The following is a 54,044-nucleotide window of genomic DNA, read 5'->3' as shown; positions in this document are numbered from 1 at the left end:
TCGGCCTATGCGGTGATCCTGTTCGTCACGATCTTCGGCCTCGCCTCGATCTACGTTAAGGCGCTGAACCGGGTGAAGGCGCGATGAGCGCGCATTCCGTCACCGAGCCCTCGCCGGGCCGCAAGCGCGTCGCCGCGGCGCTGGTCGTCGCCTACGCGCTCATCACGCTGCTGCCGCTCATGTGGATCTTCGCGACCGGCTTCAAGTCGCCGCCCGACAGCATCGCCTACCCGCCGAAGATCGCGTTCGAGCCGACGCTGGAGGGCTACGTCAACCTGTTCACCACCCGCACCCGCGTCACGCCCGAGCAGCTTCAGGCGCTGCCGCCGCCCGACGGCCTCGCCGAGACCATCGTGCGCAACCGCGACATGGTGATCGCCGGCCCGTCGAAGTTCGGCGAGCGCTTCATGAACTCGGTGATCATCGGCTTCGGCTCGACCTTCCTGTCGATCTTCCTCGGCACGCTCGCCGCCTACGCCTTCAGCCGCTTCCGCATCCCGCTCAGCGACGACCTGCTGTTCTTCATCCTGAGCACGCGGATGATGCCGCCGATCGCCGTCGCGATCCCGATCTTCCTGATGTACCGCACGCTCGGCCTCAGCGACACGCATCTCGGCATGATCCTGCTCTACACCGCGGTGAACATCTCGCTGGCGGTGTGGCTGCTGAAGGGCTTCATCGACGAGATCCCGCGCGAATACGAGGAAGCGGCGCTGATCGACGGCTACACCCGCTTCCAGGCCTTCGTGAAGGTGGTGCTGCCGCAGGCCGCCACCGGCATCGCCTCCACGGCGATCTTCTGCCTGATCTTCGCGTGGAACGAGTACGCCTTCGCGGTGCTGCTCACCTCGGGGACGGCGCAGACGGCGCCGCCCTTCATCCCGACCATCATCGGCGTCGGCGGGCAGGACTGGCCGGCGGTCGCCGCGGGCGCGACGCTGTTCCTGCTGCCTGTCCTGGTGTTCACCGTGCTGCTTCGCAAGCACCTGCTGCGCGGCATCACCTTCGGCGCGGTGCGCAAATGAGGCGCGGCGCGGCATGGCTGGCGCGGCTGGCGCGGTTCCGCCGCGGGCCGTGGGAGATGCTGGCCTCGATCCTCATCGGCGCCGGCGTGCTGATGCTGATGCAGCCCTTCGCGCTGGCGCTCTACACTTGGAGCTTCGTCGTGACGCTGGCCGGCACAGTGCTGTTCATCGCCGCCAGCCATTTTCCGGAATGACCGCGATGGAGCCCATCCGCCGCGTCGCCCGCTGCTCCTGCGGCGCCCTCGCCGTCGAGACGCTCGGCGAGCCCGTCGTCTCGGGCATGTGCAGCTGTTCGGAATGCCAGCGCCGCACCGGCGCGCCCTTCGGCGTGTCCTACTACTGGGAGGAGGGCGACTGCGCGATCTCCGGGCCGTCGACCGCATGGAGCCGCGTCTCGCAGCGCGGTCGGCGCTTCACCCAGCACTTCTGCCCCACCTGCGGCGCGACCGTCTGGTGGCGGGGCGAGTTCCTGCCAGGCCGGATCGGCGTGGCCGGCGGGGCCTTCGCCGACCCCGCCCTGCCGGCCCCGCAGGTCGCGGTGTGGGACGGGATGCGCCACGCCTGGCTCGCCGGGATCGCCGATCTGCCGACCCACCCAGAACAGCGTTACTGACGCCATGGCCGAGATCGTCGTCAGCGACCTGCGCAAGGAGTTCGGGGCCTTCACCGCGGTGCAGGGCTCCAGCTTCACCGTGCGCGACGGCGAGTTCTTCATGCTGCTCGGCCCCTCCGGCTGCGGCAAGACCACCACGCTGCGCATGATCGCGGGGCTGGAGCTGCCCACATCCGGAACCATCGCGATCGACGGTGAGGATGTCAGCCAGCGCCCGGCGCGCCAGCGCGACATCGCCTTCGTGTTCCAGATGTTCGCGCTCTACCCGCACATGAACGTGCGCCGCAACATCGCCTATCCGCTCGTCAGCCAGGGCATGAGCCGCAGTGACGTCGCCGCGCGCGTCGCGGAGGTCGCCGGCGTCCTGCGCATCGAGGGCGTCCTCGACAGCCCCGTGGGCGGGCTCTCGGGCGGGGACCGGCAGCGCGTGGCGCTGGCGCGCGCCATCGTGCGCCGCCCCAAGGCGTTCATGATGGACGAGCCGCTCGGCGCGCTCGACAGCGAGTTCCGCGAGGAGATGGCGGAGGAGCTGCGCGCGCTCCACGACCGCATCGGCGCCACCACGGTCTACGTCACCCACGACCAGCTCGAGGCGATGCAGATGGGCGACAAGATCGTGGTGATGAACCACGGCGTGATCGAGCAGTTCGGTGCGCCGCAGGACATCTACGACCACCCCGCGACGCTGTTCGTGGCCGACTTCATCGGCAGCCCGCCGATGAACCTGCTGCGCTTCGAGGGCGCCGTCGCGCCGGGCGACGCCGTGGCGCGGCTGGGCGGTGCGTCGGTCGCGCTGCCGGCGCTGAGGCAGGGCGCGCGCGGCGCGCTGGCGCTCGGCGCCCGGCCCGAGCATGTCCGGCTCGGCGACGACGGGCCGCTGCGCGGGCGCATCGAGGCGACGGAATATCTCGGCACCACGCAGATCGTCACGGTCGAGACCGGCTTCGGCCGCCTGCGCGCCCGCCTGCCCGCCGCGGCGCAGGCCACGCCCGGCGAGCATGTCGGCGTCGGCTTCGTCGCGGAGACGCTGTCGCTTTTCGACGCGGAGACTGGCCGCGCCCTGCGCACCGCGGCCAACGAGGCGGCGCACCATGGCTGAGGTCGCGCTGAAGGGCGTCACGAAGCGCTTCGGCGCCGTCTCCGCCGTCGCGGGCATGGACCTCACCGTGCCCGACGGCGCCTTCATGGTGGTGCTCGGGCCGACCGGCGCCGGCAAGACGACGACGCTGAGGCTCGTGGCGGGGCTGGAGCGGCCCGACGCCGGCGAGGTGTTCATCGGCGGCCGGCGCGTCACCGACGAGACGCCCGCCGAGCGCGACGTCGCAATGGTGTTCCAGCAATACTCGCTCTATCCGCACCTGACCGTGCGCGAGAACCTCGCCTTTCCGCTGAAGTCGCCGCTGCTGCGCACCCCGCCGGCCGAGATCGCGCGCATCGTCGGCGAGACGGCGGAGATGCTGCGCATCGGCCACAAGCTCGACAACCGCGCGACCCGGCTTTCGGGCGGCGAGATGCAGCGCGTCTCCATCGGCCGCGCGCTGGTGCGCCGCCCCGCCGTCTACCTCATGGACGAGCCGCTCTCCTCGCTCGACGCCAAGCTGCGCGCCGATCTGCGGGTCGAGCTGAAGCGCATCCACGCCGAGATCGCCGCGACGCTCATCTACGTCACCCACGACCAGACCGAGGCGATGACCATGGCCACCCATGTCGGCGTGCTCGAAGCCGGCAGGCTCGCGCAGGTCGGCGGCCCGCGCGAGATCTACGAGAACCCCGTCAGCGCCCATGTCGCGGCGCGGCTCGGCCAGCCGCGCATCAACCTGCTGCCCGCGACGCTCTTCGGCCATGGCCCCGACCGCGCCGCCACGATCGGCCTGCGCCCGGAGCATGTGGCGCTCGACCCCGGCGGCGCCGAGGGCGCGCCCGCCGTGGTGACGCGGGTGGAGCGGCTGGGCGACCAGACCCGGCTGCATCTCGACGTCGCGGGCCACGCCCTCGTGACGCTGACCGACCCGCACACCGACCTCAAGACCGGCCGCGCCGTCGCCGTGCGCCCGCGCGACCCGCTGTGGTTCGACGCCGCCGGCGCCCGCGTGACCTGACCCGCCGCGGGAGCCGCCCCCCACGCGCCCAGTCCCCGCGCGCCCAGCCCCGCGCGCCCCGAAGGAGACCGAGACGATGCCAGACGCCGCGCCGGAAAGCGCCCGCCAGTTCATCAACGCCCGCGAGACGCTCGTCACCGAGGCCATCGACGGCGCCCTGCGCGCCTCCGGCGGCCGGCTGGCCCGGCTCGACGGCTACCCGCACGTCAAGGTCGTCGTCCGCACGGACTGGGAGCGCGACCGCGTCGCGCTCGTCTCCGGCGGCGGATCGGGGCACGAGCCCGCCCATGCCGGCTTCGTCGGGCGGGGGATGCTGACGGCGGCGGTCTGCGGCGAGGTGTTCGCCTCGCCCTCTGTGGACGCGGTGCTGGCCGGCATCCTCGCCGTCACCGGCGAGGCGGGCTGCCTTCTCATCGTCAAGAACTACACCGGCGACCGGCTCAACTTCGGCCTGGCCGCCGAGCGCGCCCGCGCCTTCGGAAAGCGCGTGGAGATGGTGGTGGTCGACGACGACGTGGCCCTGCCCGAGCTGCCGCAGCCGCGCGGCGTCGCCGGCACGCTGTTCGTGCACAAGATCGCGGGCCACCTCGCCGAGAGCGGGGCCGACCTCCTGACGGTCGCCGAGGCCGCGCGGGCGGCGGTGGCGGGCGCCGTCTCCATCGGCATGTCGCTCGACACCTGCACCATGCCCGGCTCGACGAGGGAGGCGCGCATCGCCCCCGGCAAGGCCGAGCTCGGCCTCGGCATCCACGGCGAGGCCGGCGTCGAGCAGGTCGATTTCGCCGGCGCGCGGCAGGCCATGGCGCTGGTCGTCGACCGGCTGCGGCCGCATCTGGGCGAAGGCGGCCACGCCGCGCTGATCAACAATCTCGGCGGCGCGACGCCGCTGGAGATGGCGGTGCTGACCGAGGAGTTCGCCCGCGCCGACATCGCGGGCCGGGTGGACTGGATCATCGGGCCGGCGGCGATGATGACCTCGCTCGACATGAAGGGGTTCTCGGTCTCGCTGCTGCCCGTCGACGACGCCGCGGCGGCGGCGCTGACTTCCCCGGTGGACCCCGCCGCATGGCCCGGCTGCGCGCGGCTCGCCCCGCCGGCGGTGCGCCCGCTGCCAGACGGCCTGACGCCGATCCGCGCCATGCCCTCGGCCCACCCGGAGCGGCGCGCGCTGCTGGCGCGGTGCTGCGCGATCATGATCGCCGCGGAGGCCGACCTGAACGCGCTCGACCTCAAGTCGGGCGACGGCGACACCGGCTCGACGCTGGCGACCGCCGCGCGGGCGCTGGACGCCGCGCTCGACAGGCTGCCGCTGGCCGACCCGACGCAGCTTTTCCGGGCCATCGGGCTGGAGCTGAGCCAGACCATGGGCGGCTCCTCCGGCGTGCTGCTGGCGATCTTCTTCGCCGCGGCGGGCGACGCCTCGGCCGGCGGCGAGGACTGGATCGGCGCCCTGCGCGCCGGGCTGGAGCGCATCAAGCAGGTCGGCGGCGCCGAGGAGGGCCACCGCACCATGGTCGACGCGCTCTCGCCCGCGCTGGCGGCCCTGCCGGACGGACTCCCCGCCGCGGCGAAGGCCGCGCGCGCCGGCGCCGACGCCACGGCGCGGATGACGCGCGCCCGCGCCGGGCGGGCGGCCTATGTCGGCGCCGACAAGCTGGCCGGCTGCAACGACCCCGGCGCCGAGGCCGTCGCCCGCCTCTTCGAAAGGCTGGAGCGCGAGACGGGCTGACCGCTGCCCCCGAACGGTCCCGGCGAAGGCCGGGCGCAGGCGGGAGGCGCGCTGCCGGGCTCCGGCGGCGTCGCAGCCCTGCAAGGCGTGGGCGACTTCGGCCTCACCGGCCGCCTTGTCGGGACCAACCCGCGCCGGCTCGCCGGCGTGGTCGCAGTCGCCGGCGGCTTCGCCCGCGCCGCCTTCGCGCCGAACGCCCGCAACCGCGGCGCGCTCGCGCGGCGGCGGCCTCGTTCCGTGACGCCCTGCGCGCACGGCTCGTCAACGTCTCCCGCGACGGCCGGCGCTACCGGATCGACCTGGAGATCTCCCCGCTCCCCGGCCAGAGCGGCGACGCGCTCCGGCTCATCGGCGTCAGCCGCCGCGTCGAGGAGCGGAAGGCGCGCGAGGCGGCGCCAGAGCAGGCGTCGAAGCCCGCCGTCGCCGCGAGAGCGGCCTCGCCGCGCCCTTCGCGCCCCATGAACCCCGCGAGGCTCTCCGCAAGCGGCTCACGCCCGACCAGCTCGCCGCAGCGCGGGCCGTCGCCGAGGCGCCCGTCCGCCGCGCACTCCCGTCATGCGCCGCCCCCCCACCCGCAGCTCTCAGCCCCTGAGCCGCCTGTCGCGGTTGGCCAGAAGCCGCAGCCGCAGCGCGTTGAGCTTGATGAAGCCCGCCGCGTCCTGCTGGTCATAGGCGCCGGCGTCCTCCTCGAAGGTCACATGCGCTTCGGAGTACAGCGAATGGTCCGACCAGCGCGCCACGACGCTGGCCGCGCCCTTGTAGAGCTTCACCCGCACCGTCCCCGACACATGCTCCTGGCTGCGGTCTATGGCGGCCTGCAGCATCTCGCGCTCCGGGCTGAACCAGTAGCCGAAATAGATCAGCTCCGCGTAGCGCGGCATCAGCTCGTCCTTGAGATGCGCCGCGCCGCGGTCGAGCGTGATGCTCTCGATCCCGCGATGGGCCGCCAGCAGGATCGTGCCGCCCGGCGTCTCGTAGACGCCGCGGGACTTCATGCCGACATAGCGGCCCTCGACAAGGTCGAGCCGCCCCACGCCGTGCTTCGCGCCCAGTTCGTTGAGCTTCGTCAGCAGCATGGCCGGCGACAGCCGCTCGCCGTTCACCGCGACCGCGTCGCCGCGCTCGAACCCGATCTCGACCATCTCCGGCGTGTCGGGCGCGTCCTCCGGCGCCACCGTGCGCTGGCAGACGTAGTCCGGCGCCTCCTGCGAGGGGTCTTCCAGCACCTTGCCCTCGCTTGAGGTGTGCAGGAGGTTCGCGTCCACGCTGAACGGCGCCTCGCCGCGCTTGTCCTTGGCGATGGGGATCTGGTTGGCCTCGGCGAACTCCAGCAGTCGCGTGCGGGAGGTCAGATCCCACTCCCGCCACGGCGCGATCACCTTGATGTCGGGCTCCAGCGCATAGGCGCTCAGTTCGAAGCGCACCTGGTCGTTGCCCTTGCCGGTCGCGCCGTGCGCCACCGCGTCCGCGCCGGTCTCGCGCGCGATCTCGACGAGGTGCTTCGAGATCAGCGGCCGAGCGATCGCGGTGCCGAGCAGGTAGAGCCCTTCATAGACCGCGTTGGCCCGGAACATCGGGAACACGAAGTCGCGCACGAACTCCTCCCGCACGTCGCGGATGAAGATGTTCTGCGGCTTCACGCCCAGCAGCTCCGCCTTGGCGCGCGCGGGCTCCAGCTCCTCGCCCTGGCCGAGATCGGCGGTGAAGGTCACCACCTCGCAGCCGTATTCGGTCTGCAGCCATTTCAGGATGATCGAGGTGTCGAGCCCGCCGGAATAGGCGAGCACGACCTTCTTCGGCTTGTTCATGGATGAGCCCCCGGCGTCGCGCGATGCGCGCCTGTCTAGGCGCGCGCGCCGCGCGGAGCAAGGCGACGTCGCCCCCGAAGGCCCCGCGGCGCGGCCCGGCGCGGCGCCGTCCTGGCCGGGCGAGTTGCGCCGCCGAAATCCAGCCACCATATCTTGCGTGATCGGCGCCGCTCACGGGCCGGTCGCGTCGGTCGCTTTCAGTGCAAAGGGCTCGCATGACACGGTTGAATTTCGCGGCGCACCCGTTCCTGCTGGGGTTCGAGGATCTCGACCGCCTGGTTGAACGAACCGCCAAGAGCGGGGACAGCTACCCGCCCTACAACATCGAGCAGCGGGGCGAGACCGCCTACCGCATCACGCTCGCGGTCGCCGGCTTCAGCGAGAACGATCTCGCGATCACGCTGGAGGATCGCCAGCTCGTGGTCCGCGGCCGCGCCGCGCGCGAGGGCGAGGCGGAGCGCGTCTACCTGCACCGCGGCATCGCAACCCGGCAGTTCCAGCGCGTGTTCGTGCTGGCGGACGGGATGGAGGTGACCGGGGCGCATCTCGACTGCGGCATGCTCCATGTGGACCTCGCCCGCAGCGCGCCCGAGAGCGTCGTTAAGACCATCGCCATCAAGAAGCCGGCCTGATGGGCGGCGAGATGGCTGAGTTTTGTCAGGAGTACGCATGATGGACCATCCCAGTCTTCCCCAGAACGGCCCGGCGCAGGGCCCGGAGCGGATCGTCTACATCCGCACCGTGCCGGCGAGCGAGCTGCCGCAGGAGGCGCGCGAGCGCATCGGCGACGCCACGATCTACGCCATCCACGACGCCGAAGGCGCGCGGCTGGCTCTGGTGGCCGACCGCGACCTCGCCTTCACCGTCGCGCGCCAGCATGAGATGACGCCGGTCAGCGCGCACTGAGCGCGCTCGCGGCGGCGGCCGGCGCGCGCTCAGGCGCGTCCCGGCGCCGGCCGCACCCCCCCCCAGACGCCGCCGACTTCCGACGAAGGCTGGCGTCAGCCCTGCCGTTCATGCTACCCATAGTGGCATGACGGCGCATGATCGCAACATCTCCGCTCCGCGCATACGGCGTCTCTCGGAGGCCGTTGCGAATCGCATCGCCGCGGGCGAGGTGATCGAGCGCCCGGCCGCCGCGGTGAAGGAGCTGGTGGAGAACGCGCTCGACGCCGGCGCCGCCAACATCGCCATCGACATCGCCGGGGGCGGCGCGCGGCTGATCCGCGTGTCCGACGACGGCGCGGGGATGACCGCGGCGGAGCTGCCGCTGGCGCTGGAGCGCCACGCCACCTCCAAGATCGACGGATCGGACCTTCTGGCGATCGCCAGCTACGGCTTCCGCGGCGAGGCGCTGCCCTCCATCGCCGCGGTCGCGCGGCTGTCGCTCGTCAGCAGGGCCGCCGGGGCCGCCGAGGCCTGGGGGATCGAGGCGGAGGCCGGGAGGCTCGGGGCCGCGAAGCCGGCGGCGCGGGCGGCGGGCACCGAGGTCTGCGTGCGCGACCTCTTCTTCGCGACGCCTGCCCGCCTGAAATTCCTCCGCTCCGAACGCGCCGAGCGGGCCGAGATCGTCGAAGCCGTGAAGCGCCTCGCGGTCGCCGCGCCGACCGTGGGCTTCGTCCTGCGCGAGGTGGAGGACGGCGCCCGCATCCTGTTCGACGCGCCGGCCGAGCATGTCGGGCCCGACACCGGCGATCTGTTCGACGCGCGGTTGAAGCGGCTGCGCCGCGTGCTCGGCCCGGCCTTCGCCGAGGACGCCGCACGGGTCTGCGCCGAGCGCGAGGGGCTGCGGCTGCAGGGCTGGTGCGGGCTGCCGACCCACGCCCGCGCCGGGGCCGTCGCACAGCATCTGCTGGTCAACGGCCGCCCGGTGCGCGACCGGCTGATGGTCGGCGCCCTGCAGGCGGCCTACGCCGACCTGCTGCCCTCCGGGCGACGCCCGGTCGCGGCGCTCTACTTCTCCTGCGAGCCGGCGCGGGTGGACGTGAACGTGCACCCCGCCAAGACCGAGGTGCGGTTCCGCGAGCCCGGCGTCGCGCGCGGGCTGATGGTCGGCGCGGTGCGGGCGGCGCTGGCGGAGGCGGGCTGCCGGCCGGCGCGAGCGCTGTCGGACGCCGCGCTCGGGCGGGTCCAGGCGCCGGCGCCGGGGGGCGCGGCGCGGGTCTCCGCGGGGCTGTGGCCGGCGCGGGGCGGCTGGTCGGGGCATGTTTCGCAAGGGCTGGCCGAGGCGGCGGACGCGTTTCAGCGGCCTGCGCAGCATCTCGACGGGCATCCTGCGGCGGAGAGCGCGGCGGGGTGGGGCGCAAGGCCGGTCGAGGCGGCGCACAGCGACGGAGCCAGGGGCGAGGGCGAAGCCGCCGAGACGCCCGGTCCGCTGGGCGTGGCGGTGGCCCAGATCCACGACGCCTACATCGTCACGCAGACTGCCGACGGCATGGCGCTCGTCGACATGCACGCCGCCCATGAGCGGCTGGTCTACGAGCGCCTCAAGCGGTCGCTCGACGCCGGCGGCGCGGCGGCGCAGGCGCTGCTGATCCCCGAGATCGCCGAGTTGGGCCGCGAGGACGCCGAGAACCTGCTCGCCCGCGCCGACGAGTTCTCCCGGCTCGGGCTGGTGCTGGAGCCGTTCGGCGCCGGCGCGGTGGCGGTGCGCGCCACGCCCGCCGCGCTCGGCCCCTGCGACGGCGCGGCGCTTGCCCGCGACCTCGCCGACGAGATCGCCGACATGGATCGCGCCGACGGGCTGCGCGCGAGGCTCGACTCGGTGCTGAGCCGCATGGCCTGCCACGGCTCGGTGCGCTCGGAGCGCAGGCTCTCGGGGCCGGAGATGGACGCGCTGCTGCGCGCGATGGAGGCCGAGCCGCTCTCGGGCCAGTGCAACCATGGCCGGCCCACGGTCGTCGCGCTCAGCCTCGCCGACATCGAGACGCTGTTCGGCCGGCGATGAGCGGAGCGGCTGAGGGCGTGGGCGCAGAGCTCGCCGCGCTGTGGGCGCGGCTGCTCGCGGAGCCGCAGCTCCAGATCGCGGCGGCGCTGGCGGCGATGGCGCTGGTCGCGCTGTGGGCCGCGCTCGCGGCGCGGCGGGCGGGGCTGGCCTCGGCGGCGCTCTCGGCGGAGATCGCGGCGCTGGCGGTGGCCGCGCGCGGCCTCGGCGCCGGCCAGCAGCAGCTCGCCGGGGGCCTGCGCCACGTCTCCGAGGCGCAGGGCGCGGCGCAGGCGCGCATGGCCGAGAGCATGGAGCGCCGGCTGGAGGAGGTGCAGCGCCGCATGGGCGACACGCTGCACGGCTCGGCGAGCCGCACGGCCCGCGCGCTGGGCGAGCTGCAGACGCGGCTGGAGGCCATCGACCGGGCGCAGACCAACATCGAGCGCCTCTCGGGCGACGTGCTCGGGCTGCAGGACATCCTCGCCAACAAGCAGGCGCGCGGCGCGTTCGGGGAGATTCAGCTGCTGGACATCGTGTCCAAGGCCCTGCCGCCGGACGGCTGGTCGGCGCAGGCGACGCTGGCCGACGGGCGGCGCGTGGACTGCCTGATCCATGCGCCCTGGCCGCCGGGGCCCATCGCGGTGGACGCGAAGTTTCCGCTGGAGGCCTACGAGGCGCTGGTCGCCGCCGAGGGCGAGCGGGAGAAGCGCGAGGCGGCGCGGGCCTTCGCGGCCTCGGTGCGCAAGCATGTCCGCGACATCGCGGAGCGCTACGTCGTTCCCGGCGAGACGGCGGACGGCGCGCTGATGTTCCTGCCGTCGGAGGCGGTCTACGCCGAACTGCACGCCCGCCACGGCGAGGTCGTGCGCGAGGGCTTCGCCCTGCGCGTCTGGATCGTCTCGCCCACGACGCTGATGGCCACGCTCACCACCCTGCGCGCGGTGATGAAGGACGCGCGGATGGCCGCGCAGGCCGGCGCGATGCGGCGCGAGCTGGGGCTGTTGCACAAGGATGTCGAGCGGCTGATGACGCGGGTCGGCCGGCTCGACACGCATTTCGAGCAGGCGCGCCGCGACGTGGAGGAGATCCGCGTCTCCGCCGAGAAGGCCGGCGCGCGGGCGCTGCGGCTGGAGGCGGCGGATTTCGGCGAGCAGCCGCAGGCGGATGCCGGCGTCGCGGCCCCGCGCAGCCACGGAGCGAACGGCGCGCAGAGCGACGCGGGCGGCGAGGCGTCGCCGGCGAACGGGGCGGGCGCCGGGGCTGCGCCGAGGCCGACGCCGTCCGGCGCTCCCAGCGCGGCGCCGGAAAACGCGGCGCCGGGCGCCTAGGAACAAGGCAACGCGCTGGATGCGACGATGGTCGCGCCCCAAGCCTCTCGCAAGCGGCGCGGCGGGGTTCTAGCGTCGGTCCCATGTTGATCGCGCCCGTCCATCCCGCAGACCTCGACCGCCGCCCACCCGACCGCCCCGCCGCAGACAGCGGCGAGGCCGGCCGCCGCGCGCCGGACGGGCTCGCCGCCTTCGCGCCGGGCGATCAGCCGCGCGCGCGCGGCCGGGCCGCGGTGTCGGGGCGGCTGCGGGACGGGGCGAGCCGCGTGGGGCGGCTTGAGCAGCAGGGTTCGGCGCGCTGCATGCTGCCGGCCGTGCCGGGGCGGCTGGAGGCGGTGCTGCTCAACACCGCCGGCGGCGTGACCGGCGGCGACATCTTCGCATGGGAGGCCGAGGCCGAGGCCGGCGCCTTCCTGACCGTCAGCACCCAGGCCGCCGAGCGCGCCTACCGCGCGCAGACCGGCGAGACCGGCCGCGTCGACGCGACCTTGCGCCTGGGCCCAGGCGCCCGACTCGACTGGCTGCCGCAGGAGACGATCCTCTTCGACGGGGCCGACCTCGCGCGGCGCTACGAGGTGGTCATGGCCGCCGACGCGCGGCTGCTGATGGTCGAGCAAGTCGCGCTCGGCAGGCTGGCGATGGGCGAGACGGCGCCGCGGGCGCGGCTGCGCGACGTCTGGCGGGTGCGCCGCGACGGGCGGCTGATCTTCGCCGACGCGCTGCGGCTCGACGGCGCGGCGCCCGCCGTCTCGCTCGACGGGCCCGGCTGCTGGGCCGGCGCCCGCGCCGCCGCCACCGTGCTCTACGTCGCGCCGGACGCGGAGGACCGGCTCGGCGCCGCCCGCGCGGCGCTGGGCGACGCGGGCCGCGCGCTCAACGGCCTCGACGCCGGCCGCGGCGGCGCGCCGTGCCCGGCCCCGCCCCCCGTCCCTTCCGGCGGCGCGAGCGCGTGGCGCGGGATGCTCGTCGCCCGCCTGCTGGCGCCGGACGCCTGCGCCCTTCGCGCCGCGCTCATGCCCCTGATCCACGCCCTGCGGGACGCCGCGCCGCCGCGCGTCTGGCGTCTCTGATCCCCATGCCCGACCCCGAGGACCGACGATGAAGCTGACCCCCCGCGAAAAGGACAAGCTGCTGGTCTCCATGGCCGCGGAGGTGGCGCGGCGCCGGCTCGCCCGCGGCGTGAAGCTCAATCACCCCGAGGCCATCGCGCTGATCACCGATTTCGTGGTGGAGGGCGCGCGCGACGGGCGCACCGTCTCCGACCTCATGGCCGCCGGCGCCGGCGTCGTGTCGCGCGCGCAGGTCATGGAGGGCGTGTCGGAGATGATCCACGACGTTCAGGTGGAGGCGACCTTCCCCGACGGCACCAAGCTCGTCACCGTCCACCACCCGATCCGCTGATGATCGACCTCGTCCGCATCGCTGACGCCTATGCGCTGGCGGCGCACGGCCATGCCGGTCAGACGCGCAAGGGGCCGGGCGACATTCCGTACATCAACCACCCCTGCGACGTGGCGGCGCTGGTGGCGCGCCATGGCGGGTCGCCTGAGGCGGTGCTCGCGGCGGTGCTGCACGACATGGTGGAGGACACGGACGCCACGGTGGCGGGGCTCGCCGAGCGGTTCGGCGCCGAGGTCGCCGGCGTCGTCGATGAGCTGACCGACCGGGAGGGGTGGGAGGCGCTGCCGCTGGCCGAGCGCAAGGCGCTGCAGGCGGCGCATATCCGCGGGGCGTCGGCGTCGGCGCGGCTGGTGAAGCTGGCCGACCAGACCTCGAACGTCGCCGATCTCGCGCAGATGCCGGCGGCCAAGAATCGCGCGCGCAACCGCGTCTATCTCGACGGCGCGCGGGCGATCGCGGCGGCGTGCCAGGGCGTCTCGCCCGGTCTGGAAGCCGAATTCGAGAAGGCATCGGCCGCGCTTGAGGCGGCGCTGGAGCAGACGGGAAGCGGGCCGCGACAGGGCGGCGCGCAGCAGTAAGGAGAGTTTTCGATGATCATCATGCTTCCGGCGGCGCTGCTCGCGCTCGCGCCCGCCCTCGCCGTCGCCCATGACGGGCCGGCGGGCCACCTGCATCCGCACGGGGCCGAGGGCGTCGCGCTGGCGCTGGCCGCGGCGGCGGTCGCCTGGGTCGTTCTGCGGCGGGCGCGATGATCCCCGGCGAGGTGATCGTCGCGGAAGGCGACATCGAGCTGAACGCCGGCCAGCCGACCGTGACGCTGGAGGTCGCCAACACCGGCGACCGCCCGGTGCAGGTCGGCAGCCACTACCATTTCGCCGAGACCAACCCCGCGCTCAGCTTCGACCGCGAGGCCGCGCGCGGCATGCGGCTGGACATCGCCGCCGGCACGGCGGTGCGCTTCGAGCCCGGCCAGCGCCGCGAGGTGACGCTGGTTCCCTACGGCGGCGACCGCAAGGTGTTCGGTTTCAATCAGAAAGTGATGGGGGCGCTGTGACGGGCGAGGCGGCGATCGCGGTGCGGCCGGCCCGCGGCGCCGACGACATCGCCGCCGCGACTCGTCTGGCCTGGGAGTTCGTGGACTTCCTGAACCACCGCTACCCAGAGATGCGCGAGGAGATCGCGGCCTATCTCAAGGACCAGCGCTTCGCGGAAATGCTCGCCGAGTTCCCGCGCTGGTTCAACCCGCCGGCGGGCGAGTGCATGCTCGCGACCCGTGACGGATTGGCCATAGGCATCGTGATGCTGAAGCCCTCCACGGCGCCGGCGGCGGGGCGGGCCTGCGAGATGAACCGCATGTTCGTCACGCCGTCGGCGCGCAGGCTCGGCGTCGGGCGGGTGCTGTGCGCCGCGCTGATCGCGGAGGCCGCGCGGCTCGGCTACGACGAGATGCGCCTCAGCGCGCTCGACCGCCACGACGAGGCGCTGCCGCTCTACCGCTCGCTCGGCTTCGCGCACGACCGCCACGCTCCGCCGAGCCCGGCAGGCGCGCGGGCCATAGACATGAAACTGAGCCTGCCTTCGCTCGCCCCCTCGGCCCCCGCCCCCTGAGCTTCCGGAGACGCCCATGGCCCGCATCCCCCGCCACGACTACGCCGCCATGTTCGGCCCCACGACCGGGGACCGGGTGCGGCTGGCCGACACCGACCTGTTCATCGAGGTGGAGCGCGACCTCACCACCTATGGCGAGGAGGTGAAATTCGGCGGCGGCAAGGTGATCCGAGACGGGATGGGGCAGAGCCAGCACCCGCGCGCCGCCGGCACGGTCGACACCGTGATCACCAACGCACTGATCGTTGACTGGACCGGGGTCTACAAGGCCGATGTCGGCCTGCGCGACGGGCGGATCGTCGCCATCGGCAAGGCGGGCAACCCCGACACGCAGCCGGGCGTCGACATCGTCGTGGGGCCGGGCACCGAGGCCATCGCCGGCGAGGGGCGCATCCTCACCGCGGGCGGCTTCGACAGCCACATCCACTTCATCTGCCCGCAGCAGATCGAGGACGCGCTGGCGAGCGGCATGACGACGATGCTGGGCGGCGGCACCGGCCCCGCGCACGGCACGCTCGCCACCACCTGCACGCCGGGGGCCTGGCACATCGGGCGGATGCTGCAGGCGTTCGACGCCTTCCCGATCAACCTCGCACTGTCGGGCAAGGGCAACGCCAGCCTGCCGGCGGCGCTGGAGGAGATGGTGTTCGCCGGCGCCTGCGCGCTCAAGCTGCACGAGGACTGGGGCACGACGCCGGCGGCCATCGACTGCTGCCTGAGCGTGGCCGACGCGATGGACGTGCAGGTGATGATCCACACCGACACGCTCAACGAGTCGGGCTTCGTGGAGAACACGCTGGCGGCGATCAAGGGCCGCACCATCCACGCCTTCCACACCGAGGGCGCCGGCGGGGGCCATGCGCCCGACATCATCAGGGTGTGCGGCGAGGCGAACGTCATCCCGTCCTCCACCAACCCCACGCGGCCCTTCACGGTGAACACCATCGACGAGCATCTCGACATGCTGATGGTGTGCCACCACCTCGACCGCTCGATCCCCGAGGACGTGGCCTTCGCGGAAAGCCGCATCCGGCGCGAGACCATCGCGGCGGAGGATATTTTGCACGACATCGGCGCGTTCTCGATCATCGCCAGCGACAGCCAGGCGATGGGGCGCGTGGGCGAGGTGGCGATCCGCACCTGGCAGACGGCGCACAAGATGAAGGTGCAGCGCGGGCGACTGCCGGAGGAGACGGGCGACAACGACAATTTCCGCGTGCGGCGCTACATCGCGAAATACACGATCAACCCCGCCATCGCGCATGGCATGAGCCACGAGATCGGCTCGGTCGAGGTCGGCAAGCGCGCCGATCTGGTGCTGTGGGACCCCGCCTTCTTCGGCGTGAAGCCCGAGATGGTGCTGGTCGGCGGCACGATCGCGGCGGCGCAGATGGGCGACCCCAACGCCTCGATCCCGACGCCGCAGCCGGTCTATACAAGGCCGATGTTCGGCGCCTATGGCCGCGCCGTCGAGCGTGGCCCCGTCACCTTCGTCTCCGCCGCGGCTGCGGAGGCGGGCGTCGGCCGGGCGCTGGGTCTCGCGAAAGACGTGGTGGCGGTGAAGAACACCCGCGGCGGCATCGGCAAGGCCGCGATGAAGCTGAACGCCGCCACCCCGAAGATCGAGGTCCACCCCGAGACCTACGAGGTGCGCGCCGACGGCGAACTGCTGACCTGCCAGCCGGCGGAGGTGCTGCCGATGGCGCAGCGGTATTTCCTGTTCTGAGCTCCGCCGCCCCCGGCTCACGCCGGCTCGACATGGCCGTAGAGCCAGTCGAGCCGGCCCATCGCGAGAGCGGGCGCAAGCCGCGCCCCGAGGCCCAGAACGCCCCGGCGCAGCGCGCGCGCCGGGCCCGGCCGCTGGTGGAACAGCCCCGCATTGGCCCGCGCCCGCGCCTGAACGGCCTCCGCCCGGCCCCGGCGCGCGGCCTCGTAGGCCGCCAGCGCCGCCTCCACCCCGTCGGGCCGCGCCCCGCGCAGCAGCCGCGCCAGCGCCGCGCCGTCCTCGATCGCCTGCACCGCGCCCTGCGCCATGAAAGGGAGCATCGGGTGGCAGGCGTCGCCCAGCAGCGCCGTGCGGCCCCTGCTCCATGAGGGCGGCGGCGGCCGGTCGAAGAGGCCCCAGAGGAAGCACCGCTCCACCGCCGCCAGCAGCGGCGCCGCCGCCCAGCCCGCGAAGGCCGCGCGCATCTCGTCGGGGGCTCCCGGCGCCGACCAGCTCTCCGCCGTGCGCCCATCGCCCTCCCACGAGGCGCGCTCGACCACCGCCACGACGTTGACCAGGGCGCCGGCGCGCAGCGGATAGGTCACGAGATGCCGCCCGGCGCCAGCCCACACGGTCGCCTCAGGCTTCGCCCAGCCGGGCGCCGCCTCCGCCGGCACGGTCGCGCGCCATGCGACATGGCCGAGGAACCTTGGCGAAACCGGGCCGAACAGCGCCGCGCGCAGGGTCGAGCGCACGCCGTCCGCCGCGAGCACGACGTCGGCCTCCTCGGCGCCCTGCCCCAGCAGCAGCGCGCCGTCCGCCGCGCCGGTCGCACGGGCGCCCAGCCGCAGCCGTGCGCCCGCCGCCGCCGCCGCGTCGCGCAGCGCGGCCAGCAGGTCGGCGCGGTGAACCTGGAGGTAAGGCGCGCCCCAGCGCCGGACCGCCGCGGCGCCGAGCGGCAGCGAGAAGATCAGCCCGCCGTCCTCGCCCCGCCGCATCGCCGCCGCCTCCGGCGCGACGGACTGTCGCGCGACGGCCTCCAGCGCCCCCACCCGCGCCAGAAGCCGCGCGCCGTTGGGGCTGATCTGGATGCCGGCGCCCACCTCGCCGAGCGCCGGCGCCGCCTCGCACACCGTCACGTCGAGCCCCGCCCGCGCCAGCGCCGCCGCCGCGAACAGGCCGCCCAGCCCCGCGCCGGCCACCGCCGCCTTCAACCGTCGCGCCATGCCGCCGCTCCCCGTTGCGCCTGACCGCAATGTATTGTTGCGCATCGCGCCTGCCGCGCACAATCTGGGACCGTCGGAAACAACGTCATGGGAGGGGCGCATGGCCGGAGAAAAGGACAGCTTCGAGGTCTACGAGGACAAGCGCGGCGAATGGCGCTGGCGGCGCAAGGCCTCCAACGGCCAGATCGTCGGCGCCGCCTGCGAGGGCTACAAGAACCGCGCCGACTGCGAGGCCAACATGAACCGCGGCGCCAACGCGTCGGACAAGTGGGAGTTCTACGAGGACAAGCGCGGCGAATGGCGCTGGCGGCGCAAGGCCTCCAACGGCCAGATCGTCGGCGCCGCCTCCGAAGGCTACAAGGCGCGCCGCGACGCCGAGGCCAACGCCGAACGCTTCGGCTGGAGCCCCTGAGCGGGCCGACGCGACGGCGCGGCCGAGGGCCTGAAACGAGCCGAAGAGGGGCGATTTCGCGCCCCTTCGCATTTCGCGCTGTCCTCGCGTCGAACGCAGCGCAAAGGCCAGACGCCAGAGCGTGTTAGGCCTCGACTTGCCGCCCGTTGCGCCCATGGCGCTCCGAACATTGGTCGCGGCGCGACGACTTCGCGGGGCCCCAATGCGCCCAGCCGCGCTGCGACTCTGTCGCCGTCAGAGCCGCCCGTGGCAGTGCTTGAACTTCCTGCCCGAGCCGCAGGGGCAGGCGTCGTTGCGGCCGACCCGGCCCCAGGTGTCGGGGTTCGCGGGGTCCACGCCCTCGACCTGCGGACGGTCCGCCGAGGCCTGGCCGACGATGTCGCCCGCCAGCGCCATTTCCTGCGACGGCGCCATCGCCTGCGCAGGCGGCTGGGCGGGCGGCGGCGGCGCGGCGAGGCGCACATGGCTGAGCTGGCCCGTCACCTCGAAGCGCAGCCGGCTCAGCAGGCTCTCGAACAGCGAGAACGCCTCCGACTTGTATTCGTTGAGCGGGTCGCGCTGCCCATAGCCGCGCAGACCGATCACCGATCGGAGATGATCGAGCGTGACGAGATGCTCCCGCCACATCGTATCGACGGTCTGCAGCAGCACCGCCTTCTCGATCTGGCGGCTGATGTCGGAGCCCATTTCGGCGTTCTTCTGGGCCGCCGCCTTGTCGGTCTCGGCGTAGAGCCGCTCGCGGATGGTCTCGTCATCGACGCCTTCTTCCGCCGCCCACTGCTCGATGGGCAGCTCGCGACCGAAATACTTGGCGACCTCGGTGTGAAGGCCCTTCGCATCCCACTGCTCCGCATAGGCGCGCTCGGGGATGTGGCGCGCGACAAGCTCGCCGATCACGTCGTGGCGCATGTCCTTCACCGTGTCGGATAGGTCGCCCGCCTCCATGATCTCGCGGCGCTGAGCGAAGATCGCCTTGCGCTGGTCGTTCATGACGTCGTCGAACTTCAGCAGGTTCTTGCGGATGTCGAAGTTGCGCGCCTCGACCTTGCCCTGCGCCTTCTCGATGGCCTTGTTCACCCAGCGATGGACGATCGCCTCGCCTTCCTCCAGGCCGAGGCGCTGGAGCATGGAATCCATGCGTCCGCCGCCGAAGATGCGCATCAGGTCGTCCTCCAGCGACAGGAAGAACGACGAGCGCCCCGGGTCGCCCTGACGGCCCGAGCGACCGCGGAGCTGGTTGTCGATGCGCCGGCTCTCGTGGCGCTCGGTGCCGATCACCCAGAGGCCGCCGGCGGTCAGCGCCTGCTGGCGCAGCGCCTCGGTCTCCTCCTCCACCCGCGCGGTGATCGAGGCGACCTTCTCGGGATCGGCCTCCTCGCCGACCTGCTCGGCGACAGCCATCTCGACATTGCCGCCGAGCTTGATGTCGGTGCCGCGCCCAGCCATGTTCGTGGCGATCGTCACCGCGCCGGGCCGCCCGGCCTGCGCGACGATGAACGCCTCCTGCTCGTGATACCGCGCGTTCAGCACCTTGTGCGGCACGCCGGCGGCCTTGAGCGCCTCGGAAAGCTGCTCGGACTTCTCGATCGAGGTCGTGCCGACGAGGATGGGCTGGCCGCGGCGGCGCCCGTCCTTGATCGCCTCGATGATGGCGTGGGTCTTCTCGCGGCCCGTCCGATACACCTGATCGTCGTCGTCGACGCGCGCCACCGGCACGTTCGTCGGTATCTCGACCACGTCGAGCCCGTAGATCGAGTGGAATTCCTCCGCCTCGGTCAGCGCCGTGCCGGTCATGCCGCCGAGCTTGTCGTAGAGCCGGAAGTAGTTCTGGAAGGTGATCGACGCCATGGTGACGTTCTCGGGCTGGATCGGGCAGCCCTCCTTCGCCTCCACCGCCTGGTGCAGGCCGTCGCCCCAGCGCCGCCCGTCCATCATGCGGCCGGTGAACTCGTCGATGATGACGACCTTGCCGTTCTTGACGATGTAATCCTTGTCACGCGTGAACAGCTTGTGCGCCCGCAGCGCCTGATTGACGTGGTGCACGATGCTGACGTTCTCGGGGTCGTAGAGGGTCGCGCCCTCCTTGACCAACCCCGCCTCGCGCAACTTCTCCTCGATGAATTCGTTGCCATCCTCGGTGAGGATGGCGCTGCGCTGCTTCTCGTCGACTTCATAGTGCTCGGGGGCCAGCGACGGCATCAGCGCATCGACGCCGACATAGAGCGTGCTCTGATCCTGCGCCGGGCCGGAGATGATGAGCGGCGTCCGGGCTTCGTCCACGAGAATCGAGTCGACCTCGTCCACGATGGCGTAGGCGTGCCCGCGCTGCACCATGTCCTCGAGCCGGAACTTCATGTTGTCGCGCAGATAGTCGAAGCCGAGTTCGTTGTTGGTCGCATAGGTCACGTCGCAGGCATAGGCCTCGCGCCTGTTGGCGTCATCGATACCGGGAACGATGACGCCCGTCGTCAGACCAAGAAAACCATAGACCTTCGACATCCAGGCGGCGTCGCGTCGCGCCAGATAGTCGTTGACGGTGACGACATGCACGCCCCTGCCGGTCAGAGCGTTGAGATAGACCGGCAGCGTGGCGACCAGCGTCTTGCCCTCGCCGGTCTTCATCTCTGCGATGCGGCCCTGATGCAGCATGATCCCGCCGACGAGCTGCACGTCGAAGGGCCGCAGGCCCAGCGCCCGCCTCGCGGCCTCGCGCACCGCGGCGAAGGCTTCGGGCAGCAGCGCGTCGAGGCTCTCGCCGGCGGCGACGCGGGCGCGGAACGCCTCGGTCCGGGCGGCCAGCGCGGCGTCGCTCAGCGCCGACATCTCCGGCTCGAGCGCGTTGATCTGCGCCACCGTCTTCCGGGCGCCCTTGACCTTGCGGTCGTTGGCGGTGCCGACAAGCTTCCTAGCGATGAGCCCGAACATGCCGAGACCTACTCCATGCAACGCCCACCGGACCGTCCGCGCGCCCGGCGCGTCCCAAATTCGCACGCCGAAACATGCTTGTCCGTGAACGGCGCGCGGCTTATGTGCGGGTCGTCTCCGGTCGCGGCCCGCGCGAGAGGTAAGCAACGGCCTCTGGCGAGTCAACGCCGCGACCGATCATGCCCGGCGCAGGCCCGCGCCCAGGAGGTTTCATGCTCTCTCTCTCCCGCTCCGCAGCCCGCGCCACGCGCGTCGCCGCTCTCGTCGGGCTCGCGCTCGCCGGCCCCGCCGCCGCGCAGGACGCGGCCGGGCCGGACACCGTCGTGGCGACCGTGGGCGGCGCTTCGGTGACGCTCGCCGACGTGCAGGCGGTGATGTCCGAACTGCCCGCGCAGTACAGGCAGGCGCCTGACGACGTGCTCTACGACTACATCCGCCAGCAGCTCGTGGACCAGCGCCTGCTCGCCGCCGCGGCCGAGGCCGACGGCCTCGCCGACGAGCCCGCGGTGGCGCAGTCGCTGCGACTCCAGCGCGAGGGGCTGCTCTCGCAGGCCTACGTCTCGCGGCAGGTCGAGGAGAGAATGACCGAGGAGGCGCTGCGCGAGGCCTACCAGACGCGCATCGAGACCGCGCCGGCCGTCGCGGAGGTCCGCGCCAGCCACATCCTCGTCGCGTCCGAGGAACTCGCGCAGGAAGTCCGCGCGAAGATCGAGGAGGGCGCCAGCTTCGCCGACATGGCGACCGAGTACGGCACCGACGGCACAAAGAACCAGGGCGGCGATCTGGGCTTCTTCACCCGCGACATGATGGTGGCGCCCTTCGCCGACGCCGCCTTCGCGATGGAGGTCGGCGCCGTCTCCCAGCCGGTGCAGACCCAGTTCGGCTGGCACCTCATCGAGCTGACCGACCGCCGCGAGCAGCCCAAGCCGAGCTTCGAGGAGGTCCGCGAGGCGCTTGAGCAGGAACTCGGCTCCGCCGCCGCGCAGGAGATCGTGCAGAGCGTGCGCGCCGGGGGCGATTTCGAGATGGTCGAGGACCGCCCCGGTCTCGACGCGCTCCGCGCCGCCGAGTGACCCCGCCCCGCAGCGCGCCTTCGCGGCGCGCTGCGGATTCGGGCCATCGCGGCGCTCCGTCGGCGCGCCGCCACCCCCCCTCACGGCAGGAGCAGACGCCGGCCATGGCCAAGATCGAAGCCGCATCGCCGTTCGCGCCGGCGCGTTTCCCGGACCTGCCCCGCGTCGCCGGGCTGAGGCTTTCGGCCGCCCGCGCCGGCGTGCGCTATCGCGATCGTGACGACGTCGGCCTCGCCGCGCTGCCCGAGGGCTCGACGGTCGCGGGCGTCTTCACCACCTCGCGCACCCGCTCCGCGCCGGTGCTCTGGTGCGAGGCGCGGCTGGCGGCGCGCGGCGACGCGCGCGCGCCGGCGGCCTTCATCGTCAACGCCGGCAACTCCAACGCCTTCACCGGCGCCAACGGCGTCGAGGGCGCGCGCCGCATGGCCGCGGCCGGCGCGCTGGCCGGCGGCGCCGCGCCGGAGGATGCGTTCGTAGCCTCCACCGGCGTCATCGGCGAGCCGCTGCCCGTCGAGCGCATCGAGGCGGTCTGCGACGCGCTGGCCGGCGCGCTCTCGGCGGACGCATGGGAGCCCTTCGCCCGCGCCATCATGACGACCGACACCTTCCCCAAGGGCGCCGGCCGCACCGTGACGCTCGACGGCGTCGAGGTCGCCGTCGCCGGCGTCGCCAAGGGCTCGGGCATGATCGCGCCCGACATGGCGACCATGCTCGCCTTCGTCTTCACCGACGCCGCGATCGCCCAGCCGATCCTGCAGCGGCTGCTGATCGAGGGCGCCGACGCGAGCTTCAACGCGATCACCGTCGACGGTGACACCTCCACCTCCGACACGCTGCTGCTGGGCGCCACCGGCGCCAGCGGCATGACCGAGATCGCGTCCGGGGACGACCCGCGCCTGCCGGCGTTCCGCGAGGCGCTGAACGGCGTGCTGACCGACCTCGCCCACCAGGTCGTGAAGGACGGCGAGGGCGCCACGAAGTTCGTCGCCGTGACCGTGACCGGCGCCGAAAGCGTCCGCGCCGCGCGCCGCATCGGCCTCAGCATCGCCAACTCGCCGCTGGTCAAGACCGCCTTCGCCGGGGAAGATCCCAACTGGGGCCGCATCGTGATGGCCGTCGGCAAGTCGGGCGAGGCCGCCGACCGCGACCGCCTCGCCATCCGCTTCGGCGACATTCTGGTGGCCGAGAAGGGCTGGGTCGCGCCGGGCTACCGCGAGGCCGACGCCGCCGCCTACATGAAGCGGGCGGAGCTTTCGGTCAGCGTCGATGTCGGCGTGGGCGCGGCGTCGGCGACGGTGTGGACCTGCGACCTCACCCACGCCTACATCGCGATCAACGCGGACTACCGCTCTTGAGGCTGGTGCTCGTCGCCGCCTGCGCGCTGGTGGACCCTGACGGCCGCGTGCTGCTGGCGCAGCGGCCGGAGGGCAAGGCGCTCGCCGGGCTCTGGGAGTTTCCCGGCGGCAAGCTTGAGCCCGGCGAGACGCCCGAAGCCTGCCTGATCCGCGAGCTTGCCGAAGAACTGGGCGTCGACACCTGGGCGAGTTGCCTAGCGCCGCTGAGCTTCGCCAGCCACGGCTACGACGATTTCCACCTGCTGATGCCGCTCTATGTGTGTCGGAGATGGGCGGGAACGGCGCAGGGCCGCGAGGGTCAGGCGCTGGCGTGGGTCCAGCCCCGGCGGCTCGCCGACTATCCGATGCCGCCCGCCGACCGACCGCTCGTCGCTGCGCTGCGCGACCTGCTCTAGAGCGTCTTGCGCGCTGGCTGGATCGGTGGGAGGCATATTCGCCGCGGCACGGCGACTGCGCAGAGCGGCGGACCCGACCCGGTCAGGTCGACGGGCGCCCTAGCGGAACCGGCGCGCGGCTTCGCCCGGTCGCCGGGACAGCCCCACGAGCGCCACGGCGCCGACAAGAGCCCCCTGCCCCGCCAGGAAGGCCGCCAGCGGCAGGTCGAAGAATCGGGTGGCGACGGCGTCCGCCGCCACGAACGCGATGACGGTGACGATCGCCCAGCCGATCACCAGAGGCGCGATCCCCCAGAAGGTCAGCCCCTGGTCGCCTGCCAGAGCGTCCCGATCCGGAAACTCGCGGCGATCATCCCTGACGTGCCATTTCCCCGTGAACATTCCATGCCCCTGTTCGGAATGACATAATCGGTAAATGACGCCCTTAGTGCCGGCGTCGGGCACGATTATTCCACAACCCGATTGTGCACATGAAGAACCTTGCGCGCCATGGCGCCTTGGTGGCGCCCGGCAACCCATGGAGGGCCCGTCGCAGGAATTTCACAAACTGCCTTGCGGATGTGCGAATCCCAGTTAATCATGCTTGAACGGTAGGCGTATAGAAGCATAGGCGAGTACTGGCCGCTGCCTCCGCGAAGCACCCGAGGGAAGGAAACCCGCATGTACGCCACGATCCAGCTTTCTCCCTACATCTTCGTGCAAGGCGAAGTCACGCGGCGGCTGCCCTGCGGCAAGGTCGCGATCCGTCTGCGCGGCGGAGAAGTCGTCGGCGCGCCCCTGCGCGGCGCGCAGCCGGCCGTCGCCGGCTGAGAGACTTGCGGCGCGCCGCTCAGGCGGCGCGCGTCTGGACCTTCTCGCTGAGCACGGCGTGGAGCGCGCTCTGTTCGGTGCAGGAGCGCAGCTTGGCGCACACGCCGCCGTCGCGCAGCGCCCTAGAGACGCGGGCGAGCGCCCGCAGATGGTCGGCGCCGGCGTCCTCCGGCGCGATCAGCGCGAAAACCAGGTCCACCGGCAGTCCGTCCGCGGCGTCGAAGTCCAGCGGCTTGTCCAGCTTCACGAAGACGCCCCGGATGTCCTCCACCCCGGCCAGCCGCGCATGTGGGGCTGCGACGCCGCGCCCCATGCCCGTGCCGCCGAGCTTCTCGCGGTCCATCAGCGCCTCGAACACCGAGCGCGGATCTAGGCCGTAGACCTCGGCCGCCTTTGCGGCGATGTCGTTGAAGAGCTGCTTCTTGGACGAGGCCCGGCTCTGCCGGCACACGGCCTCTAGAGCCAGAAGGTCGCGAATTTCCAAGCTATCCTCCCGTGTCGAGGCGTATCGGCCGCGTGCGCCGAACGGTCGGCGTCAAGCGGCGCCGTCCACGAGATTCTCCGGGTCCACCCAGCCGATATTGCCGTCCTCGCGCCGGTAGACGACGTTCAGCCCGCCATGGCGCTGGTTGCGGAACATCAGGAACGGCGCGTGCGCCAGCTCCATCTGCATCACCGCCTCGCCGACCGAGATCTTCTGGATGTCCATCCGCATCTCGGCCACGATCACCGGGTCGAGGCTGGGCGGCTCGGACGCCTCGTCGTCGCCCTCATGGGCGGCGATGACGTAGGCCGAGGCCGGCGACGCCTCGATCGGCTCGCCCCGCGCGGCGTGGTGGTCCTTCAGCCGGCGCTTGTAGCGCCGCAGCTGCTTGTCGATGCGCTCGACGCAGGCGTCGCACGCCGCGTAGATCTCCGGCGCCGCGGCGCTGGCCTGCGCCACGAGCCCGGTCGGCAGGTGAACGAGCGCGTCGCAGCGGAAGCTGTGGCCGTCGCGCGAGAACGTGACCTGACTGTTCACGGCCCGTCCGGCGTATTTGTCCACCGCGCCGACGAGGCGCTCCTCGACATGGACGCGTAGCGCGTCGCCGATGTCGATCTGCTTGCCGTTGATCTGGATTTGCATCGCCTGTCCTGACGTTCAGACCGGGGCTCGGCCAACTCCGACCGACCCCCCGTCACCCATCCGTCATGAAGACCCTGACGGGGGCGTGAGGGCGGAACCTAGTTTCGTCGCAATTCCGAGTCAATCGCGCTGGCCGCCCCGCGGTCAAAGGGCTGCGCGCGCGCGGCGCCGGCGGTCCACAGAGGACGGAATCCTCATTGCTTCCCGATACTTGGCCACAGTGCGACGCGCCAGCTCCACGCCCTCGGCCTTCAGCGCGGCGACGATGTGATCGTCGGAGAGCGGCTTTCCGGGCGTCTCGGCCGCGATCATCGCGCGGATGCGCTCGCGCACCGCCTCCGCCGAGAGCGCGGCGCCGCCGTCGCTGGCCGCCAGCGCCGTCGTGAAGAAGAACTTGAGCTCATAGAGGCCGCGCGGCGTCGCCATGAACTTGTTCGCCGTGACGCGGCTCACCGTGCTCTCGTGGACCGACACGGCCTCCGCCACCTGCCGCAGAGTCATCGGCCGCAGCCCGCTCACCCCTTCCTCGAAGAACGCCGCCTGGGTGCGCACGATCTCCGTCGCCACGGTCAGGATGGTGCGCGCGCGCTGGTCGAGGCTGCGCTGCAGCCAGCTCGCCGACTGGGCGCATTCGGCGAGGAACAGCCGCGCCTCGCGCCCCTTCTCGCCGCTCGCCGGCCCCGCGCGCTCGCGCACCCGCGCGGAGTAGCTGCGGTCGACCAGCAGGCGGGGCAGCGCCTCGGCGTTCATCTCGACCCGCCAGCCGCCGAAGCCGTCCTGGCTCACCAGCACCTCGGGCGTGACGAGGTCGGCGTGGCCGCCGCCGAAGCGCAGCCCGGGCCGCGGGTCGAGCGCGCGCAGCTCCGCCAGCATGTCGCGCAGGTCGTCGCGGTCCACGCCGCAGAGCTTCGCCAGCCGGTCCGCCGGCGCGCCGGGCAGCGCCGCGAGATTGTCGAGCAGCGCGCGCATGGCGGGGTCGAGGCGGTCGCGCTCCGCCAGCTGCAGCGCGAGGCATTCCGCAAGGCTTACGGCGCCCACCCCGGTCGGCTCGCAGGCGCGCAGCGCCGCCAGCGCGGCGGCCATGGTCGCGGGCCCGGCGCCGAGCCGCGCGGCCAGATCGTCGAGGTCGACGCGCAGGTAGCCGTCCTCGTCCAGCTCGCCCGCCAGCGCCTCCGCCGTGGCCCGCGCCGCCGACGACAGTCGCGCCAGCGCAAGCTGCGCGCACAGGTGCTCGGCCAGGCTGACCGGCGCGGCCATGCCGCCATCGCCCTCGAACGCCTCGAAATCGCTGCGCCCGCCGGCGCCGGGCGAGCCGCCGGGGCCCGCCGCGGGCGGACCGGGCGGCGGCGCGGGTGGCGCGGCGTCGGGCTCGAACAGGTTCTCGCGCCCAGTGTCGAAATCGGCCACGGCGCCGGGGTCATCGCGCCGTATCGCCGCATCGACCGCCGGGCGCTCGCCCGCGGTCGGCGGCGCGCGCTCGGCGTCGCCGGAGCCGTCATGCAGGCTGAGCAGCGGGTTGCGCTCGACTTCCGAGGCGAGGAAGGAGGAAAGCTCCAGCGTCGACATCTGCAGCATGGCGATGGCCTGCCGCAGCTGCGGCGTCATCACCATCTGCTGCGCGTGGCGCAGCTCCAGCCGCTGACGCATGCTCATGCCGTCACGCGTCCGCGCTCAGATGCGGAACCGCTCACCGAGATACACGCGCCGAACATCGGCGTCCTCCACAACGGCGTCCGGCGCCCCGCTCATCAGAACACGGCCGTCATGCAAGATATAGGCCCGATCGATAATCGAAAGTGTCTCCCGCACATTGTGGTCGGTGATCAGCACTCCGATGCCGCGGTCCTTGAGGTGGGCGACGAGCTGGCGGATGTCGCCCACCGCGATCGGATCCACCCCCGCGAAGGGCTCGTCGAGCAGGACATAGGCGGGGTCGGAGGCGAGGCAGCGGGCGATCTCCACCCGCCGCCGCTCGCCGCCCGACAGCGCCACCGCCGGCGTCCGCCGCAGATGGGAGATGGAGAACTCCGCCAGCAGCTCCTCCAGCCGGTGCTGGCGCGCGTCGCGGTCGCTCACCGCGATCTCGAGCGTGGCGGAGATGTTGCCCTCCACCGTCAGGCCCCGGAAGATGGAGGCCTCCTGCGGCAGGTAGCCGAGCCCCAGCCGCGCGCGACGGAACATCGGCAGGCGCGTCACGTCCCGCCCGTCCAGCGAGATCATGCCGGCGTCGGGCTGGATCAGTCCGGTGAGCATGTAGAAGCAGGTCGTCTTGCCGGCCCCGTTCGGCCCCAGCAGCCCGACGACTTCGGCGCGGCGCAGGTCGAGGTCCACGTCGCGCACCACCGGGCGGCGGCGGTAGCTCTTGCCCAGCCCCCGCGCGCGCAGGCCGGGCCCATCGGCGCCCGCGCCGCTTTCCGCCAGGGGGCTGGCGAGGTTCACGGCGACGCGCCGCCGTTGGTCGCCGGGCGGAACACAGACTGCACGCGGCCGCCTTCGATGCGGCCCTGCCCGGCGTTGAGGTCGACCGTCAGCCGCTCGCCGCGGATCGCGTTCTCGCCCTGGCTCAGCACGACGCCGCCGCCCATGGTCACGACGCCCTCGGCGACCGAATACTCCGCCCAGGCGCCGCGCGCGGTCTCGGCGCCGGAGCTCAGGAACACGTCGCCCTCGGCCCGCAGCCGGTCGATGTCGCCGTCCGACGGCTCGGCGCCCTCCGGCGCGACATACCAGACGTCCAGCGTCTGCGAGGTCAGCCGCAGCCGCCCCTGCCCCGCCACCACGTCGCCGGAGAAGGTCGCGCGGCCGTCGGCCTGGCTCACCTCCAGCGCGTCGGCGGTGATCTCGATGGGCTCAGAGCTGTCGTGCCTGAAGCCGCCGAAGGGCGAGCCTGCCGCCTGCGCCGAGGCCGAGCCCGCAGCTACGCCCCAGACGAGGGCCGCGCCCAGCGCCGTCGCGATCGTCGCCGTCCTGAATCTCACCGATCAGCCTCCCCGCGCGCAGCCTGCGGATCGATGCGCACCCGCACGCCGCCGCTGAACCTCACATGCCCCGCGCCGTCGCGACGCGACGCCTCCAGCGCCTGCGCCTCGATGGTCCCTGCGGGACCGGACCCGCGCACCGGCCCCTCCGCCCGCATGGTTCCGGCCGCAAGGTCCGCCTCCGCGCGGGTCACGGTGAGGATATAGCCGTCGCTGGTGCGCGCCGTCACCCCTCCCGAGAGGCTGAGCCGCTCCTCCTTGGGGCGAAGTTCGCCGCCGTCGGCCGAAAGCGTCAGCCGCCGCCCGCCCGCAGCGCCCTCGCCGTCGCCATGGCCTTCGCCATGGCCGTCGAGCGAGATCCCGCCCACGACGGGGCCGAGTTCGATCACGCTCGGGTCCGGCCCATCCGGCAGCGCCCATTCCGCCCGCACCTCGAAGGGCGCGCCCGCGTCCGTCCTGCCGGTGAAGCGGGGCGAAGTCAGCCGCAGCCCGTCCGTCGCGCTGAAGGTGACGCCGGACATGCCGAGGCCCTCGCCCCGGTCGCGCCCGGTCGCGAAGAACAGCGCCGCGACCAGAGCCAGCGCGCCCAGCGGCAATGCGATCTTGAGAACCCTGACGACGCCGCTTCGTGTCACGCGCACCACGCTTTTGGAAATGTTCCGCCGTGAATGTTCCGGGCCAGACTGATCAGCGGACGCCGTGCAGGCTAGTGGGCGAATATGTCCGTTTCGGGCCATCCGGCGAGGTCGAGCGCGGCCCGGTCGGGCAGGAAGTCGAAGCAGGCCTGCGCCAGCGCCATGCGGCCCTCGCGCTCCAGCATCGCCGTCAGCGCCTCGCGCAGCCGGTGCAGATGCAGCACGTCGGAGGCCGCATAGGCCGCCTGCGCCTCGCTCAGCGTCGCCGCTCCCCAGTCGGACGTCTGCTGCTGCTTGGAGATGTCCACGCCGAGCAGGTCCTGCGTCAGGCTCTTCAGCCCGTGGCGGTCGGTGAAGGTGCGCGCGAGCTTCGACGCGATCTTGGTGCACCAGACCGGCCGCGCCGTCACGCCGAAGCGGTGCGCCAGCACGGCGATGTCGAAGCGCCCGAAATGGAACAGCTTCAGCGTGTCGGGGTCGGCCAGCAGCGCGGCGAGTCTCGGCGCCTCGGTCTGCTCGCGGGAGATGCGCACCAGATGCGCCGTCCCGTCGCCGGACGACAGCTGCACGAGGCACAGGCGGTCGCGATGCGGGTTCAGCCCCATCGCCTCGGTGTCGATGGCGACGACGGGCCCCAGATCGAGCCCCTCCGGCAGATCGCCCTCATGGATCGTGATCATCGCGCCCCCTGCCGGCCCGGCGCCGCGGCGCCTCTCAAACGAAACGGCCGCCGCCCCGTCAGGGGTCGGCGGCCGGTTGCGATGGTGCCCAGGAGAAGACTCGAACTTCCACTCCCTTTCGAGAACCAGCACCTGAAGCTGGCGCGTCTACCAATTCCGCCACCTGGGCGCAGCGCGGCCCGAAAGCCCCTGCGAGGCGCGTGAGTATGCCCCGCGCGGGGCCGTGTCAACGGGCGATCGCGCGCTGGCGCGGCGACGGTTTCACTCGACCCGCCGCAGGGTCATGAGCCGCGCGCCGCCCGCGTCGAGAAAGCTCAGCGCGTCGCCGTCCGCCGCGAGGGATGCGGCGTCGGTCAGCGCGCCGAGGAAGGCCTGCTCCTCCGCCAGCGCCGGGCAGGCGCGGCGCGTCGACGCGATCGGGCCGATCTCCACCTGCGCGCCGTTCTGACGAAATCCGCCGAACCAGCTGTTGCAGGGGCCGGCCCCGGTCGCCCGGTCGCCCGCGACGTTGAAGGTGGAGGGCGCGGTCGCCGCCGCGCCGCCCAGCGTCTCCAGCATCCAGGTTCCGCCGTCCAGCGCCGGCGGCCCCGACGGCGCCGCCGGCGGCTGCGCCGCGCAGGCGGCGAGCGCCAGCGCCGCCGCCAAGTGGATGACCAGCCAATGCGTCATGTCCGCCCCCTCCCAGTTCTGCGGACACACGAAAGGCTCCCCCGCGCCGCCGCGCAAGGGAGCCTTCTCGGCGAGCGCCGCCGGGGCGGTGGGCCGGGACGGGCGGGCTGGGGCGGGCGGGCTGGGGCGGAGCGGCTCAGGCCGTCTCCAGCAGCCGCCGCGCGATCACCTGCGCCTGAATCTCGGCGGCGCCCTCGAAGATGTTGAGGATGCGCGCGTCGCACAGAACGCGGCTGATCGGATACTCCAGCGCGAAGCCGTTGCCGCCGTGGATCTGCAGGGCGTTGTCCGCGCAGGACCACGCGACGCGGGCGCCCAGCAGCTTCGCCATGCCGGCCTCAAGGTCGCAGCGCCGCTCGGCGTCCTTCTCGCGGGCGGAGAAATAGGTGAGCTGCCGCGCCACCATGATCTCCACCGCCATCATCGCCAGCTTGGAATAGACCCGCGGGAACGCGATCAGCGGCTTGCCGAAGGCGCTGCGCTCCTGCGCGTAGCGCAGCCCCAGCTCCATGGCGCACTGCGCCACGCCCACGGCGCGCGCCGCGGTCTGGATGCGGGCGCTCTCGAAGGTCTGCATGAGCTGCTTGAAGCCCTGCCCCTCCACGCCGCCGAGCAGCGCGTCGCCCGGCACGCGGTGGTCGTCGAGCGAGAGGGTGTATTCCTTCATGCCGCGGTAGCCGAGCACCTCGATCTCGCCGCCGGCGATGGTCGCGTCGGGGAACGGGTGGTCGCAGTCGCCGCGCGTCTTGGGCGCGAGGAACATCGACAGGCCGCGATAGTCGGTCGTGTCGGGGATGGTCCGGGCCAGCACAGTCATGACGTCGGTGCGGGCGCCGTGGGTGATCCAGGTCTTGTTCCCGGTGATCACCCAGGCGTCGCCGTCCCTGCGCGCGCGCGTCCTGAGCGCGCCGAGGTCGGAGCCCGTGTTCGGCTCGGTGAACACCGCCGTCGGCAGCACCTCGCCGGAGGCGAATTTCGGCAGCCATTCCTCCTTCTGGGCCTGCGTGCCGCCGCAGATCACCAGCTCTGCGGCGATCTCGGTGCGGGTGCCCAGCGAGCCGACGCCGATATAGCCGCGCGAAAGCTCCTCGGAGACGACGCACATCGCCGTCTTGCCCATGCCGAAGCCGCCGAATTCCTCCGGGATCGTCAGCCCGAAGACGCCCAGCTCCGCCATCTCCGTGATGATGGCGTCGGGGATAAGCTCGTCCTTGAGATGCCATTCGTGGGCGTGCGGAACCACCTTGTCGTCGGCGAAGCGCCGGAACTGGTCGCGCACCATCTCGAACTCGTCGTCGAGGCCGCAATCGCCGAAGGTCGCCGCGCCGCCGCGCTCGGCCATCAGTGCGACGAGCCGCTTGCGCGCGGCGTCGGTGTTTCCCTCGGCGATCAGCCGATCGACCGCCTCGCCCTGCAGCGAGACGCCGAGATCGGACAGCCGCGCCATCTCGCCCTGGCTCATCGGCAGGCCGCCGCGCAGCTGCGCGAGATACTCGCCGAACGCGATCTGCAGGATCAGCAGCTCCATCTCGCCGAACTTGTTCTCGGCGTCGAGGCGCTTCGCCCAGTCGGCCATCTCGCGCAGCGATTCGCCATAGGTCGCCGCCCAGGCCAGCGCATGCGCGGCGTACTGGTCGGCCTCCAGCGCGCTGTTGGAGATGCGCGCCCGCCCGCTCTCGTCGGCGGAGGAGACGCGGGCCTTGAGCCCCGACTTCGCGCCGGCGAGCGCAGCGTCGACCGCCGCGACGGCGGCCTCGGCGAGAGCGAGCGCGTCGAAGGGTCCGTCGGCGTCGAGCGGAGCGGCGAGCGGCGTGGCGACGTTCATGGGCGACCCCCGGCAGGCTTGAGAGGCGCGCCGACGCTGCGGCGCAATAGTTCCTTCGCTGATGCGGCGAGACCTAGCGCCTCGCGGCCCGCCAGTCAACGCCGGCGCAACTTCGTTGCCTGATCAAGCATCCCGTCAGAACATTGTTGCGGTCAACTTTCGGCACTTGCCGCTCGCGCGCCCCGCGCATTGACCTTGCGACGCCGCCGGTCGAAGGAGGACCCGAACCCCGTCGCCCGACCGGAAGCGCCGCCCCATGGAAAGCCTTAACGCCTTCATCGCCGCCCATGGCGTCTCGGGGGCGGTCGCCGCGGCGGGCATCCTGTTTCTCGGCGGCTTCTCCAAGGGCGCGGTCGGCTTCGCCCTGCCGCTGATCGGCGTGTCGCTGCTGGGGACGTTCCTGCCGGCGCAGACGGCGGTGGCGCTGCTCATCCTGCCGATGCTGCTGTCGAACGCCTGGCAGAGCTTCCGCGAGGGCGTCGGCGAGGCGTGGACGACGCTCAAGCGCTACCGGCTGCTGCTTGCCGTGCTGCTGCCCTCGATCGCCGCCTTCTCCCAGCTGCTGACCGTGCTGAGCGACCGGGCGTTCTTCGGGCTGCTCGGCGCGGTGGTGACGAGCTTCGCCGCGACCCAGCTGCTCGGCTGGAAGCCGCGCGGCGTGAAGGCCCGGCCCCGGCTCTGGGAGGCCGTCGCCGGGCTGGTCGGCGGCCTCTGCGGCGGGCTCGCCGGGGTATGGGGGCCGCCGGTCACGCTCTACCTGCTCGCCATCGAGGCGCCGAAGAAGGACACGATGCTCGCCCTCGGCGTGATCTTCGGCCTCGGCGCGGCGGCGCTCACCGTCGGCCAGACCATCTCCGGCGTGCTGAACGCGCAGACGGCGCAGCTCTCGGCGCTGGCGGTGATCCCCGTGGCGGTCGGGATGTACGCCGGCTATGCGGTCCACGACCGGCTGGACGCGCAGACCTTCCGCCGCGCCACACTGGCGGTGCTGACGCTGACCGGCCTCAACCTGCTGCGCCGGGCGTTGCTCGGCTGAGCAGCGCTCAGCCCGGCAGCCGCCCGTCCGCCGCCAGCGCGAGCAGCGCCGCCGCCGCGGCGAGCGCCAGCGCCGCCAGAACCGCCAGCGCGATCTTCCAGACCGACCACGGCCGGCTGCCCCGCACGGCGCCCGTGCGGCCGTTGACCAGCACGCGATAGACCGCGCCGCGCCAGCGATAGGCGCCGATCCAGACCGGCAGCAGCAAGTGCTTGAAGGTCTCGCCCTCCAGCCGCATATCGAGCCGGTGCAGGCGCTGCATGTCGCCGCCGATGGCCCGGCGCGCGTCGGCGGCCATGGTCCGCTCCATCGCCTCGCGCGCGTGGCCCCAGGCCTGCGCGAGGTCCACCGTGTAGGCCTCGGCGCGGAACCCCGCCAGCCAGTCGCGGTCATAGGGCCGCAGGTCGGAGAGGTCCCAGGGGGCCAGCGCCTCGGCGTCCTCCCGCGGCAGAGAGGTCGAGCCGACCGTCAGCACGTCGTCGAAGGCGCGCGAGACCCGGCCGCGGGCGGGCCGCCAGCGGATGCGCGTCACGCTCTGCGGCTTGCCGTCGCGGCCCCGCACCGTCACCGTGTAGGCGTCGCCGCGCTCGCCGGAATAGGCGGCCTCGGCCTGCGCGTCGAAGGTCCAGTAAGGGGTGTAGACGCCGCTCAGCGCCCCGGTGCGCGCTTGCCGACTCAGGCCCGAGGGCGCGAACCACAGCCCGCCCAGCCAGCGCGTCACCGCCGCGCCCGCCTGCTTGGCGTCGATGGCGAAGGGCAGCACCGCCTGCGGCTTCACATGGCGGTCGGGGCTGGTCTCGCCGACGATGGGGCTCGCACAGAACGGGCAGGTCTCCGCGTGGACGCCGGCCTCGAAGGTCACGCGCGCGCCGCAGGCTTCGCAACGCACGACCTCGGTCGTCTCGAGGTCCGCCGTCGCGCCGCCCGCCCTCAGCGCCGCGCTCAGGTCGCGCTCGGCGACGGCCGCCGCCGAAGCCAGCGCGTCGGCCTGCGCGATCCGCGTCGTCGCGCCGCAGAAGGCGCATAGGAGCTCCTCGGCGCCGGGCTGGTAGCCCAGCATCGCGCCGCATGCGCCGCAGGGGTAGTGCGAGGGCGGCGGCCCGGCCTGCGCCGCGTCTGTCTCGCCGCCGGCGCCGGCCGCGTCCGTCTCGCCGCCGGCGCGCCCGGCGATGGCGCCGCCGGCGCGCGCGGCGTCCGGCGCCGGCCTGCGCCCCCAGGGCCCCATCCGCTGCGCCATGGCCGGCGCCTAGCCGGCGGGCGGCGGCGGGGGCGGCGGCGCGATCGTGAAGAGCTGCGCGAGTTCGGTGATGTCGCCGGCGCGCGTCCAGCCCGCCGCGCCGGCGGTCCAGACCAGAGTCTCGCGCGTCAGCCCGCCCTCGGCGAGCATCCGGCCGAGATCGGCGCGGCTGAACGGCCCCCTCGTCTGACCGTTCTCGGCGACGTGCCAGACGCGCTCGGGCGGCGGCGGCGGGGCCGCCGCGGCTCCGCCGCCAGCCCAGCCGCCGCCAGCGCCGCCAGCCCCGCCCCACGGCCCCGGCGCCATCGCGCCGCCCATGCCCACGCCGATCATCGTACCCATGGCCGAGCCCGGCGTCCCCGCCGCCTCGCGCATCGCCTCGGCGGCCTGGAACTGCGCGTACTTGCCCAGATCGCCCACGACGCCCATCGAGGTGCGCCGGTCGATCGCGGCCTCGACCTCGGCGGGCAGAGAGATGTTCTCCACCGTCAGCATAGGCGTCTCGACGCCATAGGCCGCCAGCTCCGGCGCGATGCGCTTGCGCAGCAACTCGCCGAGCTGGTCCGTCGCGCCCGCCATGTCGAGCGCCGCGACGCCCGACTTCGCCAGGGCGTTGGAGAAGGCGCTGACGATGACGTTGCGCAGCTGGAACGTGATCTCGTCGGTGGTGAACTCGCCGTCGGTGCCGACGACCTCGGTCATGAAGCGCCCGGGGTCGGTCACGCGCAGGCTATAGGTTCCGAAGGCCCGCGCGCGGATCACGCCGAACTCCGGGTCGCGCATGATGATCGGGTTGCGCGTGCCCCACTTCATGTCCTGAAAGCGGCGCGTCGAGACGAAGTAAATCTCGGACTTGAAGGGTGATTCGAAGCCATGGTCCCAATGCTGGAGCGTCGTCATCACCGGCATGTTGTTGGTCTCGAGCATGTAGAGACCCGGCGGAAAGACGTCGGCGAGTTGACCTTCATGGACGAAGACGGCGGCCTGTCCTTCACGAACGGTCAACTTTGCGCCGTATTTGATGGCGGCGCCGTGGCGGTCAAATCGCCACACCATCTGGTCCCGGGCCGTCTCGGTCCAGTCGATGACATCGATAAATTCGCCAGTGAGCCGGTCCCAGAAACTCATCGTGCGCCCCCTGCTGTCGCCACGGGATGATTAACGCGAAAATGAGGCTTCGTCACGCCGAACGCGGCGGCGTCGAGGCGTTTGCAGGCGGCTGGTTTGTGCTATCCCGCATCGAGTCGCATCGCTAAGGTCTGTGCGCTGTTCGGGAGAGTGCGTCATGCTGCTGAGGGTACTGCTTCTTGTGCTGCTGACGGCCGGCGGAGCGCACGCCGACGTGCTCGACCGCATCGCTGAAACCGGCACCCTGAGGGTCGGGGTGCGGGCGGATGCGCCGCCGCTCTCGTTCCTCAAGGACGGCGTCGCCGGGGGCTACACCGTCGAACTCTGCAACCGGGTCTCGGAGCGGCTGGGGGATCAGCTCGGCATCAGCCCGATCATCGTCCAGCATGTGCCGGTGACGGCCGAGAACCGCTTCCAGGCGATCGTCGACGACCAGATCGACCTGCTATGCGGCGCCGCGTCGATGACGCTTAGCCGCCGCGAAATCGTCGATTTCTCGATTCCGGTCTATGTCGACGGCGCCAGCGTGCTGATGCGGCGCGGCGAGACGGCGGACTTCGCGATGCTTGCGAACCGCCGCATCGGCGTCCGCGCCGGCACGACCACCGAGCGCAGCCTCGCCGCCACGCTTGAGCGCACCCAGATGATCGCCGACGTCGTGACGGTAGAGGAGCATCAGGAGGGCATCGCCCGGCTGCTGGGGCGCGACATCGACGCCTATTTCGCCGATCAGTCGATCCTTCTGTTCCTGATCGCGGAGTCGGGCCGGACGGAGGAACTCGCGCTCGCCAACAACGTCCTGACCATCGAGCCGCAGGGCCTCGCCCTGCCACGCGACGACGACGCCTTCCGGTTGGAAGTCGACCGCGCGCTCAGCCGCATGTACCGCAATGGCGAACTCGCCAAGATCTTCGCGGACGCCTTCGCCCCCGCGGTGATGGGCGACGCGATGCGCGCCATGACCCTGATCGCCCCCCTCCAGGAATGAGCCTGTCGCAGGCCGACTACGCCGCCCATGACGCGCTGGGCCTCGCGGCGCTGGTCGCGCGCGGCGAGACGACGGCCACGGCGCTGCTCGATCTCGCGCTCGCGCGGGCCGAGGCGGCTCAGGCGCGGCTGAACTGCATCGCGCGGCTCGACGAGGGCCCCGCCCGCGCCGCCATCGCCGCCGGCCCGCCCGCCGGGCCGTTCTGCGGCGTCCCGTTCCTGCTCAAGGATCTCGGCTGCGAGGCGGTCGACTTCCCGTCGAGCGGCGGCTCGCGGCTGCTGCGCTGGACGGAGTGGCCCCGCGACAGCCTGCTGTTCGAGCGGCTGCGCGCCACCGGACTGGTCACATTCGGTCGCACCACCGCGCCGGAGGGCGGCGTCGGCCCCGTCACCGAGGCTCAGGTCTATGGCGGTCCGACGCTGAACCCGTGGAGCCTGGGCCGCACGCCGGGCGGCTCGTCGGGCGGCGCCGGGGCCGCGGTCGCCGCGGGCGTCGTCCCGGCGGCGCATGGCTCGGACGGTGGCGGCTCGGTGCGGATACCGGCGTCCAACTGCGGCCTCTTCGGGCTGAAGCCGACCCGCGCCCGACTGCCGGACGGCCCCTACGCCGGCGAGGGCTGGGCCGGCATGGCGATCGACGGCTTCATCACCCGCTCCGTGCGCGACAGCGCCGCGCTGCTCGACGCGGCCTGCGGCGACGACCCAGGCGGCCCCTATGTCGCGCCGCCGCTGCGCGAGGGCTTCGCCGCCGCGATCGCCCGGCCGCCGCGGCGCCTGCGCGTCGCCTTCACCGCCGGCCGGCTCGACGGCGCGCCGATCCACCCCGACTGCCGCGCCGCGGTGGAGGACGCCGCGCGCCTGCTCGAAAGCCTCGGCCACCATGTCGAGGAGGCGCGGCCGACCGTCGACGTCGCCGGGCTGATGGACGCATGGACCACCATCGTCGCCTGCGGCACCGCGCTCTGGGTGCGCGAGCGCTGCGCGAAGCGCGGCGCGCCCCTGTGCGACGACGAGCTCGAGCCGGTGAGCCTCGGCGCCATCCGCCTCGCCGAAACGCGATCCGGCGCCGACTACCTCGAAGCGGTCGAGCATGTGCATGATTTCGGGCGGGCGCTGGCGGGCTTCTTCGAGGGGCGTGACGCGTTCCTGACCGCCACGATGGCCGAGCCGCCCGCCGAGATCGGGCGCTTCGCGCCGATCAACCCGGATTTCCGCGACTACCGCATCGGGCCGGCGGGCATCCTGCCCTATTCGCCCTTCGCGCCGGTCTACAACGCCAGCGGCCAGCCCGCGGCGACGCTGCCGCTGTTCTGGAACGCGGAGGGCCTGCCGATCGGCGTGCAGATCGCGACCCGCTTCGGCGATGACGAGACGCTGATGGCGCTCGCCGCCGAGCTGGAGGCCGCCCGGCCCTGGTTCGGCCGCAGGCCCCCGCTCTTCTGACGCGATCTCCGCGGGCCGCTGCGGCTGGCCTGCGGCAGAGGCTTCCCCGGCGAAAGCCGCCGAAGGCGGTCCGTCCTACTGGATCGCCGCCGGCTCGACCGCTTCGCCGAGCCCTTCGGGTCGGCCCACGGCGACCACGCGGAGCGCGTCGGCGTCGAGCCATTTCCGCGCCACGCGGGAGACGTCCTCCGGCGTCACGGCCTCGACCAGCGCGTTGCGCGTGGTCACATAGTCCGCCGGCAGCCCGTCGCGCTGCATCGCCACGAGGATGCCCGCGATCTTGCCGTTGCTGTCGAAGCGCAGCGGGTAGGCCCCGGTCAGGTAGCGCCTGGCCTTGTCGAGTTCCTCGGCCGTCACGCCCTCCTCCGCCATCCGCCGCCATTCCGCGCGGATCACGTCGAGCGACTCAGCCGCGCGCGCGTTCGCCGTGCCGACGCCGCCGAGGATCAGCCCGGCGCGGTCGAGCGAGGCGATGTAGGAGTAGGTGGAATAGGCCAGCCCGCGCTTCTCGCGAACCTCCACGGTCAGGCGCGAGCTGAACCCGCCCCCGCCCAGGATGTAGTTCATCACATAGGCGGGGATGAAGTCGGGGTCGTCGCGCAGCGGCCCGGCATGACCGAACATCACCGTCGTCTGCGGCGCGTCGAAATCCACCACGCTCACGGCGCCGGCCGGGTCGGGCTCGACCATGGCGGGGCGCTCCGGCGCCGCCTCGGGCAGCCCGGCGAGCAGCATGTCGACCATCTCGCCGGCCTTCTCGGGCGTGACGTCGCCGACGATCCCGATCACGGCGCCCTCACGCGTCAGCAGCCTCCGGTGGGCGGCGCGCAGGTCGTCGGCGTCGAGCGCGGAGACGGTCTCGATCGTCCCGTCGCCGGGCCGGCCGTAGGGGTGGTCGGGGAAGGCCGCGCCGAACCAGGCGCGGCTCGCCAGCGCATTGGGGTCGGTCTCGGCGGAGCGCAGGGACGAGACGATCTGCCCGCGCACCCGGCGCATGGGCTCCTCGTCGAAGCGCGGCTCGGCGATCGCGGTGCGCAGCAGCACGGCGCTCTCGTCGAGGTTCTCGCTCAGCATCCGCGCCGAGACGGAGAAAGCATCCTGCCCGGCGCTGAAGGAGAAGTTCGCCGCGAGCAGTTCGGCCCGCGTCGAGAACGCCAGCGACTCCATGTCGCCCGCGCCCTCGTCCAGCATCGCGGCGAGGAAGTTCGACGCGCCGAGCTTGCCGTCGGGCTCGGTCGAGGCGCCGCCGACGAAGCTGATCTCCATGGCGACCATGGGGATCGAGGCCTCCTCGACGAGCCAGTAGTCCTTGCCGCCCGGCGAGGTCAGCGTCTGGATCGACGCCGCCGCCCAGGCCGCGCCCGCCAGCAGCGCCGGGGCGAGAAGCCCGGTCAGAAATCCTGCGGTCCTGCTCACGCCGATCATCCTTCGGTGCCCGCGGTCGCGGTCTCGGTTCCCATCAGCCAGCCGGTGACGGACGCCTCGGGCCGCAGCATCGCCGCCGCGCGGATCACGTCCTCCCGCTCCACGGCGCGGAGCAGGTCCGGCCATGCCTCGATCTCCTCCAGCGTCAGCCCCACGGAGAGAGCCGCGCCGTAGCGGCGTGCGAGGCCGGCGCCGCTGTCCTGGGCGTAGATCTCCGCGGCCGAGACGCCGACGCGCGCGCGCTCCAGCTCCTCCGCGGTCGGCCCCTCGGTCGCCAGCCGCGCCAGCACGCGGTCAACGCCCGCCTCCACGGCCGACAGGTCAACGCCCTCAGCCGGCACGGCGTAGAGCCCGAACTCCGCGTCGTCGCGGGAGGACGCCGAATAGTAGGCGCCGGTGCTGATCGCGACGCCCTCCTCGACCTCCAGCGTCCGCGCCAGCCGCGAGGTCACGCCGCCGCCGCCCAGCACCTCGGCCAGAACGGTCAGCGCCGCGGCGTCCTCCGCCGCGCCGGAGACTCGCGTGGGCGTGAGATACTGGCGCAGCACATAGGGCTGGCGCACCCGCGCGTCGCGCATCTGGAGGCGGCGCGGCGCAAGCTGCGGCGGCTCCTGCGGCCGCGCCTCGGGCGGGCGCCCCGACGGCTCGTGAACGCCGTAATAGGTCTCCGCGAGCCGGCGCACCTCCCCCGGCTCCACATCGCCGGCCACGACGAGGATCGCGTTGTCCGGCGCATAGTAGCGCGCGTAGAAGTCGAGCGCGTCCTGGCGCGAAAGCTGCTCCATCTCGGTCCGCCAGCCGATCACCGGAATGCGGTAGGGATGGTGCATGTAGAGCGCGGCGGACATCTGCTCGCCGAACAGGGCGCCGGGGTTGTTGTCGGTGCGCTGGCTGCGCTCCTCGAGGATGACGTCGCGCTCGGTCTCGACGGCGTTCTCGCCGAGCACGAGGTTGCGCATCCGGTCGGCCTCCATGCGCATCACCGTCTCCAGCCGGTCGGCGGCGATGCGCTGGAAATAGGCGGTGTAGTCGCGTGAGGTGAAGGCGTTGTCCTGACCGCCGTTCTCGGCGACCAGCTTGGAGAAGGCGCCCTCGGGGATCACCTCGGTGCCCTTGAACATCAGGTGTTCGAGGAAATGCGCGATGCCGCTGGTCCCCCGCGGCTCGTCCGCGGCGCCGACGCGGTACCAGACCATGTGGGTCACGACCGGGGCGCGATTGTCCTCGATGACGACCGCCTCCATGCCGTTGTCGAGAGTGAAGCTCGTCACCTTCGGCGCGGCGAGGGCCGCTCCAGCCATCGTGACCGCCGCGACGGCGCAGACGGCCCGTGCTCCAAGTCCCATCATGCGATCATTCCTCCGATCGGCGTCGTCGATTGACATAGACCGCGCGCGAGGCGGCGCAAGCGGGGCCTCCATCACTCCGTCGGCGCCGGCGGCGTCGGGGCGGGGGCGCCCAGTTCCCGAAGCCTGTCGCTCTCGGCGATGGGGTCGAGCCGCTCGGCGGCGGCCTCGGGGTCCTGCTCGATCTCGACGCCGAAGAAGCTGTCGAGGCCGTATCGGCGTTCAGCCGGCCGCGCCTCGGCGACGATGGTCTCGCGCACCTGCGCGTCGTTCTCGCCGGCGGCGGCCGCGGCGACGAGCGCGCGCTCGCCCGCCCCGCCCGCGGCTGCGCCGGCCGGCCCCGTCGCCCGCGGCGCCGACGCCGCAAGCGCCTGCTGCGCCAGCGCCCGCGCGTCAGGGTCGCGCGGGCTCGGCGCGCCGGGCCGCGGCTGCGGCAGCGCCTGCATGTCGGCCGGCAGCTCCAGCGGCGCGCGCTTGACGGTCAGGAACGGGTCGGGCGGCGGCGCGCTGAGGCCGAGCGACTCGCGGCTGCCCGAGGAGCAGCCGGCCACGGCGAGCGCCAGAGCCGCCGCCAGCGCAGGCTTCAGGAAAGCGCCGCGGGCCGTCATGTGTGTGTGCGCGCGCATCGCCATGGCGATCCTCCCTTGCAACGCTCCGCTTCTAGGCGCGCGCGCGGCGCGGCGCAACGCGCTCACCCCGCGGCGTCGCCGGCGCGCCCGCCGCCCGACGGCGCCAGCGCCAGCGCGGCCGCGCCCGCGAAGATCGCGACGTCGGCCACGTTGAAGGCGTAAGGGTTGACCAAGCCGCAGCACGTCACGTTCAGGAAGTCGGCCACCGCGCCATAGGTCGCCCGGTCCCAGGCGTTGCCGAGCGCGCCGCCGATCAGCACCCCCGCCCCGAACTGCGAAAGCCGGTCGCCCCGGCGCATCGCCCACACGCCCACGGCGACGCTGATCGCCGCCGCCAGCGCGATCAGCGCCCAGCGCAGCTCCTCGGCGTCATCGGCGAACAGGCCGAAGTTGACGCCGCGGTTCCACGCCATGCGCAGCGAGAAGAACCCTTCGACCACCTCGATCCGGCCGACCCGCGCGAGGTCCAGCCCCTCGACCACCCAGAGCTTGCTGGCGCGGTCCGCGACGACGATCGCCAGCGCCGCCGCCGCCATCCGCCCCGCCCCGCTCACGCCGGGCGGCTCCGGACGGGCGGCGCGACGCCGCGCCGCGCCCTCACGCGCTCCAGACCCGGGCGCGGTCGCCATAGACCCGCGCCTCCATCGCCCCGCCATAGGCCGCGCACTCGCGCACGAACTCGAAGTAGGAGGCGTGGACCCTCTGCGCGAGCGCGTCGTCGCCGGGATAGGCCTCGATCACCTCGCGCGAGGCCGCGCCCAGCGCGGCGACCACGTCCTCGGGAAAGGCCGACGGCTTCACCCCCAGCGCCACGAGCTGCTTGAAGACACGCGCGTTGTGATAGTGGAAATCGGCGTGCGTCTCCTCCGCCGTCGCCGCCGCGGCCGTCTCGACCACGCCGCGCAGATGTGGCGACAGGCCGTCGAAGAACGCCATGTTGACGATGCACTCAAGACCCGCGCCCGGCTCGTGGAAGGCCGGCATGTAGTAGTAGGGCGCGATCTGGTGCAGGCCGAAGGCGATGTCGTTCCAGGGGCCGACGAACTCCGCCGCGTCGACCACGCCCGACTGCAGCGCGGGGAAGATCTCCGCCGGCGGCGTCAGCACCGTCGTCACGCCGAGCTTCTGCATCACCTCGCCGCCGAGGCCGCCGATGCGCATCTTGAGACCCTGCAGGTCGTCGAGCGAACTGATCGGGTTGCGGAACCAGCCGCCCGCCTGCGCGCCGGAGTTGCCGGCGTAGAACGGCTTCACGCCATAGGGCGCATAGGCCTCGTCCCACAGCGCCTGCCCGCCGCCGAAGCGGATCCAGCCCGCCAGCTCCAGCGCCGTCAGTCCGTAGGGGAAGGCGGTGAAGTACATCGATGAGCGCACCTGCCCCACCGCGTAATAGGGCGCGGTGTGGCCGAACTGCGCCGCGCCCGAGGCCACCGCGTCGAATACGCCGAAAGGCGGCACCAGTTCGCCGCCGCCGAAATAGCTCACCTCCAGCCGGCCGTCGGAGAGCGCGGTGATGCGCTGCGCCAGCCGCTCGGCGTTCACGCCGACGCCGGGAAAGCCGCGCGGAAAGGCGCCGACGAGCGTGGCGCGCGCCGTCGCCTGCGCCAGCGCCGGCGCGGCGAGGCCGGCGCCCGCCGTCGCGGCGGCTGCGGCGGCGAGAAAACGGCGGCGGGGCGGGAGGGGCGGCTCGGCTGTCATGGCGCGGGGCTCCGGGGTGTGGACCTGCGCGGGAACCTGCCACGGCGGCGAAGGGCCGGCAATCGGGCGGCGGGCCGGGAGGGTCGCCCGCCGCCGCGCGCGACCCAGAGACGGCGGCGCGCGGCCACCGCCGGCGCCGCCGCGCTGGCATCGGCCGAGGCCATGCCCGCCGACGGCGATTAGCGCGGAAGGCGGCCTGTGGCCTGAAGGCGCCTCGCTCGACCCTTGGCCCGTGCGACCAGCACGGGCCGCGCCCTCCCTCCCCCCAGGGAGGGCGCGGCCCTCATCGCTCAAGAGGCGCCGCGGGGCGGATGGCTGAAATCCGCGCATCCCTGCCCAGCCCGCCCCCCCCAGCGACCTTTGGCCCGCTCGACGCGCCGGGCCGCCGCCCGCAGTCTCGGCCCATGCTCGACCGTTCGCCCCCCGCAGCCATTCCGCCGCTCTGGGCGCCGCCGCTGCGCGACGACCCCGCGCCGCGCCGGCTCTGCACCGATTGCGGGGTGTCGCGCATGGCCGACCCGAAGGCCTGCGGCCGCGCCTGCCAGTTCATCGCGCCCGACTACGCCGCGATGGAGCGCCAGGTCCACGGCCGGGCGCGAGACCCCGCGCGGCCTGACGAGATGCATTTCGGCCCCTTCCTGGCCATGCGCCGCGCCCGCCTCGCGCCGCCCGCCGAGGGCGCGCAATGGACCGGCCTGACCACCCGCATCGCCGAGCGCCTGCTGGAGACCGGCGAGGTCGACGCCGTGCTGACCGTCGCGCCGCACCCCGAGGACCGCTGGCGTCCGCTGCCCGTCATCGTCACCGACCCCGCCGCCATGGCCGGCGCGCGGGGCATGCGGATGGGCTATGCGCCGACGCTGGCGCTGCTGGAGCCCGCGCTCGCCCGCGGCTTCCGCCGTCTCGCCGTCATCGCCATCCCCTGCCAGACCCACGCGCTGCGGCGGCTGGAGGCGGAGCTTGGCCTCGAGAAGCTCTACGTCATCGGCACGCCCTGTTCGGACAACACCACAACCGAGAAGTTCCACCGCTTCCTCGACCTGCTCGACGACCGGCCGGAGACGATCAGCTACCTCGAATTCCGCGCCGACTACCGCGTGGAGATCCGCCACGACGACGGCCGCACCCGCCTGATCCCGTTCCTGAAGCTGCCGATCTCGAAGCTGCCGGCCGACTTCTTCCCGCTGACCTGCCGCACCTGCGTCGACTACGCCAACGTGCTGGCGGACGTCACGGTGGGCTACATGGGCGGCGAGGGCCGGCAATGGGTGATCGCCCGCAACCCGCGCGGCCAGGCGATGCTCGACCTGCTGGGCGCGGAGTTCGAAAGCGCGCCCTGCGGCTCGAAGGGCCGCCGCGCCGGCGCCGTGAAGGGCTTCCTGAAGAACACCGAGCGCGCCGCCGGGGGCCTGCCGCTCAGGGGCATGCCGAACTGGCTGCGCCCCCTCGTCGGCTGGCTCATGCCCCGCATCGGGCCCCGCGGCCTGGAGTTCGCCCGCGCGCGGCTTGAGATGAAGGCCGTCGAGACCGTGCTGCACCTGCGCCGCTCAGCGCCCCGGCGGATGAAGCGCATGGTCCCGCCCCATGTCTGGGCGCTCGTCGCCCCCTACGGCCTGCGCCCGGCGCCGGGCGAGCAGCCCGTCGAACAGCCCGCGATCAAGCATCCCGGAGGCGATCGCCCCCAGCGCGACGCCTGAGAGGTTCATCGCGAGATCGCCGGAAAAGACGTGCCGCCCCGGAACCAGCGCCTGCCCGCCCTCGAGCGCGAAGGCCAGCGCCAGCGCCGCCGGCAGCGCCCCCGCCCAGCCGCGCAGCAGGCAGAACGCCGCGCCGCCATGCATGACGAGATGCACCAGCAGGTCCGTCCCCGCCGGCGCGCCGGGCAGCGACGGCGGCTTGGGCGTCAGGCTCAGCCACGCCGCCAGCGCCACGACCGCCAGCGCGACGGCGCGCCCCCCCATGCGCCCCGCAGCGCTCACTCCGCCAGCCGCGTCGCCGCCAGCCGCATGGCGGCCAGCCGCGCCGCGGCGAAATCCTCCAGCGACGCGCCGACCGACTTGAAGAGCGTGATCTCGTCGGCCGAGGCCCGCCCGCCATGCCCGCCCGAGCACAGCGCCGCGAGGTCCGCCCGCACGTCGGCGTAGTCGAAGGCGCCCTCCGCCGCCGCCTGCAGCAGGTCTCCCGCCTCGCCCCGCGCGCCGGCCATGGTGTCCACGAACACCGAGGCGCGCGCCACCGCGGCGCCGTCCGTCTCCCGCATCGTGGGCCGGAACGCGCCGACGAGATCGAGATGCGCGCCCGGCCGCAGCCACGCGCCCTCGATCAGCGGCGCCTGCGACAGCGTCGCGCAGGAGATCACGTCGGCCCAGCCCGCGCCCGCCTCCAGCGCCGCCGGCGCGGCGTCGAACCCCCGCGCGCGGGCCCACTCCACCACGCGCGAGACCGCCTCGGGCCGCCGCCCCCACACCCGCACCTCGCTGAGCGGCAGCGCCGCCGCGTGGGCCTCGATCAGCGCGGTCGAGAGCCGCCCGGTCCCCACCATGAACAGCCGCGACGCATCCTCCCGCGCCAGCCAGCGCGCCGCCAGCGCCGAGGCCGCCGCCGTGCGCCGCGCCGTCAGCTCGCCGCCGTCGAGCGCCAGCCGCCAGGCCCCGGTCTCCGCGTCGCCGACCAGCACCGCCCCCTGCACCGCAGGCAGGCCGCGTTCGCCGTTGTCCGGCGCCACCGTCACCAGCTTCACCACCGTCAGCCCGTCGCGGTCCCAGGCCGGCATCAGCAGCAGCGTCCGCTCCGCCCGGCCCGTCACGGCCATGGCGTGATGCGCGCGCGGCGGCGCCTCCACCGCGCCGGGCTCGGCGAAGGCCGCCGACAGCGCGTCGATCAGGGCGGGATAGGGCGTCGCCGCGGCGACCTCTTGGGCGGAGATGATGCGCATGGCCGCGACCCTAGATCGGCCCGCCTGGCGGGAACAGTCCGACCATCCGCCCGTCCCGCGCGCGTCGCGCGGCCCCCTCCATGCCCGAAAGCGGCCGAAACCGGCCGTTATCGGGGGCGGACCGATGCGCGCTGTCCTCGCCCCGCCGCGCGCGGGATCAGCCCGCCCCGCCAGCGCCCTGCGCCGGGTCGCCGGGGCCGCCGTCCTCGCCCGCCCGCCGCCTTTCGCGCCGCTCACCGCTTCTTGAGGCCGCGCCTGTACTCTGCCGGCCGATTTCAGAGTCGCCCATTCCCGAACACAGTCGTTGGAGAAAGCGCCCATGGCCGCGAGCACGCAGTCCCCGCCAGTCGCATCCGCCCCGACCGCCCCCGACGCCGCCGCCCCCGACGCCGCCGCCCGCATCTCGGAGAGCGCCGAGCTGATGCTCGCGCAGGTCGAGGAGGAGACGGCGCGCATCGCCCGCCTGAAGCGGCAGGCCGAGGCCGCCGAACTCGCCCGCCACCGCCTCGAGGCCGCGCTGGAGAGCCTCGCCCCCGCCCTGCCGAAGCCGCAGGCCGACGCGCTGCGCCGCCGCCTCCTCGCCGCCCGCCGAGGCGAGCGCGCGCCGATGGCCGCCCGCGCCGAGGCGCCGCTCGCCGCGATCATGGAGCTTCTGGCGAACTGGGAGCGGCGCGTCATCGCTGTGGCCGACGCGCAGGACCACGTCCTCGACCGCGGCTTCGCGATGAAGCGCACCTACGCCGCGCAGGTGCTGCAGCGCCTCGCCGCGCAGGGCCTCGTCGCCAAGACCGGCCGAGGCCGCTACCGCATCATCCGCACCCACCCCGATCTGGTGGCGCTGAGGCTGGCGGCGCTGGAGCGGGAGTTGGCCAAATTCTAAGATAACCAATCAAGGCACATCATTATGCCAATTTCTTTACTTGATAAATTAACTATTAATTGCAGCCGAGTTCAGTTAACCTTGAGTCTGGATTGAGCTCGGGAGAATGCAAAATGAAGCTGTACTGGGTGCCGGTTATATTATCGTTCTTACCGTTTCAAGCGGCGGGCCAACACAACGGCGCGGTCAACCTTGACGACATTACAAAGCAAATTGAAATAGAATGTGGCAATTTTGCTGCAGAATATTCTAGGTCTGAGACTTCTCTTGCAGCAAAAGCAGAGTTGTCGACTAATTTCTGGGGTTGGCTCAAGGAATTAACGCTCGGTGGCGCTGCAGAAATCCAAAGCATTGATCAAAAAGGCTTCGACACTGATGAATTTCTTGAATCCTATCGCGAACGCCAGAGTTGTATTCCACTAGTTTGGCAGAGAATGCTAAATTTTAAGTTAGCTGAAACAATAACAACTTAAGTGTCCCATCTCTATTGGGCGATTACCCAAGAGTCCTAATAGTTAGAGGTGGCTGTCGCTCGAATAAAGCATATACGCCACGATTCTCAATGGAAGGCCCCTTCTTGACTGCTCGAAATGAGTGCAACGAGCCATCTCGGGTAGGTATAATTTCAAACAGTCAAATTATGTTTCTTGATTGGCATCAGATGATTGCCAATGTTGAAGTAACCTCTGGAAAAGCGATAAGCATAAATGGCTCAGATGGAAATTCTTGGCACAGAGATTAACCATCATTTCTGACTGGGCTTTAAGTTTATTTTAGTATCCGATAGGAAGGTTTGCCTGAACAGAAACTCACCCCCTCCCCCGATACACCGCCACCCCCGTCTCGGGCAACCACACCCCCTCCAGCGGCGCGCCGGTCTGCCAGAAGACGTCGATGGGGATGCCGCCGCGGGGGTACCAGTAGCCGGCGATGCGCAGCCAGCGCGGCGCCAAGAACTCGACCAGCCGCAGGCCCACGCCCACCGTGCAATCCTCATGGAAGGCGCCGTGGTTGCGAAAACTGGTCAGGTAGAGCTTCAGCGACTTGCTCTCCACCAGCCAGGCGTCGGGAACGTAGTCGATCACCAGATGCGCGAAATCCGGCTGGCCGGTGACGGGGCAGAGCGAGGTGAACTCCGGGCAGGTGAAGCGCGCGACATAGAGCGCGTCGGGGTGCGGGTTCGGCACGCGCTCCAGCCGCGCCGCATCTGGCGAGGCCGGGACGCCCGCCTCCCGCCCAAGCTGCGCCATCCCGGAAGCATCGCCGCCCACGGCGCTCAGAGGCTCCGCACGTCCGTCAGCCGGCCCGTCACCGCCGCCGCCGCCGCCATGGCGGGGCTGAGGAGGTGGGTGCGCCCGCCGCGGCCCTGACGGCCCTCGAAGTTGCGGTTGGAGGTGGAGGCGCAGCGCTCGCCGGGCTTCAGCTGGTCGGGGTTCATGCCGAGGCACATCGAGCAGCCGGCGAAACGCCAGTCGAAGCCCGCCTCGATGAGCTTCTGGGCGATGCCCTCCTCCTCGGCCTGCGCCCGCACCAGCCCCGAGCCCGGCACGATCATGGCGCGCAGGCCTTCCTTGACCTTCCGGCCCTCCATCACCTTGGCGACCTCGCGCAGGTCCTCGATGCGGCCGTTGGTGCAGGAGCCGATGAACACCGTGTCGATCTCGATCTCGGTCAGCGGCGTGCCGGGCGTCAGCCCCATGTAGTCGAGCGAGCGGCGCGCGGCCTCGACCTTGCCGCCCTTGAAATCTTCCGGATGCGGCACCGACGCGGTGATCGGCAGCACGTCTTCCGGGCTCGTGCCCCAGGTCACGACCGGGGCGATCTTCGCCGCATCCAGCGTCACCAGCTTGTCGAAATGCGCGCCTTCGTCGGAGAACAGCTCCTGCCAGGCGTGCAGCGCCATCTCCCACGCCGCGCCCTTCGGCGCCCGCGGCCGGCCCATGATGTAGGCGAAGGTCTTCTCGTCCGGCGCGATCAGCCCCGCGCGGGCGCCGCCCTCGATCGCCATGTTGCAGACGGTCATGCGCCCTTCCATCGAGAGCGCGCGGATCGCCTCGCCGCAATACTCGATGACATGGCCGTTGCCGCCGCCGGTGCCGGTGTGGCCGATCACCGAGAGCGTGATGTCCTTGGCCGTGACGCCGACCGGCAGCGCGCCCGTCACCTCGACCTTCATGTTCCGGGATTTCTTCTGGATCAGCGTCTGCGTGGCGAGCACATGCTCGACCTCGGAGGTGCCGATGCCGTGCGCCAGCGCGCCGAAGGCGCCGTGGGTGGCGGTGTGGCTGTCGCCGCAGACGATGGTCATGCCGGGCTGCGTCAGCCCCTGCTCCGGCCCGATGATGTGGACGATGCCCTGCCGCACGTCGTCGACGTCGTACATCTCCACGCCGAAGTCACGCGCGTTGGTCCGCAGCGCCTCGACCTGGATGCGGCTGTCCTCGTCCTTGATCTGCTCGGTCCGGTCGGCCGAGGTCGGCACGTTGTGGTCGGGCACCGCCAGCGTCGCCTCGGGGTGGCGCACCTTGCGCCCGGTCATCCGCAGGCCCTCGAATGCCTGGGGCGAAGTCACCTCATGCACGAGGTGGCGGTCGATGTAGATCAGGCAGGTGCCGTCCTCGGCCTCGTGGACCTTATGGGCGTCCCAGATCTTGTCGTAGAGCGTGCGCGGACCGGCCATTCTTACCTCCTTGGTCTCGCCATCCCCTTAATTGCTGGCGCGGAACCCGACAAGCGGGGAAGCTGCGAGGCTGGCCGGCCCTGCGCTACGCCGGTCGCCCATAACCATAACCGGAGGAAACCCATGATCAGGCTCATCCGCGCCGCCGCGCTTCTGTTCGCCGCGCTGGCGCTTCCCATCCTGGCCCACGCCGAGGAGACGGCCCGCTACGGCAAGCAGAAGGTCGTCTATCACATCAACTACGGCGGCGGAGAGCAGTCGAAGGCCTATCGCGGCGCGCTCAACAACATCCAGAACCACATCAACGCCGTCGGCGCGGAGAACATGGAGATCAAGATCGTCCTGCACGGCGACGGCGTCTCGATGCTGCGCGACGCCATGTCGAACGATCTGCTCCAGCAGAACATCACCGGGCTGAAGGCGCAGCGCGTGGGTTTCCAAGTCTGCAACAACACGCTGACGGGCCGGAAAATTTCCTACAACGACGATCTGTTCGACGTTTGGGAGGACGACATCGTGCCCTCCGGCGTGGCGGAACTGTCGCGCCTGCAGATGGATGGCTACACCTACATCAAGCCCTGATTGGCGCGTCCCAAAAACGAAACGGCCCGCGCACGGGGCGCGGGCCGTCAGAGTTCGCAATGGCGCTTTGCGTCAGTCCATCGCCTTGACGATGTCCTCGCACATCTTCTTGGCGTCGCCGAGCAGCATCATCGTCTGGTCGAAGAAGAACAGCGGATTCTCGACGCCGGCGTAGCCCGCGCCCATCGAGCGCTTCACGAACAGCACCGTCTTGGCGTTCTCCACGTCCAGCACCGGCATGCCGGCGATGGGTGACTTCGGGTCGGTCTTGGCCGAGGGGTTGGTCACGTCGTTGGCGCCGATGACGAAGGCCACGTCCGCACGGGAGAACTCCGAGTTGATGTCCTCCAGTTCGAACACCTCGTCATAGGGCACGTTGGCCTCGGCCAGCAGCACGTTCATGTGGCCCGGCATGCGGCCCGCGACGGGGTGGATGGCGTATTTCACGTCCACGCCCGCCTCCTTGAGCTTGTCGCCCATCTCGCGCAGCGCGTGCTGGGCCTGCGCCACCGCCATGCCGTAGCCCGGCACGATGATGACGGAGCCGGCGTTCTGCATGATGAAGGCTGCGTCGTCCGCCGAGCCGCGCTTGTAGGGCTTCTGCTCGCCCGCCTCGCCGCCGCCCGCCGCCGCCGCATCGCCGCCCCAGCCGCCGAGGATGACGGAGATGAAGCTGCGGTTCATGCCGGCGCACATGATGTAGGACAGGATCGCGCCCGAGGAGCCGACCAGCGAGCCGGTGATGATCAGCGCCTCGTTGCCCAGCGTGAAGCCGATGCCCGCCGCCGCCCAGCCCGAGTAGCTGTTCAGCATCGACACGACCACCGGCATGTCGGCGCCGCCGATCGGGATGATGATCAGCACGCCCAGCGCCAGCGCCGCGGCGGTGATCGCCCAGAACCAGAACACGTCCTGCGTCTGGATGAAGGTGTAGACCATGAACACCAGACCGGCCGCGAGCGCGCCGTTGATCAGGTGCCGGTTGGGCAGCATGATCGGAGCGCCCGACATCCGTCCGTCGAGCTTGGCGAAGGCGATGACCGAGCCAGTGAAGGTGATCGCGCCGATGGCGACGCCGAGGCTCATCTCCACCAGCGAAGCGGCGTGGATGTCGCCGGGAACGCCGATGTTGAAGGCCACGGGGCTGTAGAGCGCCGCCGCCGCCACGAACACAGCCGCGAGGCCGACGAGGCTGTGGAACGCCGCGACCAGCTGCGGCATGTCCGTCATCGGCACTTTCTTCGCGATCTGCGCGCCGGCGAAGCCGCCGAGGGCGAGCCCCGCCACGATCAGCAGGACGCCCTCGTTGCTGGAGGGGCCGGCGACGACGAGCGTGGTGACGATGGCCAGCGCCATGCCGATCATGCCGTAGCGGTTGCCCTGCCGCGACGTCGTCGGATGGCTGAGCCCGCGCAGCGCCATGATGAACAGGACGCCGGAGACGAGGTAGGCGAGAGCCGCAAAATTCTCCATCTATATGGCCCTCACTTCTTTTCTTTGGGCTTGTACATGCCGAGCATCCGCTCGGTGACAAGAAAGCCGCCGAAGATGTTCACCGAGGCGAGCACCAGCGCGATGAAGCCGAAGATCTTCGTCGCCTGCGTGGCGCCCTCGGCGGCGTCGGCCCCCACCGCGACCAGCGCGCCGACCACGATCACCGAGGAGATCGCGTTGGTGACGGACATGAGCGGCGTGTGCAGGGCCGGCGTCACCGACCACACGACATAGTAGCCGATGAAGATCGACAGCACGAAGATCGCGAGGCGGAACACGAACGGGTCCACCCCGCTCGCATGGGCCGCCGCATCGGCGACCGGCGCGGCGGCCTCCGCATTGGCGGCCGCCTCTGCGGCCACGCCGCGGGCCGCCTCGGCGAGCGCGGCGGCGGAGGAAGCGGCGGCCTCCGCGGCGTCGCGGAGCGTTTGAAGCGCGTCAGCCATGGCGGTCAGCCTTCTTTCGTCAGGAACGGGTGGACGAGGGCCCCGTCGCGGGTCAGGCGAATGCCCTTCACCAGCTCGTCGTCCTCGTCGAGCGTGAGCGCGCCGTCCTTGATGAACGGCGACAGGAAATTGAGATGGTTGCGCGCGAAGAGCGACGAGGCGTCGGCGGCGAGGCGCCCGGCCATGTTCGGCAGGCCCACGATCTTCACGCCGTTAGGGGTCTCCACGATCTTGTCGAGCTCCGCGCCCTCGACGTTGCCGCCCTGCTCCACCGCGAGATCGACGATGATCGAGCCCGGCTTCATGCTCTCGACCATCGCCTTCGTGACGAGGATCGGCGCCTTGCGGCCGGGGATAAGCGCGGTGGTCACCACGATGTCCTGCTTGGCGATGTGGCCGGCGACCAGCTCCGCCTGCTGCTTCTTGTAGTCGTCCGACATCTCCTTGGCGTAGCCGGCGGAGGTCTGCGCGTTGAGGAACTCGTCGTTCTTCACGGCGATGAACTTCGCGCCGAGCGAGGCGACCTGCTCCTCGGTGGCGGGGCGCACGTCGGTCGCCGTGACGACCGCGCCGAGCCGGCGCGCCGTGGCGATCGCCTGCAGGCCGGCGACGCCGACGCCCATGATGAACGCCTTGGCGGGCGCCACCGTGCCCGCGGCCGTCATCATCTGCGGCATGCCCTTGCCGTAGAGGTTCGCCGCCTCGAGCACCGCCTTGTAGCCGGCGAGGTTGGCCTGGCTCGACAGCACGTCCATGCTCTGCGCGCGGCTGATCCGCGGCATGAACTCCATCGCGAACACCTCGACGCCCTTCTCGGCCAGAGCGTCGGTGATCGGACGGTCGAGCCCGGGATACATCGAGCTGAACAGCATCTGGCCCTTCTTGAAGGACTTGATCTCCGCATCGGTCGGGCGCTGGATCTTCAGCACCAAATCGGCGTCCTTCACGCAGGCGGCGAAGGACTTGGCGATGCTTGCGCCGACAGCCTCGAACGCGGCGTCGGGGATGCTGGCGGCGTCCCCCGCCCCGCTCTGCACCGTGACTTCGGCGCCGAGGGCGATGAACTTCTTGACGGTCTCGGGAACCGCCGCGACGCGCGTCTCGTAGGCGCGGGTCTCCTTCGGCACTGCGATCTTCATGCCGCTCCTCTCGGTTGGGCGCGTCGACCCGCCGCGCTGGCGGCGCGGGCCGTCATGGCTGGATGCGCTGCGGGCCGGACGGCCGCGCGGCGCGACGGATCAGATGCGGGTGGTCAGGACAAGGAGAACGGCCACGGCCACGACGATCGCGACGCCGGCGACCCGAAGAAAGCCGGCGAAGGTCCGCTCCTGCTCGGAGATGTCCATCGACCCGTGGTGATGATGCTCAGCCATGCCGGCTTTCCCCTCATGTTCCGCAACAGCGACCCGGCGTCGCGCGCACGATTGTTACCCGCGCTCGCGCGGTCCTCCGGCCGTCTATGGCGCAAAACCCCGCCGCCCGTAAAGCCCCGCCGGCGACGATGCGTCACGCGCGAGCGCTTTCCCGAGCGTCCGGCGGCGGCTGAGCGCGCCCGCGCTGCCGACGTCGACCCTTTTCCGCATGGCCGCGCCGGAAGGCCTCCGCCTTTCCGAACGACCCGAAAGCCGAAGGATTCGCCCCATGCGCAGAACGATCCTGGCGGACTGCCGCGAGACGGCGGCCGCCGCCCGGCGAGTTCATCGACCAAGGCGACCGGCAGGCCGGCGGCGCCCCGCGTCTAGAGGGA

The 54,044-nt window shown here is 72.1% G+C and carries 58 protein-coding genes and 1 tRNA gene (2 of these 59 only partly in view); 30 read left to right on the top strand and 29 right to left on the bottom strand.

The genetic code is table 11. The annotated features are described in order from the left end of the window. The 7 genes from BLW43_RS08770 to BLW43_RS08740 form a co-directional block, all read left to right on the top strand. Positions 1–87 carry the end of a carbohydrate ABC transporter permease gene (locus BLW43_RS08770; RefSeq protein ID WP_093251971.1) on the top strand. The gene continues 870 nt to the left of window position 1, outside the view, so the window shows 87 of its 957 coding nt (coding positions 871–957); the start codon falls outside the window, past its left edge; its stop codon occupies positions 85–87. Beyond that, positions 84–1,025, top strand: coding sequence for a carbohydrate ABC transporter permease (locus tag BLW43_RS08765; RefSeq protein ID WP_093251968.1), 942 nt, complete (start codon positions 84–86; stop codon positions 1,023–1,025). Before BLW43_RS08770 ends, BLW43_RS08765 begins: the two co-directional genes overlap by 4 nt. After that, complete coding sequence (locus tag BLW43_RS08760) at positions 1,022–1,219, top strand: hypothetical protein (protein ID WP_093251966.1); 198 nt, start codon at positions 1,022–1,024, stop codon at positions 1,217–1,219. The genes BLW43_RS08765 and BLW43_RS08760 overlap by 4 nt, the downstream gene beginning before the upstream one ends. Positions 1,220–1,224: 5 nt before the next feature. Further along, positions 1,225–1,638, top strand: a complete 414-nt coding sequence (locus BLW43_RS08755; RefSeq protein WP_175478818.1) for a GFA family protein — start codon at positions 1,225–1,227, stop codon at positions 1,636–1,638. Between the two features lie 4 nt (positions 1,639–1,642). After that, entirely contained in the window at positions 1,643–2,737 is a 1,095-nt protein-coding gene (locus tag BLW43_RS08750; RefSeq protein ID WP_093251954.1) for an ABC transporter ATP-binding protein, read from the top strand. Further along, positions 2,730–3,737: an ABC transporter ATP-binding protein gene (locus tag BLW43_RS08745; RefSeq protein WP_093251951.1), complete on the top strand. Its 1,008-nt coding sequence runs from the start codon at positions 2,730–2,732 to the stop codon at positions 3,735–3,737. Before BLW43_RS08750 ends, BLW43_RS08745 begins: the two co-directional genes overlap by 8 nt. 76 nt (positions 3,738–3,813) lie before the next feature. Continuing rightward, entirely contained in the window at positions 3,814–5,466 is a 1,653-nt protein-coding gene (locus BLW43_RS08740) for a dihydroxyacetone kinase subunit DhaK (RefSeq protein WP_093251949.1), read from the top strand. Between the two features lie 581 nt (positions 5,467–6,047). Here BLW43_RS08740 and BLW43_RS08735 read toward each other — a convergent pair. Continuing rightward, entirely contained in the window at positions 6,048–7,274 is a 1,227-nt protein-coding gene (locus tag BLW43_RS08735) for an argininosuccinate synthase (RefSeq protein WP_093251946.1), read from the bottom strand. A 215-nt stretch (positions 7,275–7,489) separates the two neighbouring features. On the opposite strand from BLW43_RS08735, the gene BLW43_RS08730 reads away from it, so the two are divergent. The 11 genes from BLW43_RS08730 to ureC all read left to right on the top strand — a co-directional run bounded on the left by BLW43_RS08730 (position 7,490) and on the right by ureC (position 16,263). Next, positions 7,490–7,906 carry an Hsp20 family protein gene (locus BLW43_RS08730; RefSeq protein WP_093251940.1) on the top strand — a complete coding sequence of 139 codons (417 nt, stop codon included), beginning with the start codon at positions 7,490–7,492 and terminating at the stop codon, positions 7,904–7,906. Between the two features lie 37 nt (positions 7,907–7,943). Further along, the gene (locus BLW43_RS08725) at positions 7,944–8,180 is read left to right on the top strand and encodes a DUF1150 family protein (RefSeq protein ID WP_245730980.1); all 237 of its coding nucleotides are present in this window, start codon (positions 7,944–7,946) and stop codon (positions 8,178–8,180) included. Positions 8,181–8,307: 127 nt separating this feature from the next. After that, entirely contained in the window at positions 8,308–10,221 is a 1,914-nt protein-coding gene (gene mutL, locus BLW43_RS08720; protein ID WP_093251939.1) for a DNA mismatch repair endonuclease MutL, read from the top strand. Beyond that, positions 10,218–11,528 (top strand): DNA recombination protein RmuC, encoded by a 1,311-nt coding sequence (locus BLW43_RS08715; RefSeq protein ID WP_425441171.1) that lies wholly within the window; start codon positions 10,218–10,220, stop codon positions 11,526–11,528. The genes mutL and BLW43_RS08715 overlap by 4 nt, the downstream gene beginning before the upstream one ends. Positions 11,529–11,611: 83 nt before the next feature. After that, entirely contained in the window at positions 11,612–12,598 is a 987-nt protein-coding gene (locus BLW43_RS08710; RefSeq protein ID WP_093251937.1) for an urease accessory protein UreD, read from the top strand. A gap of 28 nt (positions 12,599–12,626) precedes the next feature. Further along, positions 12,627–12,929 (top strand): urease subunit gamma, encoded by a 303-nt coding sequence (locus tag BLW43_RS08705; protein WP_093251936.1) that lies wholly within the window; start codon positions 12,627–12,629, stop codon positions 12,927–12,929. Further along, positions 12,929–13,507, top strand: a complete 579-nt coding sequence (locus tag BLW43_RS08700) for an HD domain-containing protein (protein WP_093251933.1) — start codon at positions 12,929–12,931, stop codon at positions 13,505–13,507. Before BLW43_RS08705 ends, BLW43_RS08700 begins: the two co-directional genes overlap by 1 nt. A 12-nt stretch (positions 13,508–13,519) precedes the next feature. Beyond that, positions 13,520–13,681 carry a hypothetical protein gene (locus tag BLW43_RS23465; protein ID WP_175478810.1) on the top strand — a complete coding sequence of 54 codons (162 nt, stop codon included), beginning with the start codon at positions 13,520–13,522 and terminating at the stop codon, positions 13,679–13,681. Beyond that, entirely contained in the window at positions 13,678–13,983 is a 306-nt protein-coding gene (locus BLW43_RS08695; RefSeq protein ID WP_093251932.1) for an urease subunit beta, read from the top strand. Before BLW43_RS23465 ends, BLW43_RS08695 begins: the two co-directional genes overlap by 4 nt. Beyond that, positions 13,980–14,537 carry a GNAT family N-acetyltransferase gene (locus BLW43_RS08690; RefSeq protein ID WP_093251930.1) on the top strand — a complete coding sequence of 186 codons (558 nt, stop codon included), beginning with the start codon at positions 13,980–13,982 and terminating at the stop codon, positions 14,535–14,537. The genes BLW43_RS08695 and BLW43_RS08690 overlap by 4 nt, the downstream gene beginning before the upstream one ends. A 16-nt stretch (positions 14,538–14,553) precedes the next feature. Further along, positions 14,554–16,263, top strand: a complete 1,710-nt coding sequence (gene ureC, locus BLW43_RS08685) for an urease subunit alpha (RefSeq protein WP_093251927.1) — start codon at positions 14,554–14,556, stop codon at positions 16,261–16,263. A gap of 17 nt (positions 16,264–16,280) precedes the next feature. On the opposite strand, the gene BLW43_RS08680 is transcribed toward ureC, so the two are convergent. Then, the gene (locus BLW43_RS08680) at positions 16,281–17,468 is read right to left on the bottom strand and encodes an FAD-dependent monooxygenase (RefSeq protein WP_175478817.1); all 1,188 of its coding nucleotides are present in this window, start codon (positions 17,466–17,468) and stop codon (positions 16,281–16,283) included. A 100-nt stretch (positions 17,469–17,568) separates the two neighbouring features. On the opposite strand from BLW43_RS08680, the gene BLW43_RS08675 reads away from it, so the two are divergent. Beyond that, a complete protein-coding gene (locus tag BLW43_RS08675) occupies positions 17,569–17,880 on the top strand; it encodes a YegP family protein (protein ID WP_093251922.1) in 312 nt (103 codons plus the stop codon). A 234-nt stretch (positions 17,881–18,114) separates the two neighbouring features. Here the strand turns inward: BLW43_RS08675 and secA are convergent, their stop codons facing one another. Next, positions 18,115–20,805 (bottom strand): preprotein translocase subunit SecA, encoded by a 2,691-nt coding sequence (gene secA, locus BLW43_RS08670; RefSeq protein ID WP_093251921.1) that lies wholly within the window; start codon positions 20,803–20,805, stop codon positions 18,115–18,117. 212 nt (positions 20,806–21,017) lie between these two features. Here secA and BLW43_RS08665 point away from each other — a divergent pair, with 212 nt between their 5' ends. From BLW43_RS08665 to BLW43_RS08655, 3 genes are all read left to right on the top strand, one after another. Continuing rightward, positions 21,018–21,878, top strand: coding sequence for a peptidylprolyl isomerase (locus BLW43_RS08665; RefSeq protein ID WP_175478816.1), 861 nt, complete (start codon positions 21,018–21,020; stop codon positions 21,876–21,878). Between the two features lie 104 nt (positions 21,879–21,982). Beyond that, positions 21,983–23,233 (top strand): bifunctional glutamate N-acetyltransferase/amino-acid acetyltransferase ArgJ, encoded by a 1,251-nt coding sequence (gene argJ / locus BLW43_RS08660; protein ID WP_093251912.1) that lies wholly within the window; start codon positions 21,983–21,985, stop codon positions 23,231–23,233. Further along, the gene (locus tag BLW43_RS08655; protein ID WP_093251909.1) at positions 23,230–23,628 is read left to right on the top strand and encodes a (deoxy)nucleoside triphosphate pyrophosphohydrolase; all 399 of its coding nucleotides are present in this window, start codon (positions 23,230–23,232) and stop codon (positions 23,626–23,628) included. The genes argJ and BLW43_RS08655 overlap by 4 nt, the downstream gene beginning before the upstream one ends. 99 nt (positions 23,629–23,727) lie before the next feature. Here BLW43_RS08655 and BLW43_RS08650 read toward each other — a convergent pair whose 3' ends face one another. Then, the gene (locus BLW43_RS08650; RefSeq protein ID WP_093251907.1) at positions 23,728–24,009 is read right to left on the bottom strand and encodes a hypothetical protein; all 282 of its coding nucleotides are present in this window, start codon (positions 24,007–24,009) and stop codon (positions 23,728–23,730) included. A gap of 279 nt (positions 24,010–24,288) precedes the next feature. Here BLW43_RS08650 and BLW43_RS23460 point away from each other — a divergent pair, with 279 nt between their 5' ends. Then, positions 24,289–24,438, top strand: coding sequence for a hypothetical protein (locus BLW43_RS23460; protein ID WP_175478815.1), 150 nt, complete (start codon positions 24,289–24,291; stop codon positions 24,436–24,438). Positions 24,439–24,457: 19 nt separating this feature from the next. On the opposite strand, the gene BLW43_RS08645 is transcribed toward BLW43_RS23460, so the two are convergent. From BLW43_RS08645 to BLW43_RS08600, 10 genes are all read right to left on the bottom strand, one after another. Beyond that, a complete protein-coding gene (locus tag BLW43_RS08645) occupies positions 24,458–24,922 on the bottom strand; it encodes a PTS sugar transporter subunit IIA (protein ID WP_093251905.1) in 465 nt (154 codons plus the stop codon). 51 nt (positions 24,923–24,973) lie between these two features. Next, positions 24,974–25,564, bottom strand: coding sequence for a ribosome hibernation-promoting factor, HPF/YfiA family (gene hpf, locus BLW43_RS08640; RefSeq protein ID WP_093251902.1), 591 nt, complete (start codon positions 25,562–25,564; stop codon positions 24,974–24,976). A 144-nt stretch (positions 25,565–25,708) separates the two neighbouring features. Beyond that, complete coding sequence (gene rpoN, locus BLW43_RS08635; RefSeq protein WP_093251900.1) at positions 25,709–27,217, bottom strand: RNA polymerase factor sigma-54; 1,509 nt, start codon at positions 27,215–27,217, stop codon at positions 25,709–25,711. An 18-nt stretch (positions 27,218–27,235) separates the two neighbouring features. Beyond that, positions 27,236–28,003 (bottom strand): LPS export ABC transporter ATP-binding protein, encoded by a 768-nt coding sequence (lptB, locus tag BLW43_RS08630; protein WP_093251896.1) that lies wholly within the window; start codon positions 28,001–28,003, stop codon positions 27,236–27,238. Then, complete coding sequence (locus BLW43_RS23920; RefSeq protein WP_245730978.1) at positions 28,000–28,542, bottom strand: LptA/OstA family protein; 543 nt, start codon at positions 28,540–28,542, stop codon at positions 28,000–28,002. The genes lptB and BLW43_RS23920 overlap by 4 nt, the downstream gene beginning before the upstream one ends. After that, complete coding sequence (gene lptC / locus BLW43_RS08620) at positions 28,539–29,177, bottom strand: LPS export ABC transporter periplasmic protein LptC (protein WP_139284020.1); 639 nt, start codon at positions 29,175–29,177, stop codon at positions 28,539–28,541. Before lptC ends, BLW43_RS23920 begins: the two co-directional genes overlap by 4 nt. A gap of 71 nt (positions 29,178–29,248) precedes the next feature. After that, positions 29,249–29,857 carry a ribonuclease D gene (locus BLW43_RS08615; RefSeq protein WP_093251890.1) on the bottom strand — a complete coding sequence of 203 codons (609 nt, stop codon included), beginning with the start codon at positions 29,855–29,857 and terminating at the stop codon, positions 29,249–29,251. Positions 29,858–29,939: 82 nt separating this feature from the next. Next, positions 29,940–30,026, bottom strand: a tRNA-Leu gene (locus BLW43_RS08610). Positions 30,027–30,118: 92 nt separating this feature from the next. Next, entirely contained in the window at positions 30,119–30,526 is a 408-nt protein-coding gene (locus BLW43_RS08605; protein WP_093251889.1) for an META domain-containing protein, read from the bottom strand. A 136-nt stretch (positions 30,527–30,662) separates the two neighbouring features. Beyond that, positions 30,663–32,351: an acyl-CoA dehydrogenase family protein gene (locus BLW43_RS08600; RefSeq protein ID WP_093251886.1), complete on the bottom strand. Its 1,689-nt coding sequence runs from the start codon at positions 32,349–32,351 to the stop codon at positions 30,663–30,665. A gap of 256 nt (positions 32,352–32,607) precedes the next feature. On the opposite strand from BLW43_RS08600, the gene BLW43_RS08595 reads away from it, so the two are divergent. Further along, positions 32,608–33,387 (top strand): sulfite exporter TauE/SafE family protein, encoded by a 780-nt coding sequence (locus BLW43_RS08595; RefSeq protein WP_093251884.1) that lies wholly within the window; start codon positions 32,608–32,610, stop codon positions 33,385–33,387. 7 nt (positions 33,388–33,394) lie between these two features. Here the strand turns inward: BLW43_RS08595 and BLW43_RS08590 are convergent, their stop codons facing one another. Together BLW43_RS08590 and BLW43_RS08585 are read right to left on the bottom strand one after the other, a co-directional pair. Further along, on the bottom strand, positions 33,395–34,624 hold the full coding sequence (locus BLW43_RS08590) for a TFIIB-type zinc ribbon-containing protein (RefSeq protein WP_245730977.1): 1,230 nt from the start codon (positions 34,622–34,624) through the stop codon (positions 33,395–33,397). Positions 34,625–34,633: 9 nt separating this feature from the next. After that, entirely contained in the window at positions 34,634–35,752 is a 1,119-nt protein-coding gene (locus BLW43_RS08585; protein ID WP_093251882.1) for an SPFH domain-containing protein, read from the bottom strand. Between the two features lie 157 nt (positions 35,753–35,909). Here BLW43_RS08585 and BLW43_RS08580 point away from each other — a divergent pair, with 157 nt between their 5' ends. Next, on the top strand, positions 35,910–36,740 hold the full coding sequence (locus BLW43_RS08580) for an amino acid ABC transporter substrate-binding protein (RefSeq protein WP_093251875.1): 831 nt from the start codon (positions 35,910–35,912) through the stop codon (positions 36,738–36,740). Continuing rightward, positions 36,737–38,182: an amidase gene (locus tag BLW43_RS08575; protein WP_093251873.1), complete on the top strand. Its 1,446-nt coding sequence runs from the start codon at positions 36,737–36,739 to the stop codon at positions 38,180–38,182. Before BLW43_RS08580 ends, BLW43_RS08575 begins: the two co-directional genes overlap by 4 nt. 75 nt (positions 38,183–38,257) lie before the next feature. Here BLW43_RS08575 and BLW43_RS08570 read toward each other — a convergent pair whose 3' ends face one another. The 5 genes from BLW43_RS08570 to BLW43_RS08550 form a co-directional block, all read right to left on the bottom strand. Next, positions 38,258–39,598, bottom strand: a complete 1,341-nt coding sequence (locus BLW43_RS08570) for a M16 family metallopeptidase (RefSeq protein ID WP_245730976.1) — start codon at positions 39,596–39,598, stop codon at positions 38,258–38,260. A gap of 5 nt (positions 39,599–39,603) precedes the next feature. Next, positions 39,604–40,953: a M16 family metallopeptidase gene (locus BLW43_RS08565; protein WP_093252624.1), complete on the bottom strand. Its 1,350-nt coding sequence runs from the start codon at positions 40,951–40,953 to the stop codon at positions 39,604–39,606. Between the two features lie 74 nt (positions 40,954–41,027). Beyond that, positions 41,028–41,585: a DUF3035 domain-containing protein gene (locus BLW43_RS08560; protein ID WP_093251868.1), complete on the bottom strand. Its 558-nt coding sequence runs from the start codon at positions 41,583–41,585 to the stop codon at positions 41,028–41,030. A gap of 59 nt (positions 41,586–41,644) precedes the next feature. After that, positions 41,645–42,136, bottom strand: coding sequence for a signal peptidase II (gene lspA / locus BLW43_RS08555; RefSeq protein ID WP_245730975.1), 492 nt, complete (start codon positions 42,134–42,136; stop codon positions 41,645–41,647). A gap of 43 nt (positions 42,137–42,179) precedes the next feature. Next, a complete protein-coding gene (locus BLW43_RS08550; RefSeq protein WP_093251865.1) occupies positions 42,180–43,280 on the bottom strand; it encodes a TRAP transporter substrate-binding protein in 1,101 nt (366 codons plus the stop codon). Positions 43,281–43,684: 404 nt separating this feature from the next. Here BLW43_RS08550 and BLW43_RS08545 point away from each other — a divergent pair, with 404 nt between their 5' ends. After that, positions 43,685–44,977, top strand: a complete 1,293-nt coding sequence (locus BLW43_RS08545; protein ID WP_093251863.1) for a Coenzyme F420 hydrogenase/dehydrogenase, beta subunit C-terminal domain — start codon at positions 43,685–43,687, stop codon at positions 44,975–44,977. Positions 44,978–45,255: 278 nt separating this feature from the next. Here BLW43_RS08545 and lhpI read toward each other — a convergent pair whose 3' ends face one another. Further along, positions 45,256–46,215: a bifunctional Delta(1)-pyrroline-2-carboxylate/Delta(1)-piperideine-2-carboxylate reductase gene (lhpI, locus tag BLW43_RS08540; protein WP_093251860.1), complete on the bottom strand. Its 960-nt coding sequence runs from the start codon at positions 46,213–46,215 to the stop codon at positions 45,256–45,258. Positions 46,216–46,534: 319 nt separating this feature from the next. Here lhpI and BLW43_RS08535 point away from each other — a divergent pair, with 319 nt between their 5' ends. Both BLW43_RS08535 and BLW43_RS22895 read left to right on the top strand, forming a co-directional pair. Then, complete coding sequence (locus tag BLW43_RS08535) at positions 46,535–47,095, top strand: hypothetical protein (RefSeq protein WP_093251858.1); 561 nt, start codon at positions 46,535–46,537, stop codon at positions 47,093–47,095. A 113-nt stretch (positions 47,096–47,208) separates the two neighbouring features. Then, positions 47,209–47,568: a hypothetical protein gene (locus BLW43_RS22895; RefSeq protein ID WP_139284019.1), complete on the top strand. Its 360-nt coding sequence runs from the start codon at positions 47,209–47,211 to the stop codon at positions 47,566–47,568. A gap of 336 nt (positions 47,569–47,904) precedes the next feature. On the opposite strand, the gene queF is transcribed toward BLW43_RS22895, so the two are convergent. Together queF and leuC are read right to left on the bottom strand one after the other, a co-directional pair. Beyond that, positions 47,905–48,345, bottom strand: a complete 441-nt coding sequence (queF, locus tag BLW43_RS08530; protein WP_093251855.1) for a preQ(1) synthase — start codon at positions 48,343–48,345, stop codon at positions 47,905–47,907. Between the two features lie 26 nt (positions 48,346–48,371). Next, a complete protein-coding gene (gene leuC, locus BLW43_RS08525) occupies positions 48,372–49,775 on the bottom strand; it encodes a 3-isopropylmalate dehydratase large subunit (RefSeq protein WP_093251853.1) in 1,404 nt (467 codons plus the stop codon). 123 nt (positions 49,776–49,898) lie between these two features. Here leuC and BLW43_RS08520 point away from each other — a divergent pair, with 123 nt between their 5' ends. Further along, positions 49,899–50,357: a DsrE family protein gene (locus BLW43_RS08520; protein ID WP_093251850.1), complete on the top strand. Its 459-nt coding sequence runs from the start codon at positions 49,899–49,901 to the stop codon at positions 50,355–50,357. A 72-nt stretch (positions 50,358–50,429) separates the two neighbouring features. On the opposite strand, the gene BLW43_RS08515 is transcribed toward BLW43_RS08520, so the two are convergent. From BLW43_RS08515 to BLW43_RS08495, 5 genes are all read right to left on the bottom strand, one after another. Next, positions 50,430–51,830, bottom strand: a complete 1,401-nt coding sequence (locus BLW43_RS08515; protein WP_093251848.1) for an NAD(P)(+) transhydrogenase (Re/Si-specific) subunit beta — start codon at positions 51,828–51,830, stop codon at positions 50,430–50,432. Positions 51,831–51,841: 11 nt separating this feature from the next. Next, positions 51,842–52,297, bottom strand: coding sequence for an NAD(P) transhydrogenase subunit alpha part 2 (locus BLW43_RS24720; protein WP_093251844.1), 456 nt, complete (start codon positions 52,295–52,297; stop codon positions 51,842–51,844). A gap of 5 nt (positions 52,298–52,302) precedes the next feature. Then, positions 52,303–53,436 carry a Re/Si-specific NAD(P)(+) transhydrogenase subunit alpha gene (locus BLW43_RS08505; protein ID WP_093251840.1) on the bottom strand — a complete coding sequence of 378 codons (1,134 nt, stop codon included), beginning with the start codon at positions 53,434–53,436 and terminating at the stop codon, positions 52,303–52,305. Between the two features lie 99 nt (positions 53,437–53,535). After that, on the bottom strand, positions 53,536–53,670 hold the full coding sequence (locus tag BLW43_RS08500) for an aa3-type cytochrome c oxidase subunit IV (RefSeq protein WP_093251838.1): 135 nt from the start codon (positions 53,668–53,670) through the stop codon (positions 53,536–53,538). A gap of 365 nt (positions 53,671–54,035) precedes the next feature. Beyond that, a protein-coding gene (locus BLW43_RS08495) for an SDR family oxidoreductase (protein ID WP_245730974.1) crosses the window boundary here: on the bottom strand, positions 54,036–54,044 show its end. The gene runs 882 nt beyond the window's last position; only the last 9 of its 891 coding nucleotides appear in the window; the start codon falls outside the window, past its right edge; it ends in the stop codon at positions 54,036–54,038.

The organism is Rubrimonas cliftonensis (assembly GCF_900107585.1).
Lineage (GTDB): Bacteria > Pseudomonadota > Alphaproteobacteria > Rhodobacterales > Rhodobacteraceae > Rubrimonas > Rubrimonas cliftonensis.
The sequence above is the reverse complement of the archived record's forward strand: the minus strand, read 5'-3'. Positions and strand labels throughout refer to the sequence as shown.

Bases quoted from the DNA above. Each gene is read 5' to 3' on its own strand.
- BLW43_RS08765 (WP_093251968.1), top strand. From the start codon at position 84: ATGAGCGCGCATTCCGTCACCGAGCCCTCGCCGGGCCGCAAGCGCGTC.
- BLW43_RS08760 (WP_093251966.1), top strand. From the start codon at position 1,022: ATGAGGCGCGGCGCGGCATGGCTGGCGCGGCTGGCGCGGTTCCGCCGC.
- BLW43_RS08755 (WP_175478818.1), top strand. From the start codon at position 1,225: ATGGAGCCCATCCGCCGCGTCGCCCGCTGCTCCTGCGGCGCCCTCGCC.
- BLW43_RS08750 (WP_093251954.1), top strand. From the start codon at position 1,643: ATGGCCGAGATCGTCGTCAGCGACCTGCGCAAGGAGTTCGGGGCCTTC.
- BLW43_RS08745 (WP_093251951.1), top strand. From the start codon at position 2,730: ATGGCTGAGGTCGCGCTGAAGGGCGTCACGAAGCGCTTCGGCGCCGTC.
- BLW43_RS08740 (WP_093251949.1), top strand. From the start codon at position 3,814: ATGCCAGACGCCGCGCCGGAAAGCGCCCGCCAGTTCATCAACGCCCGC.
- BLW43_RS08735 (WP_093251946.1), bottom strand. From the start codon at position 7,274: ATGAACAAGCCGAAGAAGGTCGTGCTCGCCTATTCCGGCGGGCTCGAC.
- BLW43_RS08730 (WP_093251940.1), top strand. From the start codon at position 7,490: ATGACACGGTTGAATTTCGCGGCGCACCCGTTCCTGCTGGGGTTCGAG.
- BLW43_RS08725 (WP_245730980.1), top strand. From the start codon at position 7,944: ATGATGGACCATCCCAGTCTTCCCCAGAACGGCCCGGCGCAGGGCCCG.
- mutL (WP_093251939.1), top strand. From the start codon at position 8,308: ATGACGGCGCATGATCGCAACATCTCCGCTCCGCGCATACGGCGTCTC.
- BLW43_RS08715 (WP_425441171.1), top strand. From the start codon at position 10,218: ATGAGCGGAGCGGCTGAGGGCGTGGGCGCAGAGCTCGCCGCGCTGTGG.
- BLW43_RS08710 (WP_093251937.1), top strand. From the start codon at position 11,612: ATGTTGATCGCGCCCGTCCATCCCGCAGACCTCGACCGCCGCCCACCC.
- BLW43_RS08705 (WP_093251936.1), top strand. From the start codon at position 12,627: ATGAAGCTGACCCCCCGCGAAAAGGACAAGCTGCTGGTCTCCATGGCC.
- BLW43_RS08700 (WP_093251933.1), top strand. From the start codon at position 12,929: ATGATCGACCTCGTCCGCATCGCTGACGCCTATGCGCTGGCGGCGCAC.
- BLW43_RS23465 (WP_175478810.1), top strand. From the start codon at position 13,520: ATGATCATCATGCTTCCGGCGGCGCTGCTCGCGCTCGCGCCCGCCCTC.
- BLW43_RS08695 (WP_093251932.1), top strand. From the start codon at position 13,678: ATGATCCCCGGCGAGGTGATCGTCGCGGAAGGCGACATCGAGCTGAAC.
- ureC (WP_093251927.1), top strand. From the start codon at position 14,554: ATGGCCCGCATCCCCCGCCACGACTACGCCGCCATGTTCGGCCCCACG.
- BLW43_RS08680 (WP_175478817.1), bottom strand. From the start codon at position 17,468: ATGGCGCGACGGTTGAAGGCGGCGGTGGCCGGCGCGGGGCTGGGCGGC.
- BLW43_RS08675 (WP_093251922.1), top strand. From the start codon at position 17,569: ATGGCCGGAGAAAAGGACAGCTTCGAGGTCTACGAGGACAAGCGCGGC.
- secA (WP_093251921.1), bottom strand. From the start codon at position 20,805: ATGTTCGGGCTCATCGCTAGGAAGCTTGTCGGCACCGCCAACGACCGC.
- BLW43_RS08665 (WP_175478816.1), top strand. From the start codon at position 21,018: ATGCTCTCTCTCTCCCGCTCCGCAGCCCGCGCCACGCGCGTCGCCGCT.
- argJ (WP_093251912.1), top strand. From the start codon at position 21,983: ATGGCCAAGATCGAAGCCGCATCGCCGTTCGCGCCGGCGCGTTTCCCG.
- BLW43_RS08650 (WP_093251907.1), bottom strand. From the start codon at position 24,009: ATGTTCACGGGGAAATGGCACGTCAGGGATGATCGCCGCGAGTTTCCG.
- BLW43_RS23460 (WP_175478815.1), top strand. From the start codon at position 24,289: ATGTACGCCACGATCCAGCTTTCTCCCTACATCTTCGTGCAAGGCGAA.
- hpf (WP_093251902.1), bottom strand. From the start codon at position 25,564: ATGCAAATCCAGATCAACGGCAAGCAGATCGACATCGGCGACGCGCTA.
- rpoN (WP_093251900.1), bottom strand. From the start codon at position 27,217: ATGAGCATGCGTCAGCGGCTGGAGCTGCGCCACGCGCAGCAGATGGTG.
- BLW43_RS08615 (WP_093251890.1), bottom strand. From the start codon at position 29,857: ATGATCACGATCCATGAGGGCGATCTGCCGGAGGGGCTCGATCTGGGG.
- BLW43_RS08605 (WP_093251889.1), bottom strand. From the start codon at position 30,526: ATGACGCATTGGCTGGTCATCCACTTGGCGGCGGCGCTGGCGCTCGCC.
- BLW43_RS08600 (WP_093251886.1), bottom strand. From the start codon at position 32,351: ATGAACGTCGCCACGCCGCTCGCCGCTCCGCTCGACGCCGACGGACCC.
- BLW43_RS08595 (WP_093251884.1), top strand. From the start codon at position 32,608: ATGGAAAGCCTTAACGCCTTCATCGCCGCCCATGGCGTCTCGGGGGCG.
- BLW43_RS08590 (WP_245730977.1), bottom strand. From the start codon at position 34,624: ATGGCGCAGCGGATGGGGCCCTGGGGGCGCAGGCCGGCGCCGGACGCC.
- BLW43_RS08585 (WP_093251882.1), bottom strand. From the start codon at position 35,752: ATGAGTTTCTGGGACCGGCTCACTGGCGAATTTATCGATGTCATCGAC.
- BLW43_RS08580 (WP_093251875.1), top strand. From the start codon at position 35,910: ATGCTGCTGAGGGTACTGCTTCTTGTGCTGCTGACGGCCGGCGGAGCG.
- BLW43_RS08575 (WP_093251873.1), top strand. From the start codon at position 36,737: ATGAGCCTGTCGCAGGCCGACTACGCCGCCCATGACGCGCTGGGCCTC.
- BLW43_RS08565 (WP_093252624.1), bottom strand. From the start codon at position 40,953: ATGGGACTTGGAGCACGGGCCGTCTGCGCCGTCGCGGCGGTCACGATG.
- BLW43_RS08560 (WP_093251868.1), bottom strand. From the start codon at position 41,585: ATGGCGATGCGCGCGCACACACACATGACGGCCCGCGGCGCTTTCCTG.
- BLW43_RS08550 (WP_093251865.1), bottom strand. From the start codon at position 43,280: ATGACAGCCGAGCCGCCCCTCCCGCCCCGCCGCCGTTTTCTCGCCGCC.
- BLW43_RS08545 (WP_093251863.1), top strand. From the start codon at position 43,685: ATGCTCGACCGTTCGCCCCCCGCAGCCATTCCGCCGCTCTGGGCGCCG.
- lhpI (WP_093251860.1), bottom strand. From the start codon at position 46,215: ATGCGCATCATCTCCGCCCAAGAGGTCGCCGCGGCGACGCCCTATCCC.
- BLW43_RS08535 (WP_093251858.1), top strand. From the start codon at position 46,535: ATGGCCGCGAGCACGCAGTCCCCGCCAGTCGCATCCGCCCCGACCGCC.
- BLW43_RS22895 (WP_139284019.1), top strand. From the start codon at position 47,209: ATGAAGCTGTACTGGGTGCCGGTTATATTATCGTTCTTACCGTTTCAA.
- queF (WP_093251855.1), bottom strand. From the start codon at position 48,345: ATGGCGCAGCTTGGGCGGGAGGCGGGCGTCCCGGCCTCGCCAGATGCG.
- leuC (WP_093251853.1), bottom strand. From the start codon at position 49,775: ATGGCCGGTCCGCGCACGCTCTACGACAAGATCTGGGACGCCCATAAG.
- BLW43_RS08520 (WP_093251850.1), top strand. From the start codon at position 49,899: ATGATCAGGCTCATCCGCGCCGCCGCGCTTCTGTTCGCCGCGCTGGCG.
- BLW43_RS08515 (WP_093251848.1), bottom strand. From the start codon at position 51,830: ATGGAGAATTTTGCGGCTCTCGCCTACCTCGTCTCCGGCGTCCTGTTC.
- BLW43_RS24720 (WP_093251844.1), bottom strand. From the start codon at position 52,297: ATGGCTGACGCGCTTCAAACGCTCCGCGACGCCGCGGAGGCCGCCGCT.
- BLW43_RS08505 (WP_093251840.1), bottom strand. From the start codon at position 53,436: ATGAAGATCGCAGTGCCGAAGGAGACCCGCGCCTACGAGACGCGCGTC.
- BLW43_RS08500 (WP_093251838.1), bottom strand. From the start codon at position 53,670: ATGGCTGAGCATCATCACCACGGGTCGATGGACATCTCCGAGCAGGAG.